At 61.3% G+C, this 56301-nt stretch carries 56 protein-coding genes and 1 tRNA gene (1 of these 57 running past the window's edge); 34 read left to right on the forward strand and 23 right to left on the reverse strand.

Features of this window, described 5'->3' with window-relative positions:
• Window positions 1-226: 226 nt before the first annotated feature.
• The 4 genes from GJA_RS16320 to GJA_RS16335 form a co-directional block, all read right to left on the reverse strand.
• Complete coding sequence (locus GJA_RS16320) at window positions 227-730, reverse strand: hypothetical protein (protein ID WP_038494148.1); 504 nt, start codon at window positions 728-730, stop codon at window positions 227-229.
• A 90-nt stretch (window positions 731-820) separates the two neighbouring features.
• Window positions 821-2200 carry a replicative DNA helicase gene (locus GJA_RS16325; RefSeq protein ID WP_038494150.1) on the reverse strand — a complete coding sequence of 460 codons (1380 nt, stop codon included), beginning with the start codon at window positions 2198-2200 and terminating at the stop codon, window positions 821-823.
• A gap of 2 nt (window positions 2201-2202) precedes the next feature.
• Window positions 2203-3324 (reverse strand): replication protein, encoded by a 1122-nt coding sequence (locus tag GJA_RS26280; protein WP_051780988.1) that lies wholly within the window; start codon window positions 3322-3324, stop codon window positions 2203-2205.
• Entirely contained in the window at window positions 3321-3770 is a 450-nt protein-coding gene (locus GJA_RS16335; RefSeq protein WP_038494153.1) for a hypothetical protein, read from the reverse strand. The genes GJA_RS26280 and GJA_RS16335 overlap by 4 nt, the downstream gene beginning before the upstream one ends.
• Before the next feature lie 189 nt (window positions 3771-3959).
• Here GJA_RS16335 and GJA_RS27440 point away from each other — a divergent pair, with 189 nt between their 5' ends.
• Window positions 3960-4154, forward strand: a complete 195-nt coding sequence (locus tag GJA_RS27440; RefSeq protein ID WP_144241570.1) for a hypothetical protein — start codon at window positions 3960-3962, stop codon at window positions 4152-4154.
• On the opposite strand, the gene GJA_RS16340 is transcribed toward GJA_RS27440, so the two are convergent.
• Both GJA_RS16340 and GJA_RS16345 read right to left on the reverse strand, forming a co-directional pair.
• Window positions 4138-4863: a hypothetical protein gene (locus GJA_RS16340; protein ID WP_038494155.1), complete on the reverse strand. Its 726-nt coding sequence runs from the start codon at window positions 4861-4863 to the stop codon at window positions 4138-4140. The genes GJA_RS27440 and GJA_RS16340 overlap by 17 nt on opposite strands.
• Before the next feature lie 208 nt (window positions 4864-5071).
• A complete protein-coding gene (locus GJA_RS16345; protein WP_038494159.1) occupies window positions 5072-5323 on the reverse strand; it encodes a hypothetical protein in 252 nt (83 codons plus the stop codon).
• A 496-nt stretch (window positions 5324-5819) separates the two neighbouring features.
• Between GJA_RS16345 and GJA_RS26825 the strand changes: the two genes are divergently transcribed.
• The 13 genes from GJA_RS26825 to GJA_RS16410 all read left to right on the forward strand — a co-directional run bounded on the left by GJA_RS26825 (window position 5820) and on the right by GJA_RS16410 (window position 11350).
• Window positions 5820-6551, forward strand: a complete 732-nt coding sequence (locus GJA_RS26825; protein WP_061301622.1) for a S24 family peptidase — start codon at window positions 5820-5822, stop codon at window positions 6549-6551.
• Window positions 6552-6621: 70 nt separating this feature from the next.
• On the forward strand, window positions 6622-7086 hold the full coding sequence (locus GJA_RS28000) for a hypothetical protein (protein WP_051780990.1): 465 nt from the start codon (window positions 6622-6624) through the stop codon (window positions 7084-7086).
• A gap of 54 nt (window positions 7087-7140) precedes the next feature.
• The gene (locus tag GJA_RS26290) at window positions 7141-8034 is read left to right on the forward strand and encodes an ORF6N domain-containing protein (RefSeq protein WP_081905457.1); all 894 of its coding nucleotides are present in this window, start codon (window positions 7141-7143) and stop codon (window positions 8032-8034) included.
• A gap of 97 nt (window positions 8035-8131) precedes the next feature.
• Window positions 8132-8422 carry a hypothetical protein gene (locus tag GJA_RS16365; protein WP_038494163.1) on the forward strand — a complete coding sequence of 97 codons (291 nt, stop codon included), beginning with the start codon at window positions 8132-8134 and terminating at the stop codon, window positions 8420-8422.
• Window positions 8419-8793 carry a hypothetical protein gene (locus tag GJA_RS16370; protein WP_038494166.1) on the forward strand — a complete coding sequence of 125 codons (375 nt, stop codon included), beginning with the start codon at window positions 8419-8421 and terminating at the stop codon, window positions 8791-8793. The genes GJA_RS16365 and GJA_RS16370 overlap by 4 nt, the downstream gene beginning before the upstream one ends.
• Window positions 8790-9224: a hypothetical protein gene (locus GJA_RS16375; protein ID WP_038494167.1), complete on the forward strand. Its 435-nt coding sequence runs from the start codon at window positions 8790-8792 to the stop codon at window positions 9222-9224. Before GJA_RS16370 ends, GJA_RS16375 begins: the two co-directional genes overlap by 4 nt.
• The gene (locus GJA_RS16380) at window positions 9224-9415 is read left to right on the forward strand and encodes a hypothetical protein (protein ID WP_038494169.1); all 192 of its coding nucleotides are present in this window, start codon (window positions 9224-9226) and stop codon (window positions 9413-9415) included. The genes GJA_RS16375 and GJA_RS16380 overlap by 1 nt, the downstream gene beginning before the upstream one ends.
• On the forward strand, window positions 9412-9624 hold the full coding sequence (locus tag GJA_RS16385; protein ID WP_038494172.1) for a hypothetical protein: 213 nt from the start codon (window positions 9412-9414) through the stop codon (window positions 9622-9624). The genes GJA_RS16380 and GJA_RS16385 overlap by 4 nt, the downstream gene beginning before the upstream one ends.
• A complete protein-coding gene (locus tag GJA_RS16390; RefSeq protein ID WP_038494173.1) occupies window positions 9621-10013 on the forward strand; it encodes a hypothetical protein in 393 nt (130 codons plus the stop codon). The genes GJA_RS16385 and GJA_RS16390 overlap by 4 nt, the downstream gene beginning before the upstream one ends.
• Entirely contained in the window at window positions 10010-10336 is a 327-nt protein-coding gene (locus tag GJA_RS16395) for a hypothetical protein (protein WP_038494176.1), read from the forward strand. The genes GJA_RS16390 and GJA_RS16395 overlap by 4 nt, the downstream gene beginning before the upstream one ends.
• Entirely contained in the window at window positions 10333-10854 is a 522-nt protein-coding gene (locus GJA_RS16400) for a hypothetical protein (protein ID WP_038494178.1), read from the forward strand. Before GJA_RS16395 ends, GJA_RS16400 begins: the two co-directional genes overlap by 4 nt.
• Window positions 10836-11144, forward strand: a complete 309-nt coding sequence (locus GJA_RS16405; protein ID WP_144241572.1) for a hypothetical protein — start codon at window positions 10836-10838, stop codon at window positions 11142-11144. The genes GJA_RS16400 and GJA_RS16405 overlap by 19 nt, the downstream gene beginning before the upstream one ends.
• A 5-nt stretch (window positions 11145-11149) precedes the next feature.
• Window positions 11150-11350, forward strand: coding sequence for a helix-turn-helix transcriptional regulator (locus GJA_RS16410; protein WP_081905643.1), 201 nt, complete (start codon window positions 11150-11152; stop codon window positions 11348-11350).
• A 122-nt stretch (window positions 11351-11472) separates the two neighbouring features.
• Here the strand turns inward: GJA_RS16410 and GJA_RS16415 are convergent.
• The 5 genes from GJA_RS16415 to GJA_RS16435 all read right to left on the reverse strand — a co-directional run bounded on the left by GJA_RS16415 (window position 11473) and on the right by GJA_RS16435 (window position 18173).
• A tRNA-Pro gene (locus GJA_RS16415) sits at window positions 11473-11549 on the reverse strand.
• 111 nt (window positions 11550-11660) lie between these two features.
• The gene (locus GJA_RS16420) at window positions 11661-12275 is read right to left on the reverse strand and encodes a TetR/AcrR family transcriptional regulator (RefSeq protein WP_051781448.1); all 615 of its coding nucleotides are present in this window, start codon (window positions 12273-12275) and stop codon (window positions 11661-11663) included.
• Between the two features lie 58 nt (window positions 12276-12333).
• Entirely contained in the window at window positions 12334-13794 is a 1461-nt protein-coding gene (gene adeC / locus GJA_RS16425) for an AdeC/AdeK/OprM family multidrug efflux complex outer membrane factor (RefSeq protein ID WP_038494188.1), read from the reverse strand.
• A 1-nt stretch (window position 13795) separates the two neighbouring features.
• Window positions 13796-16960, reverse strand: coding sequence for an efflux RND transporter permease subunit (locus GJA_RS16430; RefSeq protein ID WP_038494190.1), 3165 nt, complete (start codon window positions 16958-16960; stop codon window positions 13796-13798).
• A 16-nt stretch (window positions 16961-16976) separates the two neighbouring features.
• On the reverse strand, window positions 16977-18173 hold the full coding sequence (locus GJA_RS16435; RefSeq protein ID WP_197539841.1) for an efflux RND transporter periplasmic adaptor subunit: 1197 nt from the start codon (window positions 18171-18173) through the stop codon (window positions 16977-16979).
• Between the two features lie 248 nt (window positions 18174-18421).
• Here GJA_RS16435 and GJA_RS27450 point away from each other — a divergent pair, with 248 nt between their 5' ends.
• The 3 genes from GJA_RS27450 to GJA_RS16445 are packed head-to-tail and all read left to right on the forward strand — an operon-like array spanning window position 18422 to window position 21731.
• On the forward strand, window positions 18422-18697 hold the full coding sequence (locus GJA_RS27450; protein ID WP_144241573.1) for a hypothetical protein: 276 nt from the start codon (window positions 18422-18424) through the stop codon (window positions 18695-18697).
• A complete protein-coding gene (locus GJA_RS16440) occupies window positions 18681-20174 on the forward strand; it encodes an ATPase domain-containing protein (RefSeq protein ID WP_038494192.1) in 1494 nt (497 codons plus the stop codon). The genes GJA_RS27450 and GJA_RS16440 overlap by 17 nt, the downstream gene beginning before the upstream one ends.
• Before the next feature lie 6 nt (window positions 20175-20180).
• Window positions 20181-21731, forward strand: coding sequence for a hybrid sensor histidine kinase/response regulator (locus GJA_RS16445; RefSeq protein WP_051780997.1), 1551 nt, complete (start codon window positions 20181-20183; stop codon window positions 21729-21731).
• A gap of 9 nt (window positions 21732-21740) precedes the next feature.
• On the opposite strand, the gene GJA_RS16450 is transcribed toward GJA_RS16445, so the two are convergent.
• Together GJA_RS16450 and GJA_RS16455 are read right to left on the reverse strand one after the other, a co-directional pair.
• On the reverse strand, window positions 21741-22634 hold the full coding sequence (locus GJA_RS16450) for an alpha/beta fold hydrolase (RefSeq protein WP_242404562.1): 894 nt from the start codon (window positions 22632-22634) through the stop codon (window positions 21741-21743).
• Window positions 22635-22678: 44 nt separating this feature from the next.
• Complete coding sequence (locus GJA_RS16455; protein ID WP_038494195.1) at window positions 22679-24565, reverse strand: MFS transporter; 1887 nt, start codon at window positions 24563-24565, stop codon at window positions 22679-22681.
• A gap of 405 nt (window positions 24566-24970) precedes the next feature.
• Here GJA_RS16455 and GJA_RS16460 point away from each other — a divergent pair, with 405 nt between their 5' ends.
• Window positions 24971-25519, forward strand: coding sequence for an outer membrane protein (locus GJA_RS16460; protein WP_038494197.1), 549 nt, complete (start codon window positions 24971-24973; stop codon window positions 25517-25519).
• A gap of 52 nt (window positions 25520-25571) precedes the next feature.
• On the opposite strand, the gene GJA_RS16465 is transcribed toward GJA_RS16460, so the two are convergent.
• The 6 genes from GJA_RS16465 to GJA_RS16490 all read right to left on the reverse strand — a co-directional run bounded on the left by GJA_RS16465 (window position 25572) and on the right by GJA_RS16490 (window position 32905).
• Window positions 25572-26618, reverse strand: a complete 1047-nt coding sequence (locus GJA_RS16465; RefSeq protein ID WP_038500149.1) for an AbrB family transcriptional regulator — start codon at window positions 26616-26618, stop codon at window positions 25572-25574.
• Between the two features lie 35 nt (window positions 26619-26653).
• Entirely contained in the window at window positions 26654-27727 is a 1074-nt protein-coding gene (locus GJA_RS16470; RefSeq protein ID WP_038494200.1) for an ABC transporter ATP-binding protein, read from the reverse strand.
• A gap of 23 nt (window positions 27728-27750) precedes the next feature.
• Window positions 27751-29526, reverse strand: coding sequence for an ABC transporter permease (locus tag GJA_RS16475; protein ID WP_038500152.1), 1776 nt, complete (start codon window positions 29524-29526; stop codon window positions 27751-27753).
• A 164-nt stretch (window positions 29527-29690) separates the two neighbouring features.
• Window positions 29691-30788 (reverse strand): ABC transporter substrate-binding protein, encoded by a 1098-nt coding sequence (locus GJA_RS16480; protein ID WP_038494203.1) that lies wholly within the window; start codon window positions 30786-30788, stop codon window positions 29691-29693.
• Window positions 30789-30858: 70 nt separating this feature from the next.
• The gene (locus GJA_RS16485; RefSeq protein WP_038494206.1) at window positions 30859-31824 is read right to left on the reverse strand and encodes a Bug family tripartite tricarboxylate transporter substrate binding protein; all 966 of its coding nucleotides are present in this window, start codon (window positions 31822-31824) and stop codon (window positions 30859-30861) included.
• Between the two features lie 25 nt (window positions 31825-31849).
• Window positions 31850-32905 carry a porin gene (locus tag GJA_RS16490; protein WP_038494209.1) on the reverse strand — a complete coding sequence of 352 codons (1056 nt, stop codon included), beginning with the start codon at window positions 32903-32905 and terminating at the stop codon, window positions 31850-31852.
• Between the two features lie 214 nt (window positions 32906-33119).
• Between GJA_RS16490 and GJA_RS16495 the strand changes: the two genes are divergently transcribed.
• Both GJA_RS16495 and GJA_RS16500 read left to right on the forward strand, forming a co-directional pair.
• Window positions 33120-33833 (forward strand): response regulator, encoded by a 714-nt coding sequence (locus GJA_RS16495; RefSeq protein WP_038494211.1) that lies wholly within the window; start codon window positions 33120-33122, stop codon window positions 33831-33833.
• A 1-nt stretch (window position 33834) separates the two neighbouring features.
• Window positions 33835-35328, forward strand: a complete 1494-nt coding sequence (locus GJA_RS16500) for a sensor histidine kinase (protein WP_038494214.1) — start codon at window positions 33835-33837, stop codon at window positions 35326-35328.
• A gap of 178 nt (window positions 35329-35506) precedes the next feature.
• On the opposite strand, the gene GJA_RS16505 is transcribed toward GJA_RS16500, so the two are convergent.
• Together GJA_RS16505 and GJA_RS16510 are read right to left on the reverse strand one after the other, a co-directional pair.
• Complete coding sequence (locus GJA_RS16505) at window positions 35507-36829, reverse strand: homoserine dehydrogenase (protein ID WP_038494216.1); 1323 nt, start codon at window positions 36827-36829, stop codon at window positions 35507-35509.
• A 91-nt stretch (window positions 36830-36920) separates the two neighbouring features.
• Window positions 36921-38168 (reverse strand): pyridoxal phosphate-dependent aminotransferase, encoded by a 1248-nt coding sequence (locus GJA_RS16510; RefSeq protein ID WP_038494219.1) that lies wholly within the window; start codon window positions 38166-38168, stop codon window positions 36921-36923.
• Window positions 38169-38450: 282 nt separating this feature from the next.
• Here GJA_RS16510 and GJA_RS16515 point away from each other — a divergent pair, with 282 nt between their 5' ends.
• From GJA_RS16515 to GJA_RS16565, 11 genes are all read left to right on the forward strand, one after another.
• Entirely contained in the window at window positions 38451-38840 is a 390-nt protein-coding gene (locus tag GJA_RS16515; RefSeq protein ID WP_038494222.1) for an Mth938-like domain-containing protein, read from the forward strand.
• Entirely contained in the window at window positions 38840-40498 is a 1659-nt protein-coding gene (locus tag GJA_RS16520) for a glycosyltransferase family 39 protein (protein WP_038494224.1), read from the forward strand. The genes GJA_RS16515 and GJA_RS16520 overlap by 1 nt, the downstream gene beginning before the upstream one ends.
• Window positions 40499-40715: 217 nt before the next feature.
• Window positions 40716-41852, forward strand: coding sequence for a DegT/DnrJ/EryC1/StrS family aminotransferase (locus GJA_RS16525; protein WP_038494228.1), 1137 nt, complete (start codon window positions 40716-40718; stop codon window positions 41850-41852).
• A gap of 11 nt (window positions 41853-41863) precedes the next feature.
• Window positions 41864-42853, forward strand: a complete 990-nt coding sequence (locus tag GJA_RS16530) for a glycosyltransferase (RefSeq protein WP_038494231.1) — start codon at window positions 41864-41866, stop codon at window positions 42851-42853.
• Complete coding sequence (locus GJA_RS16535; RefSeq protein WP_038494233.1) at window positions 42853-43791, forward strand: formyltransferase; 939 nt, start codon at window positions 42853-42855, stop codon at window positions 43789-43791. The genes GJA_RS16530 and GJA_RS16535 overlap by 1 nt, the downstream gene beginning before the upstream one ends.
• Window positions 43788-44840, forward strand: coding sequence for a bifunctional UDP-4-keto-pentose/UDP-xylose synthase (locus GJA_RS16540; RefSeq protein WP_038494235.1), 1053 nt, complete (start codon window positions 43788-43790; stop codon window positions 44838-44840). Before GJA_RS16535 ends, GJA_RS16540 begins: the two co-directional genes overlap by 4 nt.
• Before the next feature lie 85 nt (window positions 44841-44925).
• Window positions 44926-45819: a polysaccharide deacetylase family protein gene (locus tag GJA_RS16545; protein WP_051781449.1), complete on the forward strand. Its 894-nt coding sequence runs from the start codon at window positions 44926-44928 to the stop codon at window positions 45817-45819.
• Between the two features lie 139 nt (window positions 45820-45958).
• Window positions 45959-46381, forward strand: coding sequence for a peroxiredoxin (locus GJA_RS16550; RefSeq protein WP_051781450.1), 423 nt, complete (start codon window positions 45959-45961; stop codon window positions 46379-46381).
• 289 nt (window positions 46382-46670) lie between these two features.
• A complete protein-coding gene (locus GJA_RS16555) occupies window positions 46671-48512 on the forward strand; it encodes a PhoH family protein (RefSeq protein ID WP_038494240.1) in 1842 nt (613 codons plus the stop codon).
• A gap of 170 nt (window positions 48513-48682) precedes the next feature.
• Window positions 48683-49324: a DUF1109 domain-containing protein gene (locus tag GJA_RS16560; protein WP_038494242.1), complete on the forward strand. Its 642-nt coding sequence runs from the start codon at window positions 48683-48685 to the stop codon at window positions 49322-49324.
• Window positions 49318-49881 (forward strand): sigma-70 family RNA polymerase sigma factor, encoded by a 564-nt coding sequence (locus tag GJA_RS16565; RefSeq protein ID WP_038494244.1) that lies wholly within the window; start codon window positions 49318-49320, stop codon window positions 49879-49881. Before GJA_RS16560 ends, GJA_RS16565 begins: the two co-directional genes overlap by 7 nt.
• Before the next feature lie 44 nt (window positions 49882-49925).
• Here the strand turns inward: GJA_RS16565 and GJA_RS16570 are convergent, their stop codons facing one another.
• Together GJA_RS16570 and GJA_RS16575 are read right to left on the reverse strand one after the other, a co-directional pair.
• Window positions 49926-51104 carry a lactonase family protein gene (locus GJA_RS16570; protein WP_038494247.1) on the reverse strand — a complete coding sequence of 393 codons (1179 nt, stop codon included), beginning with the start codon at window positions 51102-51104 and terminating at the stop codon, window positions 49926-49928.
• A gap of 209 nt (window positions 51105-51313) precedes the next feature.
• Window positions 51314-52789 (reverse strand): efflux transporter outer membrane subunit, encoded by a 1476-nt coding sequence (locus GJA_RS16575; protein ID WP_081905458.1) that lies wholly within the window; start codon window positions 52787-52789, stop codon window positions 51314-51316.
• A gap of 190 nt (window positions 52790-52979) precedes the next feature.
• Here GJA_RS16575 and GJA_RS16580 point away from each other — a divergent pair, with 190 nt between their 5' ends.
• The 3 genes from GJA_RS16580 to GJA_RS16590 form a co-directional block, all read left to right on the forward strand.
• A complete protein-coding gene (locus tag GJA_RS16580) occupies window positions 52980-54113 on the forward strand; it encodes an HlyD family secretion protein (protein WP_038494250.1) in 1134 nt (377 codons plus the stop codon).
• Window positions 54110-55693: a DHA2 family efflux MFS transporter permease subunit gene (locus tag GJA_RS16585; RefSeq protein WP_038494253.1), complete on the forward strand. Its 1584-nt coding sequence runs from the start codon at window positions 54110-54112 to the stop codon at window positions 55691-55693. Before GJA_RS16580 ends, GJA_RS16585 begins: the two co-directional genes overlap by 4 nt.
• Before the next feature lie 114 nt (window positions 55694-55807).
• Window positions 55808-56301, forward strand: the 5' portion of a protein-coding gene (locus GJA_RS16590; RefSeq protein WP_051780999.1) for a winged helix-turn-helix transcriptional regulator. Its footprint extends 31 nt past the window's final position; only the first 494 of its 525 coding nucleotides appear in the window; it begins with the start codon at window positions 55808-55810; its stop codon lies off the right edge, out of view.

Here is a 56301-nt window from a genome sequence, read left to right on the forward strand (position 1 = left end):
GGGTCTATCTAGCAGTATATGGCACCTCTTACACAATAGCAGTATTACCAATTCTTGCTGGACAATGGGGGCTTCTTTCGAAATCTCTCTCGTTTGGACTTTTGATTGTTACGCTCCCATTTCTTACGGCCACTGCGGCAGCTATCATGGCATCCCGTAGAATGCACTGCGCTGAACGACTAGTGAAAAATCAGTGAGCACTTAAGGCCGACTGAATCAAATCGCATCAAATTCTCATATCAGCCACCAGGCGCCTCATCGTCTGGCCGGCCGCATGCGCTGCCATCGCGTTGAGCGCTTCCACCATATCCTCGACCAGGTGCAGCATCTTGTGCTGGGTCTGCACGGCTCGCGTGCCGGTGCCGGCGCAAGCCTTGCACGCCACATCGGATAGCACGGCCGTCTGGCCGCGCACCGGCTCATAGCCGCGTCCGGTACAGGCCGGGCACACATCATTCAACCAATGGTCCAGCGACAGGCGCGCCACCTTGGCCGGGCTTACGTCGGCCGGCCAGGTCCGATGCCCCGCCTTGCTCTTGACGATCTCGCGCCAGGCGTCGAGCAGCGCCGGGTAGCTGGTTGCGTCGCCGGCGTACTTCACGCGGAAAAGCTTGGTGCCCAGGTCGCGGCACAGCGCCGCGGTGGCCAGCACCTCGGTGCTGTGGTGGTGGGCATCATCGCGTAAATTCGATGAGCCAAGCGCGCTGGTGTATTTCTGGATTACATTCATTTCTATTCCTGTTTGTTGATGCTGGGTGTTGGCTCAAAGCGATGCAAGGGATCGGTGCGGCAAGGTGGTCTTTACCGTCCCTCTTACCCGTCATCCATCAAATGACCTGCGTCCGCTGCTCGACCTTTGGTCCGGCTCGCTCGGCGCCGGTCCATTCCAAGGAAGGAAGCGGCAAGTGGGCCCGTCGAACTGCATGTTGATGGTGCCCAGCGAACCGCTGCGGTTCTTGCGCACCATCACCTCGGCCCAGCCCTTCAAGTGTGGGCTATCCGGATGATGCATTTCCGGGCGGTGCACCAGGATCACGATGTCCGCATCCTGCTCGATCTCGCCGGAATCGCGCAGGTCCGACAACTGCGGCCGCTTGTCGGTGCGCGCTTCGGACTGGCGATTCAACTGCGCCAGCGCGATGATGGCCACGCCCAGTTCCTTGGCGAGTGCTTTCAGGCTGCGCGAGTAATAGCCGATTTGCTCATGGCGCTTGTCGCCGTCGCCGCCGGTCATCAAGCCGATGTAGTCGACGATGATCACGCCCAGGCCGTGCTTGCGCTTCCATGCCTTCGCCTTCATGCGCAGGTCCAGCATGGTGATCGCGGCCGTGTCATCGATGGCGAAGCGCATGTCGTCCAGGCGCGCGCAGCCAGCGCTGACGCCGCCCCAAGTCGCATCGTCGTCACCTGCGATTTTTCCCATGATTTTTGCCAGCGGCACCTTGCCGCGGTTGGCCAGCGCCCGCCCGGCAATCTCCTGCCCAGCCATTTCCATCGAATACATCAACACGCTCACGTCGACGGCCATGTTCAAGCCGATATCGGCCGAGAGCGCGGTCTTACCCATCGACGGGCGCCCGGCAACGATAACCAGGTTGCCTGGGCGCAGGCCGCCGTTGAACAGCGCATCGATCTCCGGAATGCCGGTAGACATCGCAGACTCCAATCCATCGGCGCGCTTGGCCATGCCGTCGATGAATTCGATCGCCACGTCCCTGATCATGCGCGGCTCGTTGCGCACCCGGCGCTCGGATAGCTTGAGCACTTTCGTCTGCATCGCATCAAGCATTTCGTCCACTGTGCGGCCGGCCGGGCTGTGCACCACCTCGGTAATCTGGTCGCTGATCCAGAGCATGCTGCGCATCGTCGAGCGGTCCACCACAGTCTTGGCATACTGGGCCACGTTGGCGGCGCTGGGCATGGTCTGGTGGATCTGGTTCAGGTATCCGTGCAGGCCATCCAGGAGCGGGCCGCCGCGCGCCTCCAAGGCAGCCCACACCGTCATCACGTCGGCCGGCATGCCGCTGGAAATGAGCCGAATGATTTCGGTAAAAACGGCGCGGTGGTCAGCGCGGTAAAAATGGTCAGCTATCAGACCGCCAATTCGGTCAATGGCGTCGTTGTTGCGCAGCAGAGCGCCGATGACGCTCTGCTCTGCTTCGATGGAATGCGGCACCACCAGGTGCTGCTGGTCGTTCATGTTCAATTTTCTCTCCTCGCGTGCTGCCCGCTGGTGATGTTTCCATACCCCTTGCGGCTGATGATGAAGTCAAAGCCCACGTTTGGCGGCAATGTCGTGCTATTGCGAACCCAAGGGAAGAACCGGACAACGAAGCCTGGCTTTTCCGAAAAGGTGGCGAAGTCACGAATTGCCGCGGCGCGGGATTCAACGAATGGCGTTTCCGCGACATGGCCAAGCTGCTCCCCAAGGGCGTCGTTAAACGCCTGGATCACGGCCCGCTCGGCGGTCGAGTACTCGGTCTGGATCTCGTCCAGCCAGCCGGCGGCATTCAGCCAGCTTGCCGGGTAAGGGATGAATTGCGGATCGTTCCAGTTGCCCGATGTCATGGCCCGCTCGATGCCAGCCAGCATGGCCGTCAAGAGCTGCTCGTCGGGATTCAGTTCCGCAAACGCCTTCTCGGCCGTCTTCCGCGATTTCTTTTTCGGGTAGGCCGCGTAGAAGCGATCAAACCGGTCTTGCAGCTTCGATGGCTTGCTCGTCATGGCCCGATCTTCGCGATCTGCTGGAGCTGCATCATCGGACTCGCGTTTCGCTTGCGAAGCGCAAGATTTTTTCTTTTGGTGGTTTTCTTTTGTAGGGTTATCTATTGTGGTTACCGAATCAGTAACCCCAGCTTTACCGATTCGGTAACCCCCCTGATACTGATTCGGTAACCCCTCCGTTACTGATTCAGTAACGGTTACCGATTCAGTAACCGTTACCGGATCGGTAACCCCATCATCTACAATTATTTCGCCTTCCGAAGGCGGTAAAGCGGGTGCTGATTTGGTGGCGGGCAGCCACTGAAGATGGTTCTTATTGATGCCCAGGATATGTCCAAACGTGCCAACCTTGCGCGTGATGATGCGGCGCGCTGCCAGCTCGCGCACGGCGACGCTGACGTGCGGCTTTGCGATGCCGGTCAATTCCGATATCTGGCTCAGCCCGATATCGTCGACCTTTTTCTGGTAGCCGTAGGTCTTGCGCGCAATGACCATCACGATCGGCCACTGGCGCGCCGTCAAGCCCGCACACACGAGCGCCAGCAGCAGCTCCGTGGCGATGCGAACGTGACCGTCTTCCAGTTGAGGCGAGGCACTCATGCGACAGCTGCATCCTTCTCGGCGTCCAGCCGCTGCGCGTGAGCCAGCACGTCGGCCAAGTCGAAGCGCAAGCAGCCCTTCACGTCCACCAGCCTGGCCAGCGCCGCAGCTTTCAACAGCACATCAGCCACGGCGATACCATCGCCGGCGCCATCGTCGGAGCGGATGTAGTCGCCGAAGTATTCGGGCACCTCGAAGATGTCGCCCAGGCTCATCAGGCGGCTCATGGTTGCGTTCAGCTGCGCATCTGGTGCTCCAGCCTCTCGCCATGCGCCGACGACCGCCATCATGCCGCGATTCATCGGGATATCGGTCAGGTGATAGCCAGGCCCTTTGCGCGGCGCCAGCGGCACGAGCGCGCCGGCCTGGAAGATGTGCGTCATTGCCAAGAAGCGATCAGCATCAACCGCCGCCATCATTTCCAGCAGGTAGTTCTTCGATTTCATGTTCAACCTTTCATTCAGCCAGGTAAAGGGTCGGGGCGTGACCGGCGGGCTGAAATCGCTTGGTCGCGGCTGCGCAGCCGCTGCCCCGTTTGAAACTTGTTCCAGCACCACGGCCGGATAATTGGGCGGGTAGTTCCAATCGTGTTAAATTATCAATTCCACTCAACAATTTACGAAAAGGAACTACCCATGGCAAATGCAGAATCAAGCGCCGCCGTTGCTGCAATTAAGTTGGTTGAAGCCGCTCTTCAAAGTGGTGCAATAAAGCTTCACGGTGTAACGGTGAACCATACGAATAACGCTTCCGCCTACGGAAAAGCGGATGCTGCATACTTGGATTCACTTATTGCCACTCTGACGGCGGGAATCAAGGCTGTGGATTAGCATTATCAAAGGCCATAATCCCGGCCTGAACTGCATTGGCGGCACATATGGCGGCAGCCTTTGCATCTCGAGTCGATCTGATGCTTTCCGAATGATCGACTCGGACAGAATCGAAATAAAAATGGTATTCAGTTACGCCACGTTTGGGCCCGGTCGGCGCATGCTCAGCACCCAGGCCACGCAGCTCCGCCAGCACCAGCAGCTGCGCCACCAGGTCGGCCGGCTGTTGCAGCTGGTCGGACAGGCTGAACACCTCGCGCGACAGCACGGCCACTGGATCGAGCGCGGCGCGCGCGGCAGCGCCAGCAGCAGCCTTCTCGGCCTGGATCACCAGTTGCGCCGCCTTGGAAGCCATGGCGGCCGCAGCCTTCTCGGCAGCCGCCGACATCGTGGTGGCAATGCTGTCGTTCAACTTGGCCAGCGCCGGTGCCCAGCCCTGCAGCATTTCATTGAACTGATTGGCCAGCGCCGTGGCGCGCTCAAGGCCAGTCGTATCGACCTTGATAGCCAGGTTGCAGATAGCCTGCGATGCAGCTGGCTCGCAAGCATGCGCTGGAATTTCGCCGCGCTGGCCGGCCTTCAATACCTGCTCCAGATATTCCAGCGCATCTTGCGCATCGCCGCAGCCCTCAAACACCAGGCGCGTCTGCGCAATGGCGCCACGCAGTTCGGCGGCGTGGTCGGAGGTGGGTTTTTCGAGTGGATTCATGGCTGGCTTTCAAGATCAAATAAAACACAATGTGTAAGGGTGAGGGTTGCCAAATGCGCTACTATTTAAGCTCCCCAACTTCAACAACAGCGCAAAGGAACTCTCATGGAAATCAAAACTGGCGAATTTCAGGTAAAAGTTACTGGCGACTCAAATGTGATAACTCGAAATTTCGTTATGAAGAACGGTGATACACTCAGCTACACGGTCACGGTGAGAAAAGATCTAGATGACACGATGCGCGATCTGCACCGAAAATCAGCACAGGAGGTAATTGATCTCCTGCAAACTTTTGTATCGCCAAAATCACCTCAGGGTCCGGCGGCGGTATCGTCAGAGCAAGCGACCGCGCATATAAAAAATCCTTGATCCACGCCTCAACGGCAATGATGTCGCCCTGCTCCGGCTTAAGCGCCACGCCGACAATTTCGCCAGCGCGCAGCTCACGCAGGATCAGCACTAATGTTTTTGTGCTCAGTGCCGTCTTCGTTCCAGGGCCCTCCCAGGACGTCGCTGGCAGTGTTGTTGGTGGGTGGTCATAGAGATTCCTTGCCGGCCTCGCACACGCTAATCCCGGATGATTTTTTGGGGCGCAGGGGTGTCACTTCAGCTCTCGCCTTTTCCTCAACATAAGTCCAATCCATTGCTATTCGCTTACGACCATCTTCTGGGCCATTCCGCTCCAGCCAACGATCGTTGACACAACCGTACGGCACAACGCCCAGTGATTCACGATCAATTGCAACGGATAGCTCTGGGCTTGCGGGCTCATTGCCATATGCAATTTGTCGCAATCTGGCGTAGGTGGTCCCGCATCTGCTTGCGAACGGTTGACGAGCAGTGCGCGGAAGCGCTTTGATATACGTATAGAAATCCATGGCTTAAGTTTAGAATTATCTATCGCTTTACGTCAAGATAAATCTTGCGTACCATCTAGAAAATTCTGGAGAATTACTATGGATATTTTCGCAATTCGACGACATCGCCTTCGCTCATTGATCAATAAAATAGCAGACGGTAATATTTCATTCTTCGCAGCACAGTTTAATTATTCGCGCTCTCAAATATCCCAATACCTATCAAAAACTTACAACGATGGCAGAAGCATCGGGGAACGCGTAGCTCGCACTATCGAGGAACGCACAAGCATCGCCAATGGATGGCTTGATCAGCACCCACAACAAAATCTTCAAGAGGGTGTAAGCGATGATACGGGAGAGATGGAAGAAGACTTCCCCTTTGTACTAAAACCCGAAGATGGTCAGCTAATAAAGCGGAATTTGCTGGTTAAGGGAATCATTCTCCCTAAAGGAGAGGACGTAATTCAATTCAAAAATCCTGGCGACGATTTTGGATCTAAGTATCTTGAATTTCACTCCCGTGATCCACTTGCATACGCATTGCTAGTAAGGGGAAATAAGCTTCGACCTCGCGTGAAAAGTGGCGAGTTTTTAGTCATTGAGCCTTCCGGTGAGCCGCTCCCTGGGGATGATGTTGTGCTAAGACTCCAAGATGGCGAGTTTTATGTGATGCAACTTCTATATCAGCGAGGCGATGAAGTTGCTTTTGGAAATCTCAACGAAATCGGCCCGCCTGCCCTGGTTTTAGAGGGCGAAATCGTCACAATGGAGTTGATCACAGCCATCGCTCGAACGGCGACATTAAAAACTGGGTCGCAAGATATTTAGTTAGATTTTTCTTGACGATTGCGTTAGATAGTTTAGAATTGCCTCACTGATTTATTTCCGTGAGGCGACCATGACCACCAGCAGCACCGCGCCAGCCGGCGCAGACTTCACCCAACTTACCCCTATCGCCCTGGCGCTGGCCGCGCAGCACGGCATGGAGATCGTCGGCTGCGCCAAAGGCTTCAACGCCCTCAGGGACGGCGATATCATTTCCGGCGACTGCACGGCCACCGAAATCGAGCAATGGCTCGAAGGCTACGATGCCGGCCGCGATGACGGTGGCGCCCTGCTCATCGTAGACCAGCTGCTCGACGCCGCCTTCAACGTGCCACGCGATCCGCGCAGCACGCCGTACAAAGCTGGCGCGCGTGCGGCCCTGGTTTTCCGCATCGAAGGCGTTGCTATCCCGACGGCCTACACCGCAGGCACCGCCGAGGCTGATGCATTCAGCGCAGGTATCGAAGAGGGGCACGCCATCTGGCGCCGTACCCTGGCCGCTGCAGGCGCCGATAGTTCGCAACCACGCCTGGCCTAATTGCCTAGGATAAGCACCAGCAGCAAACGAAAAACACAGCAAAGGAGCAATCTTATGAGCGCAAGACAACCACACGAGCTGCTGTTGGCGGCTCGGCCCGTCGAAATCCTCGGCGTAGCGCTGTCACCTGTCGAATACAGCGGTGTTCGCGTCATGACGCTGACCATGATCGATCAGGTACACAAGCGGCCAGATGGCACGGCGCGCCGGAACTTCAACGAGCATCGGGCTCGGCTTGTTATGGGGGAAGACTTCTTCGAGTTGAACCAGCCGAACGAAATTCGTGCGCTTGGTTTTTCGCGCCCCCAAGGCGGGACGCCGGCCGCGGTATTGCTGCTGACTGAAGCCGGCTACAGCATGCTGGTGAAATCCTTCACCGACGATCTGGCCTGGGATGTGCAGCGCTTGCTGGTGAAGTCGTACTTCGCGAAGCCGGCGCCGGCCACTGATCCGCTGGCCAGCTTGCCGCCGGAGCAGCGCGCGTTGATCGCCCTGATGGTGGATAACGCCTCGATCAAGGCCGAACAGGCGGCGCAGAGCCAGGCGCTGGCCGCCCAGGCTGAAGTGCAGGCAGAGCAAGGTGCTGCGATTACTGCGGTCGGTCAGCGCGTCGGCGACTTGGCCGACACTATGCTCATGCTGGCGCGCCCGGCCGGCGCCGAGTCCATCGTGCACATCCGGGAGCGCATCAATAAGTTGCACGGCCTGCCGTCACGCATCATTGATGAGGTCTTGCGCCAGTCGCCGATCGCGCCGAAGCCGGCCGGCATGGTGAAGCACTCGCGCGAAGAGGCGCGCGGTGGCAGCTACGCCGTCTACTGGATCAAGGACGTCAGCGCAGTGTTCGCGCGCTTCTCCGGTGAATGCACGCGCATTACTGCCACCCAAGTGACGCACCCGTACATTGACGGCCGGTTCAAGTTGCTCCCAGCTCGCGACCGACCGTAACGACCGCGCCGGCTCGCCGGCACCCCACAAAAGAAAAAGCTCACTCGGTGTTCCCGCACCGAATGGACCTGTACGCCCTAATTTTTGGAGAACCACTATGGCGAAGAGTAACGATACCACGACACCCACCGCAGAGACAAGCGGGCCCGGCTTGACGCAGGCCAATAGCAAACCGGAATCCGGCATCGTGCTGGCTGCACCCTATTCCGAGCTTCACGTAACCGCCGTTGAAGTGCGCGATCACGCCAGGATGCGTGCACGTCAACTGTCCGCGCTTCTCGTGGCAATGCAGCCAGAAGATGGACCATGCGACCTGTTGTGGTTGGCCCAGCAGATGGCTGACGAAATTGTGGTCATGGTGGCCAACATGGCTGGAGGTGCAGCATGAACGCCCGCGTTGTTGAGGCAGCAATTAATGAATACATCGAAAGACTGCGCCAGCGCGACCATGTGCGTGCAGATTTCGAATCTGAGATGGCGCGGTGGGTGCGTGCGTACATCAGGATGGATCAGCGGGCCAAGGCAGAAAACTTGTCGCTAATGGAAAGGGAGGCCGAACTCTATCCGGAAATGATCTGGACTAGAACTGGCAAATCTGCGATGTCACGAGATCGGGATCTGGCCGAAGTCGTCGACGCCCTGCCGGCGGCAATCGAAATCATGAAACCGACCGTCCAGCCGGAAGCATTGAAAACTTGCGCGACGATGGCCAGCGATATCGCTGACAACCTGGAAAAACTTACAAGGAGCGCAGCATGAGCACCATAACCGCTATCGATGGACTGGACGGCAAGATCTTTGGTCGGCTGTGGTTTTTACGGCCGATGGCAGAGCGCTATGAATCGCTCGACGCCGTGCGGGCCGGCCTGAATGTTCAGATCGAACTCTCGGACCAGAAGCCGCGCATCACCTGGCGCGGCACTGCAAAACAATTTATGGCGACGAAGGCATTTCACCGCGGCGTTTCAGTAAAGACAAAGCAGGGAAATTGGGTTGCCACCGGCGGACTGCGCGGAAGTATCTACCCAGACGGTAATGACCGGTATGTTTTCGTGATCAGCTGGGTAAATTCTCCTTCGCATATCTACATTTCGCGCCAATCCAAAGTTGCCCAGGCTGACGAGAAATTTCTGAATTTCCGTGATTTGGTTATGTCCGGTTTTCCAATGATCGAAGTGGATGGCGAGTGATGGCAGACAAGAATCAAGCCCGCGCCGTCGCCATCAAGCGCTTGGCCGGCCTTACCGGCGTGGTGGCCGCCCTGCTGTCGGCTTTCGAGATTTTGGAGGACGGCCGCCAGCTGGAAACACTCGATACCTGCGCCGACATGGCCGGCGAGATCGCCGACGAATTAGACAAACTTGCGAGGAACGCATCATGATGAAACCAAAAAAAGTGGAAACGCCATTAAGCGCCGATGAAGCCGAGTTTCTGCGCTGCTACAGGATGATGGACCTGCGCCGGCGCGGCGCGAATCTGCGCATGGCAAAGATAGATGCTGAGCGGCATCCGATGATCAAGCCGCCAGCCGCGCCGGCGCCGGCCGGCATTCGCCTGATCGCAGTGGCGGGAAAGCGGGTGTCCCAATGAAGAAGGCAAAGAAATGGGCAGTCGAAACAGCGCTGACGGCGCGCGCCCAGTCCGGACAGTCCATGGCATCGATGATGAATATGGGCGGCACAGGGTTGCAAAATGCCATGCTTTCCATGGTGATGCTGACGGCAGCAGCCTCGCCGCTTGGTGAGCTGGAGGGACGCGAGTATGCCGGCACTTTGCGGGATCATCTGCTGGACGCCGCAACCGCAGGCGGCTTCCCGGGCCGCGCGGAGTTCGTGCGCCTGATCGAATCCAACCAGATGACGCCGCGCCTGCAGCAACTGGCGGCCGACGCCGTGCGCTCCATCGGTGGCGACACTAAGTTTTTCGCGCTGCTGGAACTGATCAGCACGCCGGCGGACATGCTGGGCGGTGCGCAATGAGCACCACTCAACTTGTGCAGCTGGTGGCGATCGGCGAACTGGCCATGGAGCAGTGGCGCGCCCAAGAGGCGACAGCAAACGCAAAGCACGCCTATCACCTCGCCATTCGCAACTATGAGCGCCTTCACGGCGGCCTCAACAAACCCGTATCCAAGGATGCGCCCGAGCACGGCGACGTGCGCGCATTTACGGAGGCGGAATACAAACGCCTGCAGCAAGCGAAGCGCAGCACCTACAACTTGAAAACCCGCATGGCAAAAGCCTGTGCAAAGCTGGCCAGGATATCGGCCACCCGGCCAACCGAACAAGGAATTGCAAAATGAAATTCATCAACATCTACACAGGTGCCGCCCTGGCGCTGACTGGCGCCATCATTCTCAGCTTGGCTATCGCCACCGGAGAAACCGAGCCGCCCGCCATCGTTCGCGCCCTGATCTTCATGGTGGTGGTGTTGGGCCGGGCCGGCGGCGCCGAGAGTGCGCGAACCGAAGTGGATAGACTCACCAGGATCGAGGGCGCGAGGAGTATCCAGGCCCAATGCCATGCGACTGAACGCGACAACCTGGAAGCGGAGATCGACCGATTGCGTGCCCAAATCAAGGATGGGCAGGCCGCAATCGAAATATTTTGTCGCGCGCGCGATAGCACAGCGGCGTTGATAATGGCATTGGAAGCGCAAAACGCCGGACTGCGCAAATGGTTTTTTTCCGCGCCCAAAACTACCGGAATTCCTGTAGTTAATGGTTCGGCAAGCGATACAGGAATTCCTGTATCGGCCAGTGCCGGAATCTCGGCATTGCTCGGCGAGGTATCCGGAAACGCATGGGCCAATCTGAAATGACGCCGAAGACCCCGCCAGGCGGCTGGTGGCGCGGCAGCGGGCCTCCCGGCGATCCTGGAGCCCAGCGCTTCACCGCGGCGCTGGCCACCGACGAGTGCGAGGGCGGCCTGTTTCGGAACACCAATGCGGCGACGTGCCGCCAGGCCGGCACCTTGGCAGTGGCTCAGGGACTGCCGGATTGCGAAGAGCATGCGCCTGGCGGCCAGACCTACATCTACGTGCTGGACAAGGGCGACCCGCGCCAGGTCGACCTGATCAACATCTTGAAATCAACTGAAAGCGAAATATGAGCGATATGAGCGAAGTCAAAAAATTCCTGCGGCTGCCAGTCGTCATCGAGGTTACAGGCAGGTCGCGCAGCACGATCTTGCGCGGTGCGAAGGATGGCAGCTTTCCTTCTCCGGTCCATATCGGCCCGCGCGCCATCGCTTGGGATTCGACCGAGGTGGCCGCGTGGCAGCAAAAATGCATCGCCACGAGCAAGGGCGAGAACTAAGGTTTCAAGACGTTCCGCGAGGGGTAATATGAGGCCGTACGTTTGTAGGGGTAAATGTAGGGGTAAAAATCTCAGAAAAGAAAAAGGCCAATCCGAAGATTGGCCTAAGTCCTTGATTCTAATGGTCGGGGCGAGAAGATTCGAACTTCCGACCCCATGCACCCCATGCATGTACGCTACCAGGCTGCGCTACGCCCCGACGACCGGACAATTATAGCAGAGCCTTTTACGTTTTTGCCATCCTTGCAGTACGGCCGATATCGATTTGCGCAAGTTTTCATGGCACTGCCCCCCAATCCCCGCCACTGCCCTACTGCCCCAGTATCAACGCCGCCATCGCGACCCTGAAAGCGGCGCTCAGCGAGGCCGCGTGCTGGTCCGGATTGTGCAGCACCCGGATGTGCAAGCCCTGGTACATGGCGATCACGGTTTCGACGCGCCCGGCCAGCATTTCCTCATCGGTCGGCAAGCCGCGCCTGATGCGCGCATCGCGGATGATCTTGTGCAGCATCCCGCGCGAGCGCCGGTCTGCATCCTGCACCCGCTCCGCGACGCGGGGATTGCGCGACGCTTCGGAAAAAATTTCCAATGGCAGCGACCAGATAGTCGGATCCAGGTTTTCGGCGACATGCACTTCGATGTTGTCGATCATCGCCTGCAGCGGATCGTCCTGCTGCGCCAGGTCCTGCATGATCATCGAGATCCGTTCCACATTCTGCTCGACGAAGGCCGCGATGATGGCGTCCTTGCTGTCGAAGTAATTGTAGATGTGGCCGGCGCTCATGCCCGCGGCCTTCGAGATCTCGGCCATGCTGGCGCCGTGGAAGCCGCTCCGGCTGAAGCAGCTGGCGGCAGCATCCAGCACCTGTTTGCGCCGGTCTTGCGCGCGTTTCAGGCATGGATGTTTTTTATCTGTGACGTTCATGTTTTTCCCAAGCCGCAGCGGCCGCCCGTACTGGCGCGGCCGCTGCGGCACAGTCTCCTTATTGGACGCCGCTGGCGCCCTGAACGTTCGACGCCACGGCGGCGCCCTCGGGCTGCCAGCCACCGCCCAGCACCTTGTACAAGGTGACCAGGTTGGTCGATTTCAACAAGCGCACATTGATCAAGCCCTGCTGCGCCGAATACAGCGTGCGCTGTGCGATCAGCGCATTCAGGTAAGTGTCGGCGCCCTGCTTGTAGCGCGCCTCGTGGATCGCGTAGCTTTTCGAGGACGCCTCGACCAGCGCCTGCTGCGCCGCCAGGCGTTCATCGAGCGTGCCGCGCTGCGCCAGCGCATCGGACACTTCGCGGAACGCGGTCTGGATCGCCTTTTCATACTGCGCCACGTAAATGTCGCGCTGCACATTGGCGATATCGAGGTTGGCGCGGTTGACACCGCCATCGAAGATCGGCAGGTTCAGTTGCGGGATGAAGCTCCATGCGCCGCTGCCGCCCTTGAACAGGCCGGACAGGTTGTCGCTGACCGAACCCGCCGTCGCCGTCAGCGAGATGCGCGGGAAGAACGCCGCGCGGGCCGCGCCGATGTTGGCATTGGCCGCGCGCAGGCTGCGTTCGGCGCCCAGCACGTCGGGACGGCGCTGCAGCACATCCGACGGCAGGCCGGACGGGATCTCGGTCAGTGTGGTGACGTTGTCGAGCGTGCCTTGCGGCAGCAACTCGTCCGGCACCGCGCTGCCGAGCAGCAGCGTCAGCGCGTTCTGGTCCAGCGCCACTTGCGCGGTGAACGAGGCCACGTCGGAACGGGCCGATTCGACGCTGGTGCGGGCGTCGTACATGTCCAGGCCGGAAGCGGCGCCGGCCTGGAAGCGGCGCTGGTTCAAGTCATACGACAGCTGCTGGTTCTTCAGGGTTTCCCGGGCCAGCCGCAAACGCTCCTGGTCGGCCACCAGCGTCAGGTAGCCGTTGGCCACTTCGGCCAGCAGGCTGATCTGCGCGGCGCGGCGCGCTTCCTCGGTGGCCAGGTATTGTTGCAGCGCGCCTTCGGACAGGCTGCGCACCCGGCCGAAGAAGTCCAGTTCATAGGCCGACACGCCGAGGTTGGCGCTGTACTGCCGGGTGATCTCGGCTTCGCCGGTCGGGCTCAGGTTGCGCGCAATCCGCGTCGCGTTCTGGCCGCCGCTGGCCGACAGCGTCGGCAGCAGCGCGGCGCGCTGGATACCGTAGGTGGCGCGCGCTTTTTCGATGTTCAGGATCGATACGCGCAGGTCGCGGTTATTGGCCAGCGCCAGTTCCAGCACTTTGCTCAGGCGCTGGTCGGTAAAGAAATCGCGCCAGGCCAGGTCCGACACCGGCCTGGCGTCGGCCGCCGCGCTGTCCGGCTTGTACGCCGGGCCGGTCGGCCAGGCGGCCGGCGCCGGCGTCACCGGACGCTGGTAAGTGGGCGCCAGGCTGCAACCGGCCAGCACGGCCAGCGCAGCGAGAGAGATGATGGTTTTTTTCATGTTAATGCGCATCCTTGGAAAGCGTGACCGCTGGAGCGGATGGTGCCGGCGGCGCCGCTGGCGCGTCCTTCTTCGAGAAGAGGCCGCGCACCAGCACGAAGAACACCGGTACGAAGAAGATGCCGAGGAAGGTGGCCGACAACATGCCGCCCAACACGCCGACGCCGATCGCGTTCTGGCTGCCCGAACCTGCGCCGCGCGAAATGGCCAGCGGCAGCACGCCGAGGCCGAAGGCGATCGACGTCATCAGGATCGGACGCAGGCGCAAGCGCACCGCGTGCAAGGTCGCTTCTTTCAGCGCCATGCCGGAATCCTGCAGCTCCTTGGCGAATTCGACGATCAGGATCGCGTTTTTCGCCGACAGGCCGACCACGGTCAGCAAGCCGACCTGGAAGTAGACGTCGTTCGACAAGTGGAACACATAAGTGCCCAGCACCGTGCCGAGCACGCCGAGCGGCACCACCAGCAGCACCGAGAACGGGATCGACCAGCTTTCATACAGCGCGGCCAGGCACAGGAACACGATCAGCAGCGACAGCGCGTACAGCGCCGGCGTCTGCGAACCGGAGGCGCGCTCTTCCAGCGACACGCCGGTCCATTCGTAGCCGATGCCCGGCGGCAGCTGGGTCATCATTTTTTCGATCTCGTCCATCGCCGCGCCGGTGCTCTTGCCTGGCGCCGGAGTGCCCAGCACTTCGACCGAGGACAAGCCGTTGTAGCGTTCCAGGCGCGGCGAAGCGTAGATCCACTTGCCCGACGCGAACGACGAGAACGGCACCATCTCGCCGCTGCCATTGCGCACGAACCATTTGCTCAAGTCTTCCGGCACCATGCGCGAATCGGCCTGGCCTTGCATGAACACTTTCTTGACCCGGCCGCGGTCGACGAAGTCGTTGACGTAGGCGCTGCCCCAGCCGATGCTGAGCACCCGGTTGACGTCGGCGATCGACAGGCCCAGCGCGGTGGCTTTCTGCTGGTCGATGGTGATCTTGTATTGCGGGGTATCGTCCTGACCGTTCGGGCGCACGCCGACCATCACCGGATTTTTCGAGGCCATGCCGAGCAGCTGGTTACGCGCGCTGATCAGCGCTTCATGTCCGAGGCCAGCCTGGTCTTGCAGCTGCAAGTCGAAACCGGTGGCGTTGCCCAGCTCCAGCACCGCCGGCGGCGCGAACGTGAATACAAACGCGTCCTTCAGTTGCATCAGCGCGCCCATCGCGCGGCCGACGATGGCCGGCGCGCGCAGGTCGGCGCTCTTGCGCTCGTCCCAATCCTTCAGGCGCACGAAAGCGATACCGGTATTCTGGCCATTGCCGCCGAAGCTGAAGCCGGCCACCGCGAACACCGAGGCGACGGCATTTTTCTCATTGACCAGGAAGTGATGCTCGACTTGCTCGATCACCTTCAGCGTACGCTGCTGGGTGGCGCCGGTCGGCAACTGGATTTGCGAGAACAGCACGCCCTGGTCTTCTTCCGGCAGGAACGAAGTCGGCAAGCGCAGGAATACCAGCGCCAGCGCCACCACCACCAGCACATACATCAGCATCGAACGGCCGCTGCGGTTGATCATCGCGCCGACCCAGCCCTGGTACTTGCTGCTGCTGCGGTCGAAGCCGCGGTTGAACCAGCCAAAGAAACCCTTGTTGGTGGCGTGATGGCCTTTTTCGACCGGTTTCAAAATGGTGGCGCACAGCGCCGGCGTAAACACCATGGCGACCAGCACCGACAGCACCATCGACGACACGATGGTGATCGAGAACTGGCGGTAAATCACGCCGGTCGAACCGGAGAAGAACGCCATCGGCACGAACACCGCCGACAGCACCATCGCGATGCCGACCAGCGCGCCGGTGATCTGGCTCATCGATTTGCGGGTCGCTTCCAGCGGCGACAAGCCTTCCTCGCTCATCACCCGCTCGACGTTTTCCACCACCACGATGGCGTCATCGACCAGCAAGCCGATCGCCAGCACCATCGCGAACATGGTCAGCGTATTGATCGAAAAACCGAACGCCGCCAGGATGCCGAAGGTACCCAGCAGCACCACCGGCACGGCCATGGTCGGGATCAGCGTGGCGCGGAAATTTTGCAGGAACAGATACATCACCAGGAACACCAGCACGATCGCTTCGAGCAGCGTCTTGACCACTTCTTCGATCGACAGCTTGACGAATGGCGTGGTGTCGAACGCGACGGCGGACTTCATGCCGGTCGGGAATTGCTTGCTCAGCTCGGCCACTTTGGCCTTGATCTTGACGGCGGTGTCGAGCGCATTGGCGCCGGTCGCCAGTTTCAGCGCGATACCGGTGGCGGCCTTGCCGTTGTAGCGTGCCACGGTGTTGTAGTTTTCGCGGCCCAGTTCCATCCGCGCCACGTCGCGCAGGTAGACCATGGCGCCGTCGGTGGTGGTCTTGAGCAGGATGGCGCCGAATTGTTCGACCGTTTGCAAACGGCTCTGGGCCGATACGGTGGCGTTCAATTGCTGGCCGGCGACGGCCGGCGCGCCGCCCAGTTCACCCGCCGACACTTCGGCGTTTTGCGCGACCAGCGCGTTGCTGACGTCGGTCGGCGTCAGCTGGTAGCTTTGCAGCTTGGCCGGGTCGAGCCAGATGCGCATCGCATATTGCGAACCGAACAGCAGCACGTCGCCGACGCCGTTGACCCGGCTCAGCGGATCGACCACGTTGGCGGCGACATAATCGCCCAGGTCGGTCTGGTTCATGCTGCCGTCTTCCGACGTGAAGCTGAGCACCATCAGGAAGTTGCGGGTCGCTTTCGACACCACCAGGCCCTGCTGGGTCACGGCGGTCGGCAGCAGCGGCGTCGCCAGTTGCAGCTTGTTTTGCACCTGCACCTGGGCGATGTCCGGATTGGTGGCGTTGGTGAACGTCAGCGTGATGCTGATGCCGCCGGTGGAATCGCTCGACGACGACATATAGCGCAAGCCGTCGATGCCCTTCATCTTTTGTTCGATGACCTGGGTCACCGCGTCTTCCACGGTCTTGGCCGAGGCGCCTGGATAGCTGCCGCTGATCGCGATCGACGGCGGCGCGATGCTGGGGTATTGCGAGACCGGTAAGGTGAGGATCGAGATCACGCCCGCAAGCATGATGACGATCGCGACCACCCATGCAAAAATCGGGCGGTCAATAAAAAAACGTGCCATTGATTATTCTCCTGGATTAGTGGGCGCTGGCACTGCCGGCTGCGGCTGCCGCGGCTGCCGGAGCGGCGGCTTTGGCGACGTTCGCGGGCGCACCCGGCTTGACCTTCTGCAAGCCTTCGATGATCACGCGGTCGCCGGCCGCCAGGCCGGAAGCAACCAGCCATTTGTCGCCCACGGTGCCGTCGGTGACCAGCACGCGTTGCTCGACCTTGCCTTCCTGGTTCAGGATCAAGGCAGTGGCCTGGCCTTTCTGGTTACGCGTCACGCCTTGCTGCGGCACCACGATGGCGCTTTCATTGACGCCGCTTTCCAGTACCGCGCGCACATACATGCCTGGCAACAAATCGCCTTTCGGGTTCGGGAACAAGGCGCGCAAGGTCACGTTGCCGGTGGTCGGATCGACGCTGACGCCGGCGAACTGCAATTTGCCGCTTTCGCTGTATTTGGTGCCGTCGGCCAGCAGCAAGCTCACCTTGGCCTGGCCGTTATTGGCTTTCAGCGTGCCGCTGTCGATTTCGCGTTTCAGGCGCAGCAAGTCGTTGCTGGACTGGGTCACGTCGACATAGATCGGGTCGAGCTGCTGCACGGTGGTCAGCGCGGCGGCCTGGCCGGACGTCACCAGCGCGCCGGCGGTCACGGTCGAGCTGCTGATGCGGCCGCTGATCGGCGCATACACATTGGTGTAGCGCACATTGATGGCGGCCGTTTCCAGCGCGGCGCCAGCCGATTCGACATCGGCCTTGGCCTGTTCGAACGACGCCACGGCATCGTCGTAATCCTGGCGGCTGACGCCTTCGATGGCCACCAGTTCCTTGTAGCGCGCCACTTTCGGACCGGCGGTCAGCAAGTTCGCCCTGGCCTTGGCCAGCGCGGCCTTGGCCGAGTTATAGGCTGCCTGGTAGGTGGCGGGGTCGATCTGGTACAAGGCAGTGCCGGCCTTGACATCGCTGCCTTCGACGAACAGGCGTTTCTGGATCAAGCCGCTCACTTGCGGGCGCACGTCGGCGATCTGGTAGGCATTGGTGCGGCCTGGCAATTCCGTGGTGATCGGCAAAGCTTGCGGTGCAATCGTGTACACCACGACTTCCGGCACTGGCGGCGGGCCGCCGGCGCCGGCCGGCGCCTTGCTGCAGCCAGCGACGATCACGGAAGCGCAGAGCATGGCAAGCGTGCCTGCCTTACGGGACGAGGACAATGAAAAAGTGTGTTCCATCATGGACTTTCTAAAAGGAAGCAGGGCAACAATGTCGAAAAAAGATCAAAAGTAGATCGAAAAAAGCTGATTTTATTATCACAGCTCAAAGAATGAACGATCATTCTAATTTCGTCAAGCGTCTTTACATTTGCAACAAAGGGAATTTTGACAAGAAAAATTGCGTTACCACAACAAAACACAGGGACGTTCACCACACCACGCCGGTGTTGCCGGACTGAACCTTATGACGCAAGCACGGTGCGCGCATGGTACTTGATATTTATCAAGATAATGTAGCAAACTATTGCCGTAACCGCTCAAACGCCGCGCAGCAACAGGGTCGCAGCACTTTGCATGGTGAAATAAAGGCGGCGGCGAATAGGCTTTTGCTAGCCTGCCATGGCGCGCCGCTTGGCAAGCTCGACAATGCATTTCATGCAACACTGTTGAAAAGTCACATTTTTCATGAATCGGGTACTATTCCGGGATGCGTCGGCGCGGCGCCGTCTGAGTGGGATCTGGCACATGAACCCTGCGAATAGCGATGAAACAACCTGGCTGTCGACGGGGGTGTCCGGACTGGACAATATACTCGGCGGCGGTTTTACGCCGCAGCGGCTGCATCTGGTGGAAGGCGAGCCGGGTACCGGCAAGACCACGCTGGCGCTGCAATTCCTGATGGCCGGCGCGCGCCTGGGCGAAGCGTGCCTGTATATCACGCTGGGGGAAACGGCGGTCGAACTGCGCGCCGCCGCCAGGTCGCACGGCTGGGACCTGGCCGGCATCCATATCGAAGAAATCATTACTAACGAAAATATTCTCGATCCTAACCAGCAATACACCATTTTTCATCCGTCCGAAATCGAACTCGGCCTGACCAACCAGCGCATCCTGGCGGCGATCGAACGATACCAGCCGGCGCGGCTGGTGCTTGATTCGCTATCCGAAATAGAACTGCTGGCGGAAAACCCCTTGCGCTACCGGCGCCAGGTAATGGCGCTGAAACAATACTTGGCCAGCCGCCGCTGCACCACGCTATTCGTTGACGACCATTCGGCGCTGAACGATGCCTGGCAAGTACGCAGCGTGGCGCATTGCGTGGTCATACTGGAATTGCAACGCCAGACGTATGGCGTGGACCGGCGCCATGTCCGCATCGTCAAATACCGCGGCGTGGCGTTTCGCAGCGGCGCCCACGATTACAAGATCGCTAACGGCGGCCTGCAAGTATTTCCGCGCCTGGTGGCGGCGGAAACCCGCCAGCAAGGCAGCCGGCGCAGCCTGTCGAGCGGCATCGCGGCGCTCGACGAATTGACCGGCGGCGGTCTCGACGAAGGCATGAGCACCCTGATTTCCGGCCCGCCGGGCAGCGGGAAATCGTCGCTGGCGGCGCAATTTGTCGACGCCGCGACGCGCCGCGGCGAAGCCTGTGCCATGTTTCTGTTCGAAGAATCGCGCAGCAACCTGCTATACCGCTCGGAGCAGCTCGGCATGCAATTGAACGCCGCGCTCGCGGCGCAGTTGCTGACGGTGCAGCAAATCGATCCGGCCGAACTGACGCCGGGGGAATTCATCCAGGCCGTCATCGACGCCGCCGAAACGGGCGCGCGCATCATCGTCGTCGACAGCCTGAACGGCTACATGAAAGCGGTGCCCGACGAACGCTTTCTTGGCACCTATCTGCATGAACTGCTTAATTACCTGGGCCAGTGCGGCATCGCCACGGTACTGATCGGGGTACAGCAAAGCCTGTTGGGCACGGTGATGACCACCTCGGTCGACGCCAGCTACGTGGCCGACAACGTCATCATGCTGCGCTACTTCGAGGCCGAAGGCGAAGTGCGCCAGGCAATTTCGGTGTTCAAGAAGCGCGGCAGTCCGCACCAGCGCGGCATCCACCGTTTTGAAATCGACCACGGCATCCGCATCGGCCGGGCGCTGACCGGCTTCCGCGGCATCCTCGGCGGCATCCCGACCGCCGGTGCGGTATTGACGCCACTGGCGGACGCTTCCAACTGACGCGCTATGGAAACCCGCATCCTGATTCATGCGCCTACCGGTCGCGACGCCGCCCTCGCCGCCCGGCTGCTGGACGCGGCGGCAATCCGGCATTGCATCTGCGATGGGCCGGCCGAGCTGGCGCGGCAACTGGCGCTGGGCGCCGCCGGCGTGCTGACGGTCGAAGAGGCGTTGCCCGACGGCGGCTTGCAGGTGCTCAGCGAGTATGTGCGCAAGCAGCCGGACTGGTCGGACTTGCCAGTGATCTTGCTGAGCCGCGGCGGCCCGGATTCGAGTATCGTGCGCCACGCCGTGTCCAGCCTCGGCAACCTGACCTTGCTGGAACGGCCAGTGCATACCTTGACGCTGCTGACCTCGGTGCAGGCAATGCTGCGCGCCCGGACCAAGCAATACCATATGCGCGAAGGCGAGCGGCGCAAGGATGAATTCCTGGCCAGCCTGGGCCATGAGCTGCGCAATCCGCTGGCGCCGATCAAGACGTCGGTGGCGTTGCTCAGCCACTGGTATCCGGATACCCCGCAAGTGACGCGGGTGCGCGACGTGATCGAACGCCAGGTCACCCACCTGACCCGGCTGGTGGACGACTTGCTCGACGTGGCGCGCATCACCAGCGGCAAGATCGAGCTGCAATGCCAGGATATCCGCTTCAGCGCGGTGATCGGCCATGTCGCCGAACTGTCGCAACAGGCGGCGCTGGCCAAGCACATCACCATCGATTACAACTTGCCGCGCCATCCGATCCAGTTGTTTGCCGACCATGCGCGGCTGGTGCAAGTGCTATCGAACATCTTGTCGAACGCGGTCAAGTTCACGCCGCACGGCGGACATATCGCGGTGCGCGCCTGGCATGACGCCGGCATGCTGCATGTCAGTATCAAGGATAATGGCATCGGCCTCGAAGCGGGGGCGATCCCGCGTATCTTTTCGATGTTTGAACAGAGCAAGACCGTCGCCGGCCAGATCACCAGCGGACTGGGCATCGGCCTGAGCCTGTCGCGCCAATTCGCCGAAATGCATGGCGGCGGCGTCGCGGCGTTCAGCGAGGGCAGCGGCAAAGGCAGCGAATTTGTCATCGACTTACCGGCTGTGCAATTGGCGCCACCGGAACCAGCGGCGGCCGCCGCCGCTGCGCCAGTCGAGATCAATGGCGCGCCGCACGGCAAACCGTCGCACGTGCTGGTGGTGGATGACAACCGCGACGCCGCCGATTCGCTGCAAGCGTTATTCCAGATGGAGGGCTTCGACGTGTCGGCCGCCTACGACGGCTACGCGGCGGTGGCCGCGCTCGACAGCAGCAGGCCCGACTTGATCGTGATGGACCTGGGCATGCCGGGCATGGATGGCTACCAGGCCGGGCGCCTGATACGCCAGCGCCCGGACGCACAGCACATCATGATGATCGCGCTGACCGGCTGGGGCCAGAGCGACGCGCGGCGGCGCACGCTGGACGCCGGCTTCGACTACCACCTGATCAAGCCGGTCGATTTCGTCGACATCATGCGGCTGGTCAGGCAGCGCTTCAAGCGGCTGCCGGATCAGCATCGGCCGCCCGCTTAAAGCACAGGCTTATTTGGCGTCGAGGAAAGTCACGATAGCCTGGTTGAAACTGGCTGGATCTTGCAAGAACGCAAAGTGACTGGCGTTCGGCAAGATCTTCAAGCTGGCGCCAGGGATGGTGGCGGCGATGTAATCGGTGTGCTTGCGCAGGATCGCTTCATCGTGGTCGCCATCAATGACCAGGATAGGCGTGCTGATCGATTTCAGTTGCGCATCGGACCAGTTCGGCTGGCTGAACCACATCTTGCTGATTTGCTCGACAAAACTGTCGTGATCCTTTTGCGTGCCGCCCGACAGTTTGATGTGCTCCGGACCGGAACGCTCGATGAACGCGCCAAAGGTCGGATTCTTTTCGACCTCCGGGTTGACGCCCTTGACGTTGGTATTGGCGGCGAACGCGACCACCTTGCCGATGCGCTCGCGGTGGCGCAGCGCCAGGTCGATGCCGATGATGGCGCCGTCGCTCCAGCCGACGATGTCCGCCTTCTGGATTTTCAGATGATCCATCAGCGCCACCACATCGTCGGTCATCAAGTCGTAGCCGAACGGCTGGGCGTCGCGGCTGCTGCGGCCATGGCCGCGGCTGTCGACCAGGATCACCTGGCGGTTCTTTTTCAGCGCATCGATCTGCTTGCCCCAGTAATCCGAATTCGACAGGCCGCCGTGCAGCAGGATCACCGGCGCGCCCTTGCCGACGATGGCGTAATACAGGCGAATGCCGTTCACCTTGGCGTAACCGCTGTGGTCGGCATGCACCGGCGCCGGGGTCGGCGGCAAGGTTTTCCAGCGTTCGGCCGGGGCCGCCGCATGCACCGCGCCGGCCAGCGCCATGGCGGAAAGAAGCATGCCGGCGCGGCTGGAAAAGCGCTGCACCACGGATGTCGCTACCTTAGTTTGAAACATGTAACACCTCGAAATGGTTAATTTATAATGTAATGCGGTGAAAATTACTTCCAGTTGCCGCGCAATTGCTGCACCTGCTGTTGCAGCAATTCCGGCGTGGCGTCGGCCGCCGCTACCGGCAAACCGACCGCCAGCGACAGCCGCGAACGCATGCCGGCCTTGAACGCGCGCTCGAACAGATGGCCGCTGCGGTGGCTCAGCAAATGTCCCCACAGGCCGCGCAGCGCCAGCGGAATCACCGGCACCTGCGAGCGCGCCAGGATCTTCGCGATACCGCCGCGGAATTCGCTGATCTGGCCGGTGCGCGTCAATTTTCCTTCCGGGAAAATGCACACCAGGTCGCCCTCGTGCAGCGCTTGCGCGATATCGACGAACGCCTTTTCCATCAGGAATGGATCTTCCTTGGCCGGCGCGATTGGAATGGCCTTGGCGGTAAGGAACAGCCAGCCCAGCAGCGGCATCTTGAAAATCCGGTGATCCATGACGAAACGGATCGGCCTCGGGCTGGCCGCCATGATGACGATGGCGTCGACATAGCTGACGTGGTTGCACACCAGCACCGCCGCGCCTTCCTTCGGAATCCGTTCACCATCGACCACCTTGACGCGGTGCACGGTATGGATCAGCAGCCAGGCCAGGAAGCGCACCAGGAATTCCGGCACCAGCGAGAAAATATAGACCGCCACCAGCGCATTGAGGATCGCCGTGATCAGGAACAGCTGAGGGATCGTGAAACCCTGGCCCAGCAACACGATCGCCACGCCGGCCGCCGCCACCATGAACAGCGCGTTCAGGATATTCATGCCGGCGATGGTGCGCGAAATATGCCGCGGGTCGCAGCGCACCTGGATCAGCGCAAACAGCGGCACGATGAAAAAGCCGCCGAACAGGCCGATCATGACGATATCGAACAGGATGCGCAGCACGCCGGCCTGCGCCAGGAACGCGGCCACTTCGACCAGCCCGGTATTATGGTAGCCATTGCTGGCAAAAAACAGGTCGATGCCAAACAGCGACAGGCCGATCGAACCGAACGGCACCAGGCCGATTTCGACCTTGTGGCCCGACAGCCGTTCGCACAGCAGCGAACCGGCGCCGATGCCGAGCGAAAACACGGTCAGCAGCAAGACGAACACGCCATGGCCGCCATGCAGGTAATTCTTGGCGTAGACCGGGAATTGCGCCAGGATCAGCGCGCCGTAAAACCAGAACCAGGAATTGCCGAGCATGGCCAGGAACACCGGCCGGTTCTTGCGCGAAAAACCGATATTGCGGATCGATTCCATTAGCGGATTCCAACTGATCTGCAAGTCCGGTTCCGGCGCCGGCGTGCGCGGCACGCGGTAGCTGGCAACCAGGCCGAGCAGCGCCACGGCGACCGTCGCGCCGGCCACCAGTTGAATGCCCCACGGCTGGTAAACCACCAGCACCGCGCCCAGTATTTCACCGAGCAAGATGCCGACAAAGGTGCCCATTTCAATCAGGCCGTTACCGCCGATCAATTCATCCGGCTTCAATTGCTGCGGCAGATACGCGTATTTGACCGGCCCGAACAGCGTCGAATGGATGCCCATGCCGACCACCGCCGCCACCAGCAGCCACAAGGTATGCGTCATCCAGCCGGCGGCGGCGATCGCCATGATGGCCAGCTCCATCCATTTGACGAAACGCGCCAGCCCGGCTTTTTCGAATTTGTCGGCCAGTTGCCCGGCCGTCGCCGAAAACACCACGTACGGCAAAATGAACAGGCCGGGGATCAGGTTGGTGATGGTCGACGGGTCCAGCGTGGTCCAGCTCAGCGCGTCGTAGGTCAGGATCACCATCAACGCGGTCTTGAACAAATTGTCGTTGAAGGCGCCAAAAAACTGAGTCCAGAAAAAGGGCGCGAAGCGGCGCTGCGACAACAGGGAAAACTGGCTGTTCTGGCTCATGAGGGAATTGGCGGGTGAAGGAGATTGCTAAAATACAGCACTATGCCGCGCACGACAATCCTATTCTATGGAAACAATTTCCTAAAATCAACATTGAAATATCGCCAGTCACAGAAAGTTACATTTGATCTTGCCTGGACGGGCGCGGCGGGCACAGAACCGGGCTTCCGGGCGTGAGATAAGATCGCCATCCATGCACATCACCACAATCTTTTTTTCTTGCTGAATGCAACGCCTGCATCCAGCTTTCATGCAATAAAAGTTGTTAAAAAACAACATTTATTAATTATATTCCTTTTAAATTAATAAGTGAGTACGAAAAAATAAGTCCAGCCTATAGAATTGCCCCCGCCATTAAGTCGGAGGAATTCTCCCTCGACATTAATCTATAAAAGAAAGTAAATAATGAATCAAAAAATTATCGCCGTTACCATCGCCGCCGCTTTGTCGCTTCCTATGCTGGCCCACGCTGAAGGCGCTTACCTTGGCGCCAATATCGGCCGTTCTGATTTGAAAGCGGATGGCGATACCCGTGACCAAACCGCTTACAAAGCGTATGCCGGTTACGATTTCACCAAAAATTTTGGTGTGGAAGCAGCTTATGTCGATTTCGGAAAAATCAAGGAACGCGACGGTAATTCCTCGCTGAGCGTCAAGTCCAGCGCATTTTACGTCGCGGCGACCGCCAATTGGCCGCTGAGCGAGCAATTCTCGCTGTTCGCCAAAGCAGGCGCATCGGCCAATCGGGTTAAAGTTGACTACAGTGAGCCTGGTTTCTCGGAAAACACCAAGGAGAATAAAACCAGCGTCATGTTCGGCATCGGCGGCGTCTACGCCATCAACAAAAACCTGTCGGTCGTTGCCGAATACGAGAACTTCGGCAAAATATACAATCGCGATGGCGGCGATCTGAAAGCCAACCTGTTCTCGGCTGGCCTGCGTTACAAGTTCTAATGATCAGTTTGATATAAAAAAAGCCGGCATATACAAAAATATGCCGGCTTTTTTATTGGCGCCGTTTATGCCAGCGTTTCAGGCCGTTAAATACCGGTGCGATGCTTAATACCAGCACCACCATGCGCGAGACGTGGAAGGCCGTCACCACCGGCACGCCCAGGTGCAGGGTCTTGGCGGTCAGCGACATTTCAGCGATGCCGCCCGGCGACGTCGCCAGGATCGCGGTGCCCGGATGGAGGCCGGCCAGGTGCGCCAAGGTCAGCCCGAAACCCGCCGCCAGTCCCATCGCCAGCAAGCTGCACAACGCCACGCTGGCCAGGTAGCGCGGCGCGGCATGCAAAAAGCCCGGCGTAAACCGGCTGCCCAGCGCAATGCCGATAAAGAGCTGGCCCAGCCTGATCATCCATTCCGGCAAACGGCTCAGGTGGATGCCGCAACCGGTCAAGACCAGCGCCATCAGCAACGGACCGATGACCCACGCATTCGGCACATTCCAGCGTTTTAATACCAGCGCGGCGGCGCTGGTCAGCAGCACCAGCAGCAGCAAGCCGCCATGATCGACTTGCGCCGCGCCCGGCACATACAAGTCATGCCCCAGTCCCAGGCCGTGCTGGCCCCAGTAGCGGATCGCAAACGGGATGATGCCGACCACCAGCATGATGCGCAGGCTGTGCGCGGCGGCCACCCGTTCGACGATGGCGCCATGGCGCTCGCTTTGCACCGCCATTTCCGACGCGCCGCCGACGGCCATCGCAAAAAACGCGGTGGTCCGGTCGGTGCCGGACAGTTTATGCAGCAGCCAGCCGCACAGGCAGCCCAGGCTCAGCGCGAAGGCCACCGCCACCACGATCCAGCCGGCATGGCTGACCAGCGCCAGCAGCACCGGCGCCGTGAAGTACAAGCCCAGCGCGCTGCCGATGGCCCACTGGCCCGCTTCGCGCACCCGCACCGGGCAGCGCAGGTCGCGCCCGGCCAGGCGCAGGATCGCGGTCGTGAACAGCGGACCGATCATCCACGGCAGCGGCGTATTCAGCCACAGGCACAGCGCGGCGCCGGCAAAGCCCAGCAACAGCGCCGCCAGGAAAGGCCGCAACATCGGATGCTGTAAGCCCGCATGCCGCGGCCACGTCATTAAAATACCCAGAGCTTATCCGCCGGCATGTGCAGCCAGTAATTGCCGGCGTCGAGCTTGTGCTTGGAATACGCGCGCAAGCTGATTTCATTGGCGCCGGCGCGGTGGAACAGGCATTCCCAGCGGTCGCCCAGGTACATGCAGGTCAGCAACGGCAATTCGATCGCGTTGTCGACCTGGGTCGCGCTGATCCGCACTTCCTCGACCCGGATCACGGTGCTGACGTCGCCGCCGGTATTGGCGCCGCGCGCGCTGCCGCTCATGGCTTGCCCATCGACTTGCAGGCGAACCGTCTTGCCGTCGCGCTGCAGCAGCTGGCCCGGCAAGCGGTTATTGCTGCCCATGAATTCGGCGGTGAACAGCGTATCCGGCGTTTCATACATGCTTTGCGGCGAACCTTGCTGTTCGATCTTGCCGTTGTTGAGCAACAGGATGCGGTCCGAAATCGCCATCGCCTCGGCCTGGTCATGGGTCACCATCAGCGCCGACAGGCCGAGCCGCACGATCAGCTCGCGCAGGAAGGCGCGCGCTTCTTCGCGCAGCTTGGCGTCCAGGTTCGACAGCGGTTCGTCGAGCAGGATCACCGGCGGGTTGTACACCAGCGCGCGGGCGATCGCCACCCGTTGCTGCTGGCCGCCCGACAATTGGTGCGGATAACGCTCGGCCAGATGGCCGAGACCCAGCTGGGTCAGTACTTCCTTGATGCGCGCGGCGATCTCGGTGCTGCCCATCTTGCGCAGCTTCAAGCCGTAGGCGACGTTATCGAACACGGTCTTGTGCGGCCACAGCGCATACGACTGGAACACCAGGCCCAGGTTGCGCTGTTCGGCCGCCATCTCGAAATTTTTGGCGCCGTCGAATACGCGCCGTTCGCCGATATCGATGGTGCCGCCCTTCGGGCTTTCCAGCCCGGCCACGGCGCGCAGCAAGGTGGTCTTGCCGCTGCCCGAAGGCCCCAGCAAGGCGACCACTTCGCCTTTTTGCAGGTGCATCGAGACACCCTTCAGGATCTGGTTGGCGGAGGCGCCGGTGCCGTAGTCCAGGTACAGCTCGTTGACGGTCAATTCATTCATGGTCAGGTCTCGTTTATATTGGATTAGTTATGCAGCTTGACGCCAAAGCGCAAGGCGATCCCCAGGCCGATGGCCACCAGGGTGATGTTGATGAACGACAGCGCCGCCACCAGGTCGGTCGAACCGCCGGCCCACAGCGACACCAGCATCGCACCGATCACTTCGGTGCCCGGCGACAGCAGGTAGACGCCGGTCGAATATTCGCGCTCGAAAATCAGGAACACCATCAGCCACGCGCCCAGCAGGCCGTACTTGATCAGCGGCAGGGTGACGTCGCGGGTCACCTGGCCGCGGCTGGCGCCGACCGCGCGCGCCGCTTCCTCCAGTTCCGGGCCGACTTGCAGCAGCGCGGTCGAAATCAGGCGCATGCCGTACGCCATCCACACCACCGAATAGGCCAGCCACAGGGCGAAGATGGTCGAGCGCACTTCGCGCAGCAGCGGGATCAGGTGGCCGCTGAGCCAGACGGCGACGCCGTTGTCCATGGTTTTCAGGAAGCCGTCGATCCAGGCCGGCACGAACAGGAACATCCACAGGAACGACAGGCCGGCCAGCAAGCCGGGCACGGCGCGCGGCACCAGCACGCTGTAGTCGAGCAAGCGGGTGATGCCGTCCGGCTTGCGGTGCATCGCCAGCGCAATGCCGCAATAGCACATCACCGCCAGCGCGCCGCCGATGACGCCGATCAGGATGGTGTTGACGATGCCGCGCACCAGCGACGGCTGCTCGAAAATATCGCGGAAATGCTGCAAGGTCAGCACGTCGGCCAGGTGCACGCCTTCGCCCCAGTACTGCACGAACGAACGCAGCACGATGCCCGAAATCGGCAGCACGATGGTGAACACCAGCCAGCCGGCCAGCAAGGCGAACGCCAGCCATTTCCAGCGGCCCAGCGGCATCGCCTTGCTGCGCGCGCCCTTGCCCTTGATCGACACATATTTGTTGGCCGACTTCAGCAGCCAGCGCTGTATCATCACCAGCGGCATGGTCACCATCACCAGGCACACCGCGACGGCCGCCATCAAATGGTAAGAAGGCGTGCCGAGCTTGTTGGTCAGCTTGTACAGGTAGGTCGCCAGCACCAGGTGGCCTTCCGGGTCGCCCAGCACCAGCACCAGGCCGAACACTTCAAACCCGAGGAAGAACACCAGCACGCCGGCATACGCCAGCGCCGGCATGATCATCGGCAGCGACACGTTGAGCATCACCTGCACCGGCGACGCGCCGGCCACGCGGGCCGCTTCCTCGACATCCGAGCCGAGGCTTTTCAGCGCCGACGAGGCGTACAGGTAGACATGCGGCACGTGGGTCAGGCCGGCGATGACGACGATGCTGGTGAACGAATAAATATTCCAGGGCACGAAGCCGATCAGCTCCTTGACCCACACCGAATAAAAGCCGACCGGCCCCATCGAGACGACGTAGCCGAAGCCCATCACCATCGGCGACACGAAAATCGGCACCAGCAGCAGCGGCGCAACCCAGCCGCGGCCCGGCAAATCGGTGCGCACCATCAGGAAGGCCAGCATGCCGCCGAGCGGCACGGCGATCACCGCCAGGCCGGTGGCCATCAGCATGCCGTTCTTGAAGGCCATGCTGAAATCGGGATCGTCGAAGATGAAACGGTAGGCGTCGAAACCGAGTTCCTTGACCGGCATGAAGAATGGCGCGGACAGGAAACTCTGGTAGAAAATCAGGAACAGCGGCAGAAAAATGGCGACGCAGGTAAGCGTCACGACCACGCCGCGCGGCCAGTTCAGGCGCGACCGGGCATGGACCGGCAGGGTAGCTGTTTGCATGAAAAATCCGATGAATGAGGGGCCGCGGCGCAGCGCTGGCATCCCGGGTTTGAAAAAAAAGACGGCGCCGGGCGGTCGCCGCCGCGCACGCCGTCAAGGGCCTGTGCGGACCGCGATGGAAAAGACTCCCCTTTTCCATGACCGCCGCGCCGGCCCGTGCAACCTTATTTTTTACCGGCAGTTTCTTTCCACTGTTTCAGGAAAGCCATGCGCTTGGCCGGCCCCAGGAATTGCAGCACGATCGGGTGCACCGGCACCGGCTTGATATTCTCGGCGCCGATCTGCCTGATCAGGTCGGACGAGGTGGTCTCGCCCTTGACGTCGGCGCGGATCGCGAACAGCTTGGAATCGTTGGCGATCACGGTCTGGCCGCGCTGCGACAGCACGTAGTCGAGCCACAGCTTGCCGGCGTTGACGTTTTTGGCGTTCTTGTTGATGAACTGGACACGCGACAGTATCAGCGTGTAATCCTTCGGCAGCACCACGCCGATCGACGGGTCGGTCTTGGCGCGCACCAGCGCGTACGAACCGAGCACGTTGTAGCCGATCAGGTTTTCACCCGACGAGATACGTTCCATCATGGTGCCGGTGGACGATTGCACGCGCACCTTGGCGACGCCGAAGGCGTTTTGCAAGTCCGGGAATTTCGGGAATTCCTTGGCGTCCTGGGTCATGAACATGAAGCCGACGCCGGATTTTTCGATGTCGTAGGTGGTAACCTTGTCCTTGAACTTCGGCTGGGTGATCAGCTTGGCGAAGTCGGCGTGGGTGGCCGGCACTTCCTTCGGATCGACCAGGCGCTTGTTGTAGACGATCGCCGCCGGCTCGAAGGTGGTGCCGTAGGCCATGTCGTCCCACATCGCCCAGCCCGGGATCCTGGCCGCTTCGACCGATTTGTATTTCAGCGCGTAGCCGTCGGATGCGAGGCGCATCTGCAAGTCCATCGCCGACGACCACATCACGTCGGCGGTATTGCCGCCGGCCGCCACTTCGGAAATGAAGCGGTTGTACACTTCGGTCGAATTCATGTCGTTGTATTCGACCGTAATGCCCGGGTACAGCGCATTAAAGTCCTTGATCAGCGGCGCGGCGGCCTTGCTGTCGGTGGCGCCGTAAATCACGACCTTGCCTTCTTTTTTCGCGGCGTCGATGATCTTCTGGTAGTCGGCGGGGTAGCCGGCCGGCACTTGCCCGTACGCCGCGCCGGCCATGCCTGCCAATGCGCTTGCCAAAGCTGCGGCCATCATGGTTTTCGAAATCATGTCTGTGTCTCCATTGTGGTAAGTGTTATTGGTGCTGTTTTATTGCTACTGTCTTATTCGTGCCGTCTGGTCAACGCAGCAGACCCAGTTCGCTGGCGCGCTTGCCGTAGTCGTCCACGGCTTTTTTGACATACTCGGTCAGCGCCGGCCCGGTCAGTCCGAACGGGAATAAGCCGGCGGCGGTGCGCAATTGCGCAAATTGGGGCGTGGCCAGCATATGGTTGAACGCCGCCACCCATTGTTGATAATCGGCTTCCGGCACTTGCGGCGCCATCCAGACGCCGCGGATGATCGGCCAGACCACGTCGACGCCCTGCTCGCGCGCGGTCGGCGCATTGGCCAGCAAGCCGGGCAAACGGTGCTCGGACAGCACCGCCAGCACGCGGGTATTATTACTGGCCACGTTCAGCGTGGCTTCCGAGGTATCGCCCGACACCACCTGCACAAAACTGGCCTGCATCGCGGTGAACACCTCGCCGCCGCCTTCCAGCGCGACGAAACGCAGCACCTTGGGATCGATGCCGGCCTGGCGCGCCACCAGCGCCATCTTGACCCAGTCCTGGCTGCCGATGGTGCCGGAGACGCCGATCAAGACCTTGTCCGGCTCATGCTTCAAGGCGTCGGTCAGGTCGGCCAGCGTCTTGAACGGCGAATCGGCGCGCACCGCGATCATGCCGTAGTCGGCGCCCAGCGCGGCCACCCAGCGCACATCGCCGGCGCGCGCCTTGCCGAACTTGCCCTGCGCCAGGTTGAGCAGCGAACCGCCCGAAAACGCCACCATGGTGTCCGGTTCGGCGCGCCTTTGCTGCGACACCATCGAATGCCACGCCACCGCGCCGATGCCGCCCGGCAGATACGAAATGCGCATCTCGCGCGCATCGGCCGCCGGCAGCACGCGCAAGCCCTTCTGGACCAGCTTGCAAGTCAGGTCCATCGCGCCGCCCGGCTTGGACGGCACGATGCACTCGGCCGGCGCGGCCTGGACCGGCATGCATGCCAGCCCGGCCAGCAAGGCGAAAAACGGTTTCAGCGACATGGCGACGGTGCGATAGTGGCGTGGATCAGAAACGGTGCTGGATGCCGGTGATCACGCCGCGCTGCGTGTTGGCCAGGCCCGCTTCGTCGCGCGACAGGCCGACCAGCTGGTTATGCCTGGCCTTGGCGTAGGCGGCCGACACGTACAGGTCGGTGCGCTTGGACAGCGCATAGCGGAAGCGTCCCACGTACATGATCGGATCGGCGTCCAGGTTCGGCGCGACATTCTTCACGTCCTGGTAGTAGATCACGCCGGTCAGCGTGATCGCCGGAGTGGTCTGGTAGCTCAGGCCGCCCCAGTACAGGGTGCCGCGCACGTCCGGCGTCGCGGCCTTGGCCAGTTGCTGCTTGAAGTCGCGCACCGCGAGCTGCACCTTGACCGGGCCTTGGTTGTACATCGCGCCCAGGTGGTAAGCGGTGGTCTTGTCGCGGTTGCCGGTCGCCGGCAAGGTGTTGCCATTGATCTTTTCATAGGTCGCCAGCACGCTGAACGGGCCGGTGCCGTAGGTCACGGCGGTCGAAAGCTTGGCGCTGTCGGCGGCGCCGGTGCTTTGTTCGCCAAAGCCGTACGATGCGCCGAACTTGAAGTCGCCGGCCTTGCCGGAGTACTTGACCATATTGTCGAACGCGGTCGACATGCCGTATTTGCTGGAGCCGGTGGCGTTGCCGGAAGTGGCCCACGAATAGTATGGCGCATACGCCATCGGATCGAACGGCAGCACAAAGTCATACACCGTGCTGAACGAGCGGCCCAGCACCAGCCGGCCATAGCTGCCGTCCAGGCCGACGTAGGCCTGGCGCTTGAACAGCGCGCCATCCGAGGCGCCGCTATCGAGCAGCAGGCCGCCTTCCAGGTTGAACACGGCTTTCAGTCCGCCGCCCAGGTCTTCATTGCCGCGGATGCCCCAGCGCGACGTATTCATGCCGCCCGAGCTGACGCGGTTATTGCCGTTGGCCGAGTGATTGACGTTTTCCACGCCGATGTCGAGCAAACCGTAGACACTGACATTCGATTGCGCATGGGCGCTGCCGGCGGTGGCCAGCACGGCCATGGCCGCGAGCGTAAAGGCGGTTTTCTTCATTGTTTCGTCTCCCTAGATATAATTTTTAGTGATATGCCTGATCATTTGCATGAATCAGGCAGTCACTATAAAAGCAGTATCCTTTCAATTGCCTTTCAACCATGTAGCTGTCGTCACACAACCACAATTTGTGTAAAGATATTCTCTTTCCCCTCTGTAAACCAGGCGCATCTGGGCTTACACTGCATGGTTTTCAGGGCAACGGCGGCACAATATGCGCATATTATTAGTGGAAGACCATCTCGAACTGTCGCACTGGCTGGCCAAGGCCCTGCGCGACGCCCACCTGACGGTCGAAACCGCGCACAACGGCGCCGACGCCGACGCCCTGCTGCACACCCAGGAATATTCTCTGGTGCTGCTCGACCTGACGCTGCCGAAAATGGATGGCCTGGACGTGCTGCGCCGGCTGCGCGCGCGCGGCGGCACGCGCGGCAAGACGCCGGTGATGATACTGACCGCGCGCGGCGGCCTGGACGACCGGGTGCAAGGCTTGAACCTGGGCGCCGACGATTACCTTGCCAAGCCGTTCGAACTGGCCGAACTGGAGGCGCGCGTCAAGGCGCTGCTGCGCCGCAGCCAGGGCAATGAAGCGCTGGTGCACCACTGCGGCGCGCTCAGCTTCGACACCGTGACCCGCATGTTCACCTACGCCGGCACGGCGCTGGCGCTGACGCCGCGCGAGCACGCGGTGCTGGAAGCGCTGATCACCCGCTCCGGGCGCGCCGTATCGAAAGAAAAACTGTTCGACGAAGTGTTCGCGCTGGCCGACGACGCCAACCTGGATGCGATCGAACTGTATATCCACCGTGTGCGCAAGAAGCTGGAAAGCAGCGCGCCGGACGCCGCCGCCATCACCACGCTGCGCGGCATCGGCTATTTGCTACAGCCGCGCAGCGCCACCGCGGCGGCGCCGGCCGCGCTGTAACATGAGCATCGGACGGCGCCTGGCATGGCTGGACCGGCTACCTGGCAAAGGCGCCGGCCACGCCGCCACGCTGGGCAGCCTGCGCAACCAGCTGCTGCGCTGGCTGCTGATCCCGCTGGTGATGCTGGTGCTGCTGGACGCGGTGTTCGTCTACCGCAACGCGCTCGACGCGGCCGACATGGCCTACGACCGCTCGCTGCTGGCCTCGACCCGCGCGCTGGCCGAGCGGGTCTCTATCGTCAACGGCAAGGTGGTGGCCGAAGTGCCGTATGTGGCGCTCGACAGCTTTGAAACCGACACGCTGGGCCGCATCTATTACAAGGTCACCGGCATCAACGGCGAACTGGTGTCCGGCTACGGCGACTTGCCGCCGGTGCCGAAAAACGTGCCGCGCTCCGAAAACTATCCGGCGCTGGTGCGCTTTTACCATGCAGACTACAACGGCAAGCCGATCCGCATCGCCGCGCTGCTGCAACCGGTGTACGACGACTCGATGCGCGGCATCGCGCTGATCCAGGTGGCCGAAACGCTGGATGCGCGGCGCGGCCTGTCGAACCAGATCCTGTTCGACACGCTGATCTGGCAAGCGGCGATGGTGCTGGCGATGGCCACGCTGGTGTGGTGCGCCGTGCGGCTGGTGCTGCAACCGCTGATGCGGCTGAAGACGGCGGTCGAAACGCGCACCCTGGCCGACTTGTCCGACGTCGATCCGACGCTGGTGCACAAGGAAATGCGGCCGCTGGTGGTGGCCATGAACGGTTCGATGGGACGGCTGCAAAACCTGATCGCCGGCCAGCGCCGCTTCATCGCCGACGCCTCGCACCAGTTGCGCACCCCGCTGACCGTGCTGAAGACGCAAGCCGAACTGGCGCTGCGCGCCTGCGACCGCGAACCGGACAGCCAGCACAACCTGGCGGCGCTGCGCGAAATCGTGCAAAGCATCGCCGTCACCACCGACTCCACCGTGCACCTGGCGAACCGCCTGTTGACGCTGGCGCGCATCGAACACGGCGCCGAAGCGGCCAGCATGGACAGCGTGTCGCTGCGCGCCGTGGTGCACCAGGTGGCGCTGGAAATGGCGATGTCCGCCGTCAACCGCAACATCGACCTGTCGCTGGAAGCGCTGCACGACAGCGCAGTGCGCGGCCAGGCGCTGCTGCTGCATGAACTGGTCGCCAACCTGGTCGACAATGCGCTGCGCTACACGCCGCCGGGCGGCAGCGTGATACTGCGGGTACGCCAGCAAAGCGGCGAGCGGGGCGCGCTGCTGGAAGTGGAAGACAGCGGCGCCGGCATCGCGGCGGCCGAGCGCGAAAAAGTATTGACGCCGTTTTACCGGGTCAACTCGGCGTTCGAACGCAATCCGGGCGGCGCCGGACTGGGCCTGGCGATCGTATCGGACATCGCCGCGCTGCACGGGGCGCGCATCACGCTGGCCGACGGCGGCGGCGGGCGGGGCTTGAAGGTAGTGCTGGAGTTTCCGGCGCAAGCTTGAAGATTAACGCGCCGGGCCGGGCCCCATCGATAACAGGAAAAATAATATGCCGCTGACAGCAAGAAGTGTCGAGCTTATATTGTCGGAATTCGCATCAAATGATGCAATAACTGATGCTGAGCGATCTGCCTCCATCGTCATCCAGCCATGAAAAACGGCGCCCCCGGCGCCGTTTCGGTCAGCTCAGGTTTTCCAGCCTGATCCGGGTCACGCTGCCCAGCACGGTCGGCAACGCTTCCATCTTCGCGATCGCCGCATTGACTTTTTTCTCTTGCGCCTGATGCGTCAGCATGATGATGTCGGTGCGCGTCTCGCCTTCGGCCGGCTCTTTTTGCAGCATCGCGTCGATCGAGATGCCGGCGTCCGCCAGGATGCGCGTCAAGTCGGCCAGCACGCCCGGCTGGTCCGACACATGCATGCGCAAATAATAGCTGGTGGTGATGTCCGACATCGGCAAGATCTGGATATCGGTCATCGCGTTCGGCTGGAACGCCAGGTGCGGCACGCGGTGCTCCGGATCGGCGGTGGCCAGGCGGGTGATGTCGACCAGGTCGGCGATCACCGCCGAGGCGGTCGGTTCGGCGCCCGCGCCCTTGCCGTAGTACAGCGTGGCGCCGATCGCATCGCCCTGCACCAGCACCGCGTTCATCGCGCCTTCGACGTTGGCGATCAGGCGCTTGCTCGGGATCAGCGTCGGATGCACCCGCAATTCGATGCCTTCGACGCCATCGACCATGGCCCGCTTGGTGATGCCCAGCAGCTTGATGCGGTAGCCCAGTTGTTCGGCGTAGCGGATGTCGACCGCGCTCAGCGACGAGATGCCTTCGACATACGCTTTGTCGAATTGCACCGGAATGCCGAAAGCGATCGCCGACATGATGGTGGCCTTGTGCGCGGCGTCCACGCCTTCGATGTCGAAGGTCGGGTCGGCTTCGGCGTAACCCAGCTCCTGCGCCTGTTTTAATACCACGCCGAAATCCAGGCCCTTGTCGCGCATTTCGGACAGGATGAAGTTGGTGGTGCCGTTGATGATGCCGGCGATCCATTCGATGCGGTTGGCGGTCAAGCCTTCGCGCAGCGCCTTGATGATCGGGATGCCGCCGGCCACCGCCGCCTCGAACGCGACCATGACGCCTTTTTCTTGCGCGGCAGCAAAAATTTCATTGCCGTGCACGGCCAGCAAGGCCTTGTTGGCAGTCACCACATGCTTGCCGTTGGCGATGGCGCGCAGCACCAGTTCACGCGCCAGTTCATAGCCGCCGATGACTTCGACGACGATGTCGATGTCGGGATGGTCGACCACCAGGTAAGGGTCGCTGACCACCGGGCAGGCGGCGCCGGTCAGTTCGATGGCGCGCGCGGTGTTACGGGCCGCGACCATGGCGATTTCGATACCGCGGCCGGCGCGGCGGCGGATTTCTTCCTGGTTGCGCTGCAAGACGTTGAAGGTGCCGGAACCGACGTTGCCGATGCCGAGCAAGCCTACTTTGATGGATTTCATAAATCTCGTTTCTGTACGGCGCCGCTGCTTGCCACGCAAACGCGGCGCCCGGTTAATGTAATGCGTTCTCAACGCGATCAGTGAAACCCGATCAGCGTTCCAGGGACGGGCCGTTGGTGCCGTGGCGCTTGCGGTAATTCTCCAGGAAGCGCGCGATCCGGCCGATCGCGTCGACCAGGTCGTCCGAGTTCGGCAGGAACACCACCCGGAAGTGGTCGTGCGCAATCCAGTTGAAACCGGTGCCCTGCACAATCAGGACCTTGGCCTCGGCCAGTAATTCATAGGCGAACTGCTGATCGTCGGCGATCGGATACACCGCCGGATCGAGTCGCGGAAACATGTACAGCGCGGCTTTCGGCTTGACGCAAGTGACGCCCGGTATCTCGGTCAGCAGCTTGTGCGCCAGGTCGCGCTGTTTTAACAATCGCCCGCCCGGCCCGACCAAGTCTTGTATGCTTTGGTAGCCGCCGAGCGCAGTCTGGATGGCAAACTGGCCCGGTGCGTTGGCGCACAAACGCATCGAGGCCAGCATGTTCAAGCCCTCGATGTAATCTTTTGCATGCCGCTTCTCGCCCGACACCACCATCCACCCGGAACGGTAGCCGCAAGAGCGGTAATTCTTCGACAAGCCATTCATCGTGATGAACAGCACGTCGTCGGCCAGCGAGGCGATCGAAGTGTGCTCGGCTTCATCGAACAGCACCTTGTCGTAAATCTCGTCGGCGAAAATAATCAGCTGGTGCTCGCGCGCCAGGTCGACGATCTGTTGCAGCACCTCGACCGGATACAGCGTGCCGGTCGGATTGTTCGGGTTGATGACCACGATGGCGCGAGTATGGCTGCTGATCTTGCGGCGCATGTCGTCGATATCGGGATACCAGTGATCTTGCTCGTCGCACACATAATGCACCGGATTGCCGCCCGACAGGCTGACTGCCGCCGTCCACAGCGGGTAATCGGGGGCCGGCACCAGCACTTCGTCGCCGCTGTTGAGCAGCGCGTTCATGGCCATCACGATCAGTTCGGAGGCCCCGTTGCCAAGATAAATGTCGTCGATGGTAACGCCGGCGATATTCTTGCTTTGCGTGTAATGCATCACCGCCTTGCGCGGCGCAAACATGCCCTTGGAATCGGTATAACCGGCCGCGCCATGCAAATTGACAATCATGTCTTGCACGATTTCATCGGGCGGATCGAAACCGAACACCGCCAGGTTGCCAATGTTAAGCTTGGTGATCTTGTGGCCGTCTTCTTCCATCTGCCTGGATTTTTCCAGGACGGGGCCGCGGATGTCGTAGCAAACGTCCGCCAATTTGTTCGATTTCTGAATCGGTCGCAAAATAAATCCCTGACTAAATGATGTCTGACTAGTGAAAGCTAACTATTGCAATGCGAGAATAACCATTCTGCCGAAAGCCCTTCATTTTATCAACCTTATTAACGGACGCCCGGTAAAAGCCCCGGCAATGATGCCATATGAAGGAAAGATGAAGAGAAAACATCGAAAAGTCGCGCTTTGTCACGGTTTATGGCATGCTTACGCCCTTCGGCGCGGCCAGGGTACTCTGGCGGGCCGCATTCATTTTGACGACGAACCCATCCATATTCAAAGTCCACGCCCATGAAGCTCCATCCCAGCAATACCAAACAATACCAGACCGTCACCGGCTACGACGACAGCGGCGTCGAAATCAATGCCGTCCACTACAACAAAAGCCTGGTCGTGCTGCCGGAAACCGCGCCGCGCGACTGGGATGTGCAAACGTTCGCCGATTTGACGGCCGAACATTTTGCGCAAATCCTGGCCGACGAGCCGGACGTGGTAATCCTCGGCACCGGCGCGCGCCAGCGCTTCGTGCACCCGAAACTGAGCGCCGCGCTGACCATGCGCCGCATCGGCGTCGAATGCATGGATAACCACGCCGCCTGCCGCACCTACAATATCCTGATGGGCGAAGGCCGCAAGGTCACGCTGGCGCTGATCATCGAGAATGGCGTGGCCGCGCCATGATGAGCGACCTGCATAAATCCAGGAAACTGATGTGGGCGCTGCTGGCCGTGTTCGTCATCGTCACGCTGTACGCGCTGGGCGTGCGCACGCTGGTGCCGCCCGACGAGGGCCGTTACGCCGAGATGGCGCGCGAAATGTTCGCCAGCGGCGACTGGGTCACAACGCGCCTGAACGGCATCAAGTATTTTGAAAAGCCGCCGCTGCAAACCTGGATGAACGCGCTGTCCTTCATGGCTTTCGGCCTCGGCGATTGGCAAGCGCGGCTGTGGACCGGGGTCTGCGGCCTGATCGGCGTCGGCATGACGGTCTTGGCCGGCAACAAACTGTTTGGCGGCCGTATTGCGCTGTACGCCGGTCTGGTGCTCGGTTCCAGCCTGTTCTGGATCGCTTCCGGCCAGATCGATTCGCTCGACATGAGCCTGTCGGCCATGATGTGCATCACGCTGTGCGCCCTGCTGGTTGCCCAGCGCGATGAGGCCACGCCGGCCGAACGGCGCAACTGGATGCTGGTGTGCTGGGCCGGCATGGCGCTGGCGGTGCTGGCCAAGGGCCTGATCGGCCTGGTGCTGCCGGGCGCGGTGCTGGTGTTGTACACCCTGGCCGCGCGCGACTGGGCGATCTGGGCCCGCTTGCACCTGGTGAAGGGGCTATTGCTGTTTTTCGCGATCTGCGCGCCCTGGTTCATCCTGGTGGCGCTGCGCAACCCGGAACAACCGCATTTCTTTTTCATCCACGAGCATTTCGAGCGCTTCCTGCTGAAAACCCACCACCGCGAAGGCGCCTGGTATTACTTCTTCGCGATGCTGATTCCGGGCATCATTCCATGGCTGGGCCTGCTGCCACAAAGCCTGGCCGCGTCGCTGCGTCGCACGCAGGGCGTGTTCCAGCCCAGGCTGATGCTGCTGATCTGGGCCGTGTTCATCTTCTTTTTCTTCAGCTATTCCAGCTCCAAGCTGCCCGGCTACATCTTGCCGATCTTCCCGGCGCTGGCCTTGCTGATGGCGCTGTACCTGGAATCGGCGCCGCGCGCCCAGCGCATGTTTGGCGCCGGCCTGATCAGCGTGATCGGCCTGGCCGGCCTGGCCGCGGTGCCGTACATCGTCAAGATTTCGACCCGCCATCCAGCCGAAGTGGCAATGCTGCAAGCGTACCAGCCATGGGTCATCGCCGCGGCCGTGGTGGCCGCCGCCGGTGGCCTGCTGGCCCTGCTGCAAGAGCGCAAGTTGCGGCGCGACATGATGGTATTGATACTGGCCGGCGCCGGCTTCATCGCCACCCACTTGATACTGGCCGGTTTCGAACCGTACGGCAAGTTGCGCGCCGGTACGGGCCTGTTGCCGCAATTACAAGCCGAACTATTACCGGACACCAAGATCTATTCGATCAGCACCTATGAACAGTCGCTGACCTTTTATTTGCGGCGTCCGGTGATCCTGGTCGATTATTGGGATGAATTCACCTTCGGCCTGCAACAACAGCCGGAATTGTCGATCCCGACCATCGACGCTTTCGTGCTGCAATGGACGCGCGACGCCGCAGCCGGCGTGCGCGACGTCGGCATTATCGAGCACGGTACCTATGAAACATTGAAAAAACGCGGCGTACCGATGCGCGTGGTCGCGCAAGACACCCGCCGCATGGTGATCGCCAACCGATAGGCAGGCAAGCAGGCGCTGGCCGGCCGGTCCCGTTCTCCGGGCTGGCCGGTCTATCGAATCCGCCCATCAAGACATCATTCTTTGCAGCAATCAACCATCCTGATAAAACAATAAAGATTTAAAATAGCGCAGGCTGGCGCCGTCAGCGCGCGTCGGCGCAACCGCAATATAAAAACCGCAACACAGAACAAGTAATCAAGAAACGATCGAGAGCCCCATGACCTCTGCCCTGCCCTTCCTGCCCTTTTCAAAACCCACCATCGACGAAGCGACCATTGCCGCCGTCGGCGAGGTGCTGCGCTCCGGCTGGATTACCAGCGGCCCGAAAGTGCAAGCTTTCGAGGCCCAATTATCCGAATATTTCGGCGGCCGTCCGGTCCGCACCTTCAATTCCGGCACCTGCACCATGGAGATCGCGCTGCGCATCGCCGGTGTCAAGCCCGGCGATGAAGTCATCACCACCCCGGTATCGTGGGTGGCGACAGCGAATGTCATCATTGAAGTCGGCGCCACGCCGGTATTCGCCGATATCGACCCGGTCACCCGCAATATCGACCTCGACAAGCTGGAAGCGGCGATCACGCCGCGCACCAAGGCCATCATCCCGGTCTATCTGTCCGGCCTGCCGGTCGATATGGACCGTTTGTACGCCATCGCCGATAAATACCAGTTGCGCGTGGTCGAAGACGCGGCCCAGGCGTTCGGTTCGTCGTGGCGTGGCAAGCGCATCGGCTCGTTCGGCGACTTCGTCTCGTTCAGCTTCCAGGCGAATAAGAACATCACCACCGGCGAAGGCGGCTGCCTGGTCTTGAATAACCTGGAAGAAGCGCGCCTGGCCGAGAAATACCGGCTGCAAGGCGTGACGCGCAGCGGCCTCGACGGCATCGATGTCGACCTGCTGGGCGGCAAATACAATATGAGCGACATCATGGCCGCCATCGGCCTGGGCCAGTTCGCCAACATCGAAGCGATCACGGCACACCGCCGCGCGCTGGCGCGCCACTACTTCGAACAATTCGGCAGCGATTTCGAAGCGCTCAGCGGCGCCCAGTTGCCGGTCGCCGATTTCGACAACAGCAACTGGCATTTGTTCCAGATTATCTTGCCGGATAACGGCCCCGGCACCCGCGCCGCGTTCATGCAGAAAATGGCCGAGCAAAATGTCGGCACAGGCTATCATTACGCACCGATCCACCTGTTCACGATGTACAAGGAACGCGGTTTTACCGAAGGCATGTTCCCGGTATCGGAAAAAATCGGCCGCCTGACGGTGACCTTGCCGATGTTTTATGCGATGACCAAACAGGACGTCGAGCGCGCCGTGGCGACGATCAAATCCATCCTCGTTAAATAAAGATTGCGCCGATGAAACCTGAACTATCCATCATCATCCCGATCTATAACGAACAGGCCGGCCTGGCCAGCCTGTTTGCGCGGCTGTATCCGTCGCTCGACGCACTGGACTTGTCGTATGAAATCATTTTCGTCAACGATGGCAGCCGCGACAATTCGGTGACCATCCTGGCCGACCAGTTCCGCGCCCGTCCCGACGTCACCCGCGTAGTGCTGTTCAATGGCAATTACGGCCAGCATATGGCGATCCTGGCCGGCTTCGAAGCGTCGCGCGGCGAGATCATGGTCACGCTGGACGCCGACTTGCAGAATCCGCCAGAGGAAATCGGCAACCTGGTCGCCAAGATGCGCGAAGGCTACGATTACGTCGGTTCGATCCGCCGCAAGCGGCAAGATTCGGCATGGCGCACGCTGGCCTCGAAAATGATGAACCGTTTGCGCGAAAAAATTACCAATATCAAGATCACCGACCAGGGCAATATGCTGCGCGCCTACGGCCGCAATGTGATCGACCTGGTCAACCAGTGCGCCGAAGTCAATACCTTCGTGCCGGCGCTGGCCTATACCTTTGCCCGCAAGCCGACCGAGATCGTGGTCGAACATGAAGAACGTTCCGCCGGCGAATCGAAATATTCGCTGTACAGCCTGATTCGCCTCAACTTTGACCTGGTGACTGGATTTTCCTTGATACCACTGCAAATGTTTTCCATGCTCGGCATGGGCTTATCGGCCGCTTCCGGCCTGCTGGTGATCTTCCTGCTGATCCGCCGCTTCCTGCTCGGCGCCGAAGCGGAAGGCGTGTTCACGCTGTTCGCGATCGCCTTCTTCTTCATGGGCGTGATCCTGTTCGGCATCGGTTTGCTGGGCGAATACGTCGGCCGCATCTTCCAGCAAGTGCGCGCCCGTCCGCGCTACGTGGTGCAAACCATCTTGCAGGACGGCGCCAGCGGCAATGATGCAGAGACACCCGTCAGGCTGGAAAAACGCCAGGTGGGCCGCTGATGAGCGTTCACCGTCAACGCGCGGTGGTGTTTGCCTACCACAATGTCGGCGTGCGCTGCATCAAGGTCTTGCTGGCGGGCGGCGTCGATATCGCGCTGGTCGTCACGCATGCAGACAATCCCGATGAAAACCTGTGGTTCGAATCGGTGCTGACCCTGTGCCAGGCCGAAGGCATCCCCTGCATCACGCCGGCCGACGCCAAATCGCCGGCCTTGCTGGAACGCGTCCGGGCGGCACAGCCGGACTTGATGTTCAGCTTTTATTACCGCAACATGCTGCCGGCCAGCATCCTGGAAGTGGCGCCCGCCTACAATATGCACGGTTCGCTGCTGCCGCAATTCCGCGGCCGCGCGCCGGTCAACTGGGCGGTGCTGCATGGCGCCGCCGAAACCGGCGCCACCTTGCATGAAATGACGGCCAAGCCGGACGCCGGCGCCATCGTCGCACAAACCGCGGTGCCGATCCTGCCCGACGATACCGCGTTCGAAGTCTTCGGCAAGGTCACCGTGGCCGCCGAACAAACCCTGTGGCAAGTGTTGCCGGCCATGCTGGACGGCACGGCGCCCCGGCGCCACAACGATTTGACGCAAGGCGGCTATTTCGGCGGACGCAAGCCGGAAGACGGCCGCATCGACTGGAATTTACCGGCGCACACCGTGTATAACCTGCACCGCGCGGTTGCGCCGCCGTATCCGGGCGCGTTTACCGAAGTAAATAATGTCGTTTATATCATCGAACGGGCCCGTTTGAGCACACGCTCCACGCGAAGTTTGCCACCGGGCTTGGCAGTAGTGGATAATTGCATCTTTGGCGTTTGCGGCGATGGCCGCATGCTGGCGATTTCCGCCCTGACGGCAGACGGTGCGGCTGTTTCTGCGGAGCAACTGCAAAACAATCTGGCCCGCACCATAAAAATTACACAAGAGAATCTCACATGAAAAAAGTCCTCATCCTCGGCGTCAACGGCTTCATCGGCCATCATCTGTCGAAACGCATCCTGGAAACCACCGACTGGCACGTGTATGGCATGGACATGAATACCGACCGGATCACGGAATTGCTCGACAATCCAGCCTACAAGACGCGCATGCACTTCTTTGAAGGCGACATCACGATCAACAAGGAATGGGTCGAGTACCACGTCAAGAAGTGCGACGTGATCTTGCCGCTGGTGGCGATCGCCACCCCGTCGACCTACGTCAAGCAGCCGCTGCGCGTGTTCGAACTGGACTTCGAAGCCAACCTGCCGATCGTGCGTTCGGCCGCCAAATACGGCAAGCACCTGGTCTTCCCGTCGACCTCGGAAGTGTATGGCATGTGCCACGACGACGAATTCGATCCGGAAAACTCCGAATTGATTTGCGGCCCGATCAACAAGCCGCGCTGGATTTACTCGAACGCCAAGCAATTGATGGACCGCGTGATCTGGGGGTACGGCATGGAAGGCTTGAACTTCACGCTGTTCCGTCCATTCAACTGGATCGGCGCCGGCCTCGATTCGATCCACACGCCGAAAGAAGGTTCGTCGCGCGTGGTGACCCAGTTCTTTGGCCATATCGTGCGTGGCGAAAACATTTCGCTGGTCGATGGCGGCGCGCAAAAACGCGCGTTCACCTACATCGACGACGGCATCGATGCGCTGATCCGCATCATCGCCAATCAAAACGGCGTCGCCAGCGGCAAGATCTACAACATCGGCAATCCGACCAACAACTATTCGATCCGCGACCTGGCCGGCATGATGCTGACCCTGGCGGCCGAATACCCGGAATACGCCGAAGGCGCAAAACACGTCAAGATCGTCGAAACCACCTCCGGCGCCTACTATGGCGCGGGTTACCAGGACGTGCAGAACCGCGTGCCGAAAATCACCAACACCTGCGAAGAGCTGGGCTGGAAACCGAGCACCACCATGGCCGATTCGCTGCGTTATATTTTCGACGCCTACCGCGGCCAGGTAGCGCAAGCCCAAGCCTTGATGGACTGATGAGTTGACCGCAACGCTGAAGCAAGACCGGCCGCTGTTGACGTTGAAGATCGACGTCGACACGTATCGCGGCACCCGCGAAGGCATGCTGAACCTGGTGCGCATCCTGCATGCGTACCAGGCCCGCGCGACCTTCCTGTTTTCGCTCGGCCCGGACCACACCGGCTGGGCCTTGCGGCGCGCGCTGAAGCCCGGCTTTTTCAGCAAGGTGTCGCGCACCTCGGTGGTCGAGCATTACGGCTTGAAGACCTTGATGTACGGCACCCTGTTGCCGGGACCCGACATCGGCAAGGAATGCACGGAACAGTTGCGCACCGTGTGCGAGGCCGGCTTCGAAGGCGGCATCCATACCTGGGATCACGTGTTGTGGCAAGACAACGTCGCGACCCGCGACCCGCGCTGGACCACCAGCATGATGCGCAAGGCGGCCGGCCGCTACACGCAAGTGTTCGGCAAGGCGCCGCACACCCATGGCGCGGCCGGCTGGCAAATGAACCGGCACGCGTTTGGCGAGCACGACACTGCCGGCTACCGCTACGCATCGGACGGCCGCGCGGTGCTGCTCGACAATGGCGCGATGGCCAATCCGGCCGACGGTCCGCACCGCTTGTCGTCCGGCGACACCGTGTTGTCGTGCATCCAGCTGCCGACCACGCTGCCGACACTGGATGAATTGCTGGGCCGCGAGATCGATGGTAAATTGATCACGACCAGCAATATCGCACCGCATATTCTTGGCCTGACTGAAAAAAACCGCCGCGATCACGTATATACCTTGCATGCGGAGCTTGAAGGGCAAAAACTCGCCCCCATTTTCGAGCAACTACTGGCAGGGTGGCTGGCGCAAGGATATCAACTGGCGTCGATGGCGGATTATTACGACAAAGTAAAAGACGCGGCGCTGCCGGTCTGCCCCATTACCTGGGGTGAATTACCGGGACGTTCCGGCCAGTTGATCGTGCAAGGCACAGCACGCTAAACGCCACCGCCCCGGCGCCCATCGGCGGGCTCCCTGCTTGCGCTGTCAGGTATGAAATCAGCGCTGAAGTTCACCGTTCAGGAGAGAACCTGTGGCCGATAGCCCAACCGTAACAAGCGTGCCCGATTTTTCCGCCGCCATGACCAGCGGCAAGACTTTCCAATTTTCCGGCCGTCCGGCGAGCTGCACCGTGCTGTTTTTCTATCCGAAAGACAACACGCCGGGCTGCACCACTGAAAACATCGCCTTCCGCGACTTGTATCCGCAATTTAGCGCCGCCGGCGCGGAAATCTACGGCGTCAGCCGCGATTCCTTGCGCTCGCACGAAAGCTTCAAGGCCAAGCTGGCACTGCCTTTCGAGTTGATTTCCGACCCGGACGAAGCGGTTTGCCTGCTGTTCAACGTGATGAAGATGAAACAGATGTATGGCAAGACGGTGCGCGGCATCGAGCGCAGCACGTTTGTGATTGACGCTGATGGCAGATTGGTGAAAGAATGGAGAGGCGTGAAAGTCGCAGGTCACGTCGATGAAGTGCTGGAATTCGTGGCGCGTCAACAGTAAAGCGCGCCTTGGCTTCCAGGAAGAGTTGATCAACCGTAGCCAACCCCGCACCAGGCCATTTTGAGTCACAGAAGAAACATCTTAATCACCTCCACCGAGCGGGCCGACAGCCCGCCGACGGTATCCGCAACAGGCCAGAACCTGGCCTGCCGTCCATTTTATAGCCCCGCATCTTTGTTTTTTTTCTGCCTTACCCGCATGACCTCCCGCATCCACCCCATCGGCGTTACCGCGACCAGCGGGCGACTGGTGGGCGGACCATTCCAGAAATTTTTTGATTGAGATCCTGATGCCACTGCCAAAAATACCTAGCAAGCCAGCCACTATCCTGCTGGCACAAGATTACCCGACCGCGGCCAGCCCGCGCCCAGCAGTAGCAGCGACAGCCGTACCCGCAGTCCCGAAAACCGCCGCGGCGCCGAAAAAGGCCGCGGCCATCAAGGCCGTCCCGACCCCGGTCGAAGCGGTCGCAACCGTCGCGGCAACGCCAGCCAAGCCGGTGCGCAACGCCGCCACCAGGATCAAGCAAGTGGCGGCCCTGGTGGTCGCCAAGGCGGCCGAACCAGTAGTCGCCGCAGCGGCGCCTGCGCCGGCAGCCAAGGCCAAGACGCCGGCGCGGGCCAAGGTCACGCCGATCAAGCAGGCCGAAAAACCGCATCCGGCGAAGCACAAGGCGGTCGAAGTGCAGCTCAAATCGTCGGCCAGCCGCGCCGCCGACCAGACCGGCGTCACCAAGCTGTTCGTGCTCGACACCAATGTGCTGATGCACGATCCATCGTCGCTGTTCCGCTTCGAGGAACACGACGTCTACCTGCCGATGATGACGCTGGAAGAGCTGGACAACCACAAGAAGGGCATGACCGAAGTGGCGCGCAACGCCCGCCAGGTGTCGCGCACGCTCGATGCGCTGGTCAGCAACACCGACGACGACGCGATCGAAAAAGGCATCCCGCTGGCCAAGCTGGGCAACAAGGACGCCAAGGGCCGTTTGTTCTTCCAGACCCGCTTGCAAAGCGCCGACTTGCCGGTCGGTTTGCCAGTCGGCAAGGCCGACAACCAGATCCTGGCCGTGGTGCGCTCGCTGGAGAGCGAACAGGAAGGCCGTCCGGTGGTGCTGGTGTCGAAAGACATCAATATGCGCATCAAGGCGCGCGCGCTGGGCTTGCCGGCCGAAGACTACTTCAACGACCATGTGCTGGAAGACACCGACTTGCTGTACTCGGGCATCGTCCAGTTGCCGGACGACTTCTGGAACAAGCACGGCAAGGACATGGAGTCCTGGCAAGAGAACAAGAACGGCGTCAGCTCCACGTTCTACCGCGTGACCGGCCCGTTCGTGCCATCGATGCTGGTCAACCAGTTCATTTACCTGGAACCGAAAAACGGCGAAGCGCCGTTCTATGGCCAAGTCAAGCAATTGAACGGCAAGACCGCCGTGCTGCAAACGCTGCGCGACTTTAGCCACAGCAAGAACAATGTCTGGGGCGTGACCGCGCGCAACCGCGAACAGAATTTCGCGCTGAACTTGCTGATGAATCCGGAATGCGACTTCGTCACCCTGCTCGGCCAGGCCGGCACCGGCAAGACCCTGCTGGCGCTCGCCGCCGGCCTGGCGCAAGTGCTGGAAACCAAGCTCTACAACGAAATCATCGTCACCCGCGTGACGGTGCCGGTCGGTGAAGACATCGGTTTCTTGCCGGGTACCGAAGAAGAAAAAATGTCGCCATGGATGGGCGCGTTCGACGACAACCTGGAAGTGCTGAACAAATCCGATTCGGATGGCGGCGAATGGGGCCGCGCGGCGACGCAAGACCTGATCCGTTCGCGCATCAAGATCAAATCGCTGAACTTCATGCGCGGCCGCACCTTCGTCAACAAGTTCCTGATCATCGACGAAGCGCAAAACCTGACGCCGAAACAGGTCAAGACCTTGGTCACGCGCGCCGGTCCAGGCACCAAGATCCTGTGCCTGGGCAACATCGCGCAGATCGACACGCCCTACCTGACCGAAGGTTCGAGCGGTCTGACCTATGTGGTCGACCGTTTCAAGGGCTGGTCGCACAGCGGTCACGTGACGCTGGCGCGCGGCGAACGTTCGCGCCTGGCCGATCACGCCAGCGAAGTACTGTAAAAATTTGCGGGCGGCCCAAGCCGCTACTGCAAAGCAAAAGCCCCGCCGGCAGACATGCTGGCGGGCTTTTTTTTTTAAAATATTTATTCGTATGGTGTAACCAATCTGTACGGCTGAACGAATACAAAAAAAGCGCATGTGCGCGCACTTAAGCAACCCCGGGGAATTGAATGAAGACGCATGATCTGGTAGCGATGCTGGCCAACGGCACTGAGGCTGTGGATCCACGGTTTGTCGAGAAACGCTTCGCTCTGGCGCTGGCCCTGGGCCTGTCCGGGGGCGCTTTCCTGATGGTGCTGCTGCTGGGTGTGCGGCATGACCTGATGCAAGTTATCGGTAGCGGCATGTTCTGGCTGAAGGTCTCGTTCCCGGTTGCGGTGATATGCGCCACGCTCTCCGTCACCAGCCGGCTGGCCCGGCCCGGGCGCACTGCGGGGGTGGGCTGGATCGCGTTCGGTGTCGTGCTGGCGGCGTTCTGGCTCAGTGGCATTGCCATCCTGACGGCCGCGCCGCCCGAGCTTCGCTCCAATTTGGCTCTGGGCAAAACCTGGCGCGTGTGCGCCGCCTGCGTGACCTTGCTGTCGATTCCGGCATTTGGCGCAGTGTTCTGGGCGCTGCGCGGGCTGGCGCCGACACGGGAAAGACAGACCGGAACGTCCGCCGGATTGCTGGCCGGAGCGCAGGGGCTGCTGGTGTATTGCTTCCATTGCCCCGAGACGGCGCTGCCATTCTGGGCGATCTGGTACACGCTTGGCATGCTGGTGCCGGCGGCCATCGGTGCCGCACTTGGCAAGGTTCTACTGCGTTGGTAGAGAGCGGAGCGCGCTCCCGCACCGAGGAGCAATTGCACACATGGCTGCTTGCCGGACTCGATGGCGACGCGATGGCCTACCGTCGCTTCCTCGACGAGCTCAGCAAGCGCCTGCGCCCTTTTTTGCGCAAGCGCCTTTTTCATTCGCCGGACCATATCGAGGATATTGTCCAGGAGATCCTGCTGGCGGTGCACAATGCACGTTCCACTTACCGCAGTGATCAGCCGCTGACCTCCTGGATTTATGCGATCGCGCGCTACAAGCTGGTGGACTTTCTCCGTTCCAACATGCGTCAAGATGCGCTGAACGATCCGCTGGACGACACGGAAGACCTGTTTGAGGAATCGTCGGAGCAAGTGAGCGATGCCCGCCGTGATGTCGCCACCTTGCTTCAGCATCTGCCTGACCGCCAGCGCCTGCCCATCCAGCTGGTCAAGCTGGAGGAACTTTCCATTGCAGAGGCTGCCAGCAAAACGGGGTTCTCGGAATCCGCGGTCAAGGTAGGCATACACCGCGGCCTGAAAGCGCTCGCGGCCCTCATACGCCATCACGCGTAAGCACCGTACCATGCAGCCGGTACGGTGATCCTAAGGTCATCTATTTAGATGCCGGCCAGGCCTTGCAGGCTGATGCCGGACTTGCTGCCCACGGTCTGCTCGCCGCGCCGCGTCAGTGCGCCATCGCTACCGATGGCGTAGACGACGATCTTGTCGTTGCCGGCGAAATCCTGATACAGGAACTTGCCATCAGGACTGACCCAGGCGTCGGCCGCGAAGCTGGATCCGCCAGCCTTGAGCGCAGGTTCGGTGGCGGCGGCGGCGTTGACCAGCGTCAGGCGGCCGCCAGCATCAAGCGAGAACTGGGACACGGCGCCGCTGCCGTTGCTGACGTAGGCAAAATGGTTGTCTGGCGTGATGGCGATCCAGCACGGCGCTTTCTGGCCAGTGACCGTGACGGGGGCGCTCAATGAGGTAAAGGCGCCGCCAGGCGCAAAGCTGTAGGCACTCGCCGTGGTGCCGGCTGCGTCGGCCGTCAGATACACGTTCGCCAGCGCGCCGTGGCCGAAGACGCCGCCAAATGGTCCGGCGCCAACCGTGGCCGAGTTGACCGGCTTGCCCAGCGTGCCATCGGCATTGATCGGGAAAGCCAGCAGCGTATTGCCCGGCGTGACCGGCGACAGGGAGCTCAGGAAACCGTTGACGACCACGAATTTATGGTCCGGACTGATCGACACTTCGGTAGGCAATGCATCCTGCTGCAGCACCGCATATTGGCCCAGCTGCGTCAGCTTGCCGTCGGCGCCGACGCGGTAAGCGCCGAGCTCGTTAGCGCCCTGCTGATGGGTCACGTACAAGATCCCGTTGTTCCAGGCCAGCGAAGTGGGCCGGATGCCGCCGGTGGACGACACGCCCAGCAGCGTCAGGCCGCTTGGCGGCGTAATCGTGAAGACGCTGACGGTATTGTCGCCCGCATTGGCGACGAACAGCTGTTTGCCATCGTCGGAAACAACCACGCTGTGATTGCTGGTCAGCGCATCGGGCGCCACCGTATTTCCCATGAAATAGTTAACACCATTAGTACCTTTGCCGCCAGTCTTGACCGGCGCCATCGCGGTCAGCGTGCCATCCGTGTTGCGCAAATATTGGACCACCAGATTGTCGCTGTCATTGGTCTGTGCAAACAACTGCGCGGCGATAGGCGGCGATTGGTTGTCGCTACCACCACCGCAGGCCGCCAACAAGGTCGCTACCGCACTCGCTATTAAAAAATTCTTGATCATTCAATGCTCCACAAAGTTTCGTCTGACGCGGTCGGGATCGACCACCTCGCTGTGAATCCATCGGCCGGGTGCTAGCGCCGTGAGGTTCTGCAAGATACTTCGCTCACTGGCGCTATTTGGTTACAAGCAGACGAAACTTTTGTGATCACGTTGAGGAATGAGGGCAACGCTGCGCAGACGTACATAACGCACTCATCCTCTCAAATGTATTACCAGCCGCCGCCCAGCGCACGGAAAGCCGCCACCGCCGCGCGCGCCTGGTCGGCGTTGATACGCACCAGCTGGTCGCGGGCGGCCAGCAATTGCCGGTCTTCCTGCAATACTTCGTACAAGCTGGTGGCGCCGCCCAGATACGCTTGTTGCGCGGCGTCGCGGGCGCGCTGTTCGGCCGTCACTTGCCGGTGTACCTCGGCATGTTCGGCTTCCAGCTGGGTCAGCCTGACGATGGCGTTTTCCACGTCTTCGGTGGCGCGCAACATCGACTTGCGGTACAGCGCCAGCGCTTCGGCATGGGCGCCCTTGGCGCGCGCCACTTCGGCGTCGACCTTGCCGAAATCGAACAGGCGCCAGCGCAAGCCGGCTACCGCTTGCGGCTGCAGCGACGCCGCCGATACAAAGCCGGCGCTGCCCAGGCTGGAAAATCCCAGCAATGCCGACAGCGACAGGGTTGGATAATATTCGGCGCTGGCCACGCCGATCAGGGCGTTCGACGCGGCCAGGCGGCGCTCGGCGGCGATCACATCGGGACGGCGGCGCAGCAGGCCGGCCGGGCCTTGCGAACTGACAATCGCCGGCGCCAGCGCCAGCGTCTCCGTCTCGGTCTGCGCCAGTTCCGCCGCATAGGTGCCGGGCTGGGCACCCATCAGCACATCCAGCCGGTTCAACTGGATATCGCGTTCGCCCAGCAATGGCGGGATGGTCGCCTTCGCCTGCGCCAGCAGCGCCTCGGCCTGCGCCGTTTCGCGCTCGGCCGACAAGCCGTCTGTCTGGCGCAAACGCACCAGTTCCAGCAAGCGCTGGCTGGTGCCGACTTGCTCTTGCGCGGTGGCGATCCGGCGTTGCGCGCCGCGCACGCGGAAATAAGCATCGGCCGCCTCGGCGGCGACCGAGATGCGCACGCCCAACCGGTCGGCCTCGGCCGCCTGCGCTTCGGCGCTGGCGTTTTCGGCGCCGCGCTGCAAGCCGCCGGCCAGGTCCAGCTCCCAACTGGCGCCGACACCGGCGTCGTAGATCGATTGATTGCGGTAATAACCCGGCAAGTTACTGCCGATCACGCCGATCGGACCTTGCAACGACTGGTTCTGGCGCACCACGCTGGCGCTGACTGCACCGGACGGCAATTGTTGCGCGCCGGCCTGGCGCGCCGCAGCGCGCGCCTGCTCGACCCGCGCCAGGGCGGCGTCCAGGTCCAGGTTCTGGGCCAGCACACGGCCGATGATGCGGGTCAGCGCGGCATCGTTAAAACCGCTCCACCAGCTATCGAGCGCCGGCGCGGCACCGGTCTGGCGCGCATTGTGCGCCTCCAGCGCCGCCTGGCCGCGGTAGGCGGCTGGCATGGCCGAGTCCGGCGCGCGGTAATCCGGTCCCGCCACGCAGCCGGCCAGGAGCATGGCCGCCGTCAGCGCCGCCAGACGGCCACTACCCAGGCGCAGGCTGAGCGGCCGCGTTTCGATTTGATACTTCATCTGTTCACTCCTTTGAAGGCGCGCTGATTGACGCCGGAAATTCAATACTTGCAAAATGCAAGTGACAAGTATATAGTTACTTGCACAGTGAAAGCAACATGAAATTAACCAGCGAAAAATCCTCGTCCCCCTCCGTGGTGGCCGTAGTACGAAGACTTTTCCACCGATTGGCATCAACAAGGAAACCCTCATGACAAGCACCACCGTGGCCGGACAAGTCCAGGCCATTCCCCTGCCGACCGCCAGCAGCACGGCGCCGGCGCCGCACAACAAGAAACGCCGCGTGCTGCTGCCGCTGGCCATCGTGGTTGCCATCGGGGCAATCTGGTATGGCGCGCACTGGTGGAACCAGGGCCGTTTTCTTGAGGAAACGGACGATGCCTATGTCGGCGGTGACATCACCGTCATCACGGCCAAGGTGCCCGGTTACATCCAGCAAGTGCTGGTCAGCGATAACCAGGTGGTGCACGCCGGCGACGTGCTGGCCAGGCTGGACGACCGCGATTACCGCGCGGCGCTGGACTATGCCGACGGCGCGGTGGCCGCCGCGCAAGCGTTGCTGGCCAACCTGGAAGCGAGCCGCGCGCTGCAACAGGCGGTGATCGCCCAGGCCCGCGCCGGGGTCGGCGCCAGCCGCGCCGAAACCAGCCGCGCGCGCGACGACCAGCTGCGTTATCAAAACCTGGCGGCCAAGGCGGCGGTATCGCTGCAAAGTTCGCAAAAGGCCGATGCCGAATATAAACAGGCGCTGGCCGGCGACCAGAAAACCCAGGCCCAATTGCTGGCGGCCGAACGCGAACTGGACGTGATCGGCACCCGCAAGCAGCAAGCCGAAGCGGCTCTGGCGCAAGCCGTGGCCGGGCGCGACACGGCGCGCCTGAACCTCGACTACACGGTGCTGCGGGCGCCGATAGACGGCAGCATCGGCAACCGCCGCGCGCGCAACGGCGCCTACGCGTCGGCCGGCAGCCAGTTGCTGTCGCTGGTGCCGGCGCGCGGCTTGTGGGTCGACGCCAATTTCAAGGAAAGCCAGCTGGCCGGCATGCGGCCGGGCCAGCCGGTGCGCATCAGCGCCGACGTGCTGCCGGGACATGTGTTCCACGGCACGCTGGCCAGCCTGGCGCCGGCCACCGGCGCCCAGTTCAGCGTCTTGCCGCCAGAAAATGCGACCGGCAACTTCACCAAGATCGTCCAGCGCGTGCCGGTGCGCATCGCGCTCGACGCCAGGGATGCGACGCTCGGCACCTTGCGTCCGGGCCTGTCCGTGAATGCTGAAATCGACGTGCGTCCGGCCGCGGCAAGCACCGCGGCGGTGCCAAAATGAGTGGCGCCGGCAGCGCGCCGTGGCAACCGCGCGTATTAACGAACAGCCAGAAAATCCTTGCCTTCGCCACCATGTGCGCCGGCATGTTCATCGCCCTGCTCGACATCCAGATCGTCTCGGCGTCGCTGCGCGATATCGGCGGCGGCCTGTCGGCCGGCGCCGATGAAACCGTGTGGGTGCAAACCAGTTACCTGATCGCCGAAATCATCGTCATCCCGATGTCCGGCTGGCTGTCGCGCGTGATGTCGACGCGCTGGCTGTTCGCCGCCTCGGCCGCCGGCTTCACGGCGGCCAGCATGCTGTGCGGCCTGGCCTGGAATATCCAGAGCATGATCGCGTTCCGCGCGTTGCAGGGTTTCCTGGGCGGCTCGATGATACCGCTGGTGTTCAGCACCGCGTTCTACTTTTTCCAGGGCAAGCAGCGCGTGATCGCCGCCGCGACCATCGGCGGCATCGCCTCGCTGGCGCCGACGCTGGGGCCGACGGTCGGCGGTTTCATCACCGACCACACGTCATGGCACTGGCTGTTTTTCGTCAACCTGGTGCCGGGTATTTTTGTCGCCGTGGTGGTGCCGATGCTGGTGCGCATCGACCGGGGCGACCGCTCGCTGCTGCGCAACGCCGATTACCTGGGCATGCTGCTGATGGCGCTGTTTCTCGGCTGCCTGGAATACACGCTGGAAGAAGGCCCAAGGCTGGGCTGGCTGGGCGACCACGTGATCCTGACCACCGCCTGGATTTCAGGCTTGAGCGGCATCGGTTTCATCTGGCGCAGCCTGGCTTATGACCATCCGATCGTCGATTTGCGCGCACTGCAAGACCGCAACTTCGCGCTCGGCTGCTTCTTTTCGTTTATTACCGGGGTCGGCATTTTCGCCACCATTTATCTGACCCCGCTATTCCTGGGCCGGGTGCGCGGCTTCAGCGCGCTCGATATCGGACTGGCGGTATTTTCGACCGGCGTGTTCCAGATCATGTCGATCCCGCTGTACACCATGCTCGGCAACCGGGTCGACCTGCGCTGGCTGATGATGTTCGGGCTCGGCTGTTTCGCGCTGTCGATGTACCATTTCGCGCCGATCACGCACGACTGGGGCGCGGCGCAACTGATGCTGCCGCAAGCGTTGCGCGGCATCGGCCAGCAATTCGCCGTCGCGCCGACCGTCACGCTGACGCTGGGCGGCTTGAGTCCGGCACGGCTGAGACTGGCGTCGGGCTTGTTCAACACCATGCGCAACCTGGGCGGCGCGATCGGCATCGCGCTGTGCGCGACGATCCTGAACGACCGCACCAACTTGCACTTCCTGCGCCTGGCCGAACATTTAAATAGCGGCAACGAAGCGATGAATCGCTTGCTGGCCAACGTGGCGGGCGGCATCTCTGCCTTGGGCAACGACGGCTGGACCGCGCAAACCGGCGCCTTGCAACAGTTATGGGCGCTGACTTACCGCGAAGCGCAAACCCAGAGCTTCAGCGATGTGTTCCTGTTCATCATGGTCGCGTTTGCCATCGCCGTCCTGATGGGACCACTGATGCGCAAGGTAACGCCGCCGAAAGCGCCGCCGGCCGATGCACATTAGGCAAGGCAAGGTGGCGCCGCCGCAGGCCAGCCGTTACAATCGGCACTTATGTGGCGCACTTGGCGCGGCAGTGTGCGTGGCGCCGCCCACAGGCAGTTCGATAAGGAGTAAATCATGAAACCTACGCAATTTTCTGACATGCTGTGCCCGGTAGCGCGCAGCATGGGACGCGTTGGCGACAGTTGGAGCATGCTGATACTGCGCGATGCCTTCCACGGCATGACGCGCTTCGACGAGTTTGTCAAAAGCACGCGCATCGCGCCGAACATCCTGACCCGGCGGCTGGCCGACCTGGTCGAGAACGGCTTGCTGGAGCGCCGTTTGTACAATGAACGGCCGGCGCGCCATGAATATGTATTGACCGAACTGGGCCATTCATTCCGGCCGGTATTGTTCGCCTTGATCGCCTGGGGCAATGAAAACTTTGCGCCGGAAGGCATCAGCATGCAAATGGTCAACCGCGAGACCGGCTTGCCGGCCGTGCCGGTGGTCTTCGACAGCCTGGCGAAATTGCCGCTCACCGATGAACACTACATGATGGTGCCGGGACCGGCCGCCAGCGACAATATGCGCCTGCGGCTGGCCAACGCCGAGCGCCGCAGGCAAGA

Origin of the sequence: Janthinobacterium agaricidamnosum NBRC 102515 = DSM 9628 (assembly GCF_000723165.1) — a bacterium.
GTDB lineage: Bacteria > Pseudomonadota > Gammaproteobacteria > Burkholderiales > Burkholderiaceae_D > Janthinobacterium > Janthinobacterium agaricidamnosum.

Bases quoted from the DNA above. Each gene is read 5' to 3' on its own strand.
- GJA_RS16320 (WP_038494148.1), bottom strand. From the start codon at position 730: ATGAATGTAATCCAGAAATACACCAGCGCGCTTGGCTCATCGAATTTA.
- GJA_RS16325 (WP_038494150.1), bottom strand. From the start codon at position 2,200: ATGAACGACCAGCAGCACCTGGTGGTGCCGCATTCCATCGAAGCAGAG.
- GJA_RS26280 (WP_051780988.1), bottom strand. From the start codon at position 3,324: ATGAGTGCCTCGCCTCAACTGGAAGACGGTCACGTTCGCATCGCCACG.
- GJA_RS16335 (WP_038494153.1), bottom strand. From the start codon at position 3,770: ATGAAATCGAAGAACTACCTGCTGGAAATGATGGCGGCGGTTGATGCT.
- GJA_RS27440 (WP_144241570.1), top strand. From the start codon at position 3,960: ATGGCAAATGCAGAATCAAGCGCCGCCGTTGCTGCAATTAAGTTGGTT.
- GJA_RS16340 (WP_038494155.1), bottom strand. From the start codon at position 4,863: ATGAATCCACTCGAAAAACCCACCTCCGACCACGCCGCCGAACTGCGT.
- GJA_RS26825 (WP_061301622.1), top strand. From the start codon at position 5,820: ATGGATATTTTCGCAATTCGACGACATCGCCTTCGCTCATTGATCAAT.
- GJA_RS28000 (WP_051780990.1), top strand. From the start codon at position 6,622: ATGACCACCAGCAGCACCGCGCCAGCCGGCGCAGACTTCACCCAACTT.
- GJA_RS26290 (WP_081905457.1), top strand. From the start codon at position 7,141: ATGAGCGCAAGACAACCACACGAGCTGCTGTTGGCGGCTCGGCCCGTC.
- GJA_RS16365 (WP_038494163.1), top strand. From the start codon at position 8,132: ATGGCGAAGAGTAACGATACCACGACACCCACCGCAGAGACAAGCGGG.
- GJA_RS16370 (WP_038494166.1), top strand. From the start codon at position 8,419: ATGAACGCCCGCGTTGTTGAGGCAGCAATTAATGAATACATCGAAAGA.
- GJA_RS16375 (WP_038494167.1), top strand. From the start codon at position 8,790: ATGAGCACCATAACCGCTATCGATGGACTGGACGGCAAGATCTTTGGT.
- GJA_RS16380 (WP_038494169.1), top strand. From the start codon at position 9,224: ATGGCAGACAAGAATCAAGCCCGCGCCGTCGCCATCAAGCGCTTGGCC.
- GJA_RS16385 (WP_038494172.1), top strand. From the start codon at position 9,412: ATGATGAAACCAAAAAAAGTGGAAACGCCATTAAGCGCCGATGAAGCC.
- GJA_RS16390 (WP_038494173.1), top strand. From the start codon at position 9,621: ATGAAGAAGGCAAAGAAATGGGCAGTCGAAACAGCGCTGACGGCGCGC.
- GJA_RS16395 (WP_038494176.1), top strand. From the start codon at position 10,010: ATGAGCACCACTCAACTTGTGCAGCTGGTGGCGATCGGCGAACTGGCC.
- GJA_RS16400 (WP_038494178.1), top strand. From the start codon at position 10,333: ATGAAATTCATCAACATCTACACAGGTGCCGCCCTGGCGCTGACTGGC.
- GJA_RS16405 (WP_144241572.1), top strand. From the start codon at position 10,836: ATGGGCCAATCTGAAATGACGCCGAAGACCCCGCCAGGCGGCTGGTGG.
- GJA_RS16410 (WP_081905643.1), top strand. From the start codon at position 11,150: ATGAGCGAAGTCAAAAAATTCCTGCGGCTGCCAGTCGTCATCGAGGTT.
- GJA_RS16420 (WP_051781448.1), bottom strand. From the start codon at position 12,275: ATGAACGTCACAGATAAAAAACATCCATGCCTGAAACGCGCGCAAGAC.
- adeC (WP_038494188.1), bottom strand. From the start codon at position 13,794: ATGAAAAAAACCATCATCTCTCTCGCTGCGCTGGCCGTGCTGGCCGGT.
- GJA_RS16430 (WP_038494190.1), bottom strand. From the start codon at position 16,960: ATGGCACGTTTTTTTATTGACCGCCCGATTTTTGCATGGGTGGTCGCG.
- GJA_RS16435 (WP_197539841.1), bottom strand. From the start codon at position 18,173: ATGGAACACACTTTTTCATTGTCCTCGTCCCGTAAGGCAGGCACGCTT.
- GJA_RS27450 (WP_144241573.1), top strand. From the start codon at position 18,422: ATGGTACTTGATATTTATCAAGATAATGTAGCAAACTATTGCCGTAAC.
- GJA_RS16440 (WP_038494192.1), top strand. From the start codon at position 18,681: ATGAACCCTGCGAATAGCGATGAAACAACCTGGCTGTCGACGGGGGTG.
- GJA_RS16445 (WP_051780997.1), top strand. From the start codon at position 20,181: ATGGAAACCCGCATCCTGATTCATGCGCCTACCGGTCGCGACGCCGCC.
- GJA_RS16450 (WP_242404562.1), bottom strand. From the start codon at position 22,634: ATGTTTCAAACTAAGGTAGCGACATCCGTGGTGCAGCGCTTTTCCAGC.
- GJA_RS16455 (WP_038494195.1), bottom strand. From the start codon at position 24,565: ATGAGCCAGAACAGCCAGTTTTCCCTGTTGTCGCAGCGCCGCTTCGCG.
- GJA_RS16460 (WP_038494197.1), top strand. From the start codon at position 24,971: ATGAATCAAAAAATTATCGCCGTTACCATCGCCGCCGCTTTGTCGCTT.
- GJA_RS16465 (WP_038500149.1), bottom strand. From the start codon at position 26,618: ATGTTGCGGCCTTTCCTGGCGGCGCTGTTGCTGGGCTTTGCCGGCGCC.
- GJA_RS16470 (WP_038494200.1), bottom strand. From the start codon at position 27,727: ATGAATGAATTGACCGTCAACGAGCTGTACCTGGACTACGGCACCGGC.
- GJA_RS16475 (WP_038500152.1), bottom strand. From the start codon at position 29,526: ATGCAAACAGCTACCCTGCCGGTCCATGCCCGGTCGCGCCTGAACTGG.
- GJA_RS16480 (WP_038494203.1), bottom strand. From the start codon at position 30,788: ATGATTTCGAAAACCATGATGGCCGCAGCTTTGGCAAGCGCATTGGCA.
- GJA_RS16485 (WP_038494206.1), bottom strand. From the start codon at position 31,824: ATGTCGCTGAAACCGTTTTTCGCCTTGCTGGCCGGGCTGGCATGCATG.
- GJA_RS16490 (WP_038494209.1), bottom strand. From the start codon at position 32,905: ATGAAGAAAACCGCCTTTACGCTCGCGGCCATGGCCGTGCTGGCCACC.
- GJA_RS16495 (WP_038494211.1), top strand. From the start codon at position 33,120: ATGCGCATATTATTAGTGGAAGACCATCTCGAACTGTCGCACTGGCTG.
- GJA_RS16500 (WP_038494214.1), top strand. From the start codon at position 33,835: ATGAGCATCGGACGGCGCCTGGCATGGCTGGACCGGCTACCTGGCAAA.
- GJA_RS16505 (WP_038494216.1), bottom strand. From the start codon at position 36,829: ATGAAATCCATCAAAGTAGGCTTGCTCGGCATCGGCAACGTCGGTTCC.
- GJA_RS16515 (WP_038494222.1), top strand. From the start codon at position 38,451: ATGAAGCTCCATCCCAGCAATACCAAACAATACCAGACCGTCACCGGC.
- GJA_RS16520 (WP_038494224.1), top strand. From the start codon at position 38,840: ATGAGCGACCTGCATAAATCCAGGAAACTGATGTGGGCGCTGCTGGCC.
- GJA_RS16525 (WP_038494228.1), top strand. From the start codon at position 40,716: ATGACCTCTGCCCTGCCCTTCCTGCCCTTTTCAAAACCCACCATCGAC.
- GJA_RS16530 (WP_038494231.1), top strand. From the start codon at position 41,864: ATGAAACCTGAACTATCCATCATCATCCCGATCTATAACGAACAGGCC.
- GJA_RS16535 (WP_038494233.1), top strand. From the start codon at position 42,853: ATGAGCGTTCACCGTCAACGCGCGGTGGTGTTTGCCTACCACAATGTC.
- GJA_RS16540 (WP_038494235.1), top strand. From the start codon at position 43,788: ATGAAAAAAGTCCTCATCCTCGGCGTCAACGGCTTCATCGGCCATCAT.
- GJA_RS16545 (WP_051781449.1), top strand. From the start codon at position 44,926: ATGCTGAACCTGGTGCGCATCCTGCATGCGTACCAGGCCCGCGCGACC.
- GJA_RS16550 (WP_051781450.1), top strand. From the start codon at position 45,959: ATGACCAGCGGCAAGACTTTCCAATTTTCCGGCCGTCCGGCGAGCTGC.
- GJA_RS16555 (WP_038494240.1), top strand. From the start codon at position 46,671: ATGCCACTGCCAAAAATACCTAGCAAGCCAGCCACTATCCTGCTGGCA.
- GJA_RS16560 (WP_038494242.1), top strand. From the start codon at position 48,683: ATGAAGACGCATGATCTGGTAGCGATGCTGGCCAACGGCACTGAGGCT.
- GJA_RS16570 (WP_038494247.1), bottom strand. From the start codon at position 51,104: ATGATCAAGAATTTTTTAATAGCGAGTGCGGTAGCGACCTTGTTGGCG.
- GJA_RS16575 (WP_081905458.1), bottom strand. From the start codon at position 52,789: ATGAAGTATCAAATCGAAACGCGGCCGCTCAGCCTGCGCCTGGGTAGT.
- GJA_RS16580 (WP_038494250.1), top strand. From the start codon at position 52,980: ATGACAAGCACCACCGTGGCCGGACAAGTCCAGGCCATTCCCCTGCCG.
- GJA_RS16585 (WP_038494253.1), top strand. From the start codon at position 54,110: ATGAGTGGCGCCGGCAGCGCGCCGTGGCAACCGCGCGTATTAACGAAC.